Source organism: Nocardia sp. NPDC049737 (assembly GCF_040674755.1).
Classification (GTDB): domain Bacteria; phylum Actinomycetota; class Actinomycetes; order Mycobacteriales; family Mycobacteriaceae; genus Nocardia.
Window position 1 is genome coordinate 54,437 of sequence record NZ_JBFANH010000032.1, and the last position, 53,922, is coordinate 108,358.

A 53,922-nucleotide genomic window follows, 5' to 3' on the forward strand; every position below is an offset into this window, starting at 1 on the left:
CGGATCTCGGGCAGAGTCTCGTTAGCGTGGACATATGGATCACGCCGGTGCGCGTCCGCGCATCCACGCGCTCGACGCCGTGCGCGGTTTTGCGCTGTGCGGGATTCTGGTGGTCGATATCTGGCAGATCACCGATATGCGGGCGATGACCGGGCCTGGCATCGTGGATCCGATATGGCACGTGCTGTCCGTGCTGTTCGAGGGACGGTTCTTTCCGATCTTCTCGTTTCTGTTCGGGCTCAGCTTTTCGCTGTTCCTGGATCGTGCCGCCGAGCGCAGTGACCGTCCGCGGCTGGTACTCGCGCGTCGGCTCGTCGCGCTCGGTGTGCTCGGCTTGATCCACCATGTGTTCGAGCCGGGTGAGGCGTTGCTGCCGTACGCGATGGTCGGGTTGGTGGTTCTGTTGCCTGCGGCTGGTCTGGCGCGCTGGGTGATATTGCTCGCCGGGCTGGTCGCCACGATCGGGGTTCCGGTCACGATCGGCGGTGGGCTCGGGTTGGTGCCGGGTCTGTTCCTGCTCGGCATGGCGGCCGACCGTTTCGGTCTCGCGGAGAGCCTGCCCGATGGCGGCTGGCGGATCGCGATGGTATTCGCGCTGGCCGTGCCTGCGGCGGTGGCGGCGGGGGTATGGGAGTACCGCACGCCATATACCAACCTATGGACCGGGAGTGTGGCTCCGGTGGCCGGACTACTCGGCGCGCTCGCATATCTCACCGGATTTCTGCTGTTCCTGCGCACCGAGACCGGTGAGGTTTTCGCGGAGGTGCTCGAGCCGATGGGGCGCATGGCGCTGACCAATTACGTTTCGGCAACCGGACTTATCCTGGCCGCCGACCCATGGCTGGGCATATCCGATTCCAATCGCTACGGCGCACTACTCGGCCTGGCCGTCGGGATCATCGCGGTGCAGGCAGTGTGGAGTTACTACTGGTTGCGCTGGTTTCGCTATGGCCCGCTGGAATGGGTGTGGCGGTGTGTGACCTGGTGGCGACTGGTACCGAACCGCCTGACGCGACAGGAACGCCGGAAACTCACAGTGCCGTATGGGCGCGGTCGCTAGGGAAATCTCAGCAAATCACCGCAGACTGGGGCGTCATGGACCAGTTGGTGGGTGATGTTCGTCTTGCTTTTCGCCACGATCCTGGCCGAACCGCTCGCTCGGCGGCTCGGTATCGCGTCAGCGGTTCTGATGACGGTTTTCGGTTGCGTGCTCGCGTCGATACCTCGACGTGACCGGCGTTGCACCGGTCGGGTGGACCCGACACCTCGACCTGGGCGGCGCGCCGCTAGACCGATCGGGCGGACCAGACGCGTTCGACGTACTCGGCGAAATCGGTGGCCGGTCGGTCGAGTACCGCGAGCACGCCGTCCGTCGGTTCGGCGATGCGCCCAGTCCGCATCAGCTCGAACATCGCGTTCAGCGCCGTCGCGACTTCCTCGGGAAGGCCCTGGGCGAGCAGTTCGGTTCGGTAGGCGTCGGGCGTCAATGTCTCGTATTCGATCGGACGCCCTGCCGCCGTTGCGATCTGCGAGACGGCTTGCGCGAATGTCAGCGCGCGCGGCCCCGACAACTCGTAGATCCTGCCCCCCGTGGCCATCGCGAGTGAGTACCGCAAGCGAGCGATGACGTGGTCGGTCCCGTATTGCGGGTGATGCACGAAACACCGGGCGCGCCATGGACTCTCACCACTTCGGCCGCCGTCGCCGGCGTCTCGCGCACCACACTCGCCAAGCGGTTCGCCGAACCGCCATTGGCATATCTGACGGATTGGCGGATGACGATCGCCGCGGACCTGTTGGCCGAACCCGGCGCCACCGTGAGTGCGGTTGCCCGCCGGGTCGGCTACGCGGACGCCTTCGGATTCAGCACGGCATTCAAACGCGTGCGCGGGGTCAGTCCGAGCGAATACGCCAGGTCCGCCTACTTCGCACCGACGCCCGCGGAGCGGATCGCGTCGAGTACTTCACCGTAGGAAAGGGTGGAATTTACGGTGATGGTTTCCGAAGTGCGGTCGACGTCGACCGATTGCACGCCACCGAGGTTGTAGAGCGCGCGTTCGGCGACGACGGCGCGTTCATCCGAGTAATCGGTCATATCGAAGGTGTAGGTCATCACGACCTCCTGGTAGGGGCTGTCTTCGGTTCGGCGGATAACCCGATCGGCAGGTTTCAAACGCCGCGCCGGCGTGGTGTTTGATTTCGGAATCACCGGGCATAGCCAGAAAGTAATATCAACCAGCGCAACGGGATTGTCATGATCATTATCATCGGGCTCGTCGTTCTCATCGGCGCGGTAATTATCGGCGTTGCCGGAGTGGCGGCCAATACGGGCGAAGTTCGTACGTCACCGGGCGATTTCGGGGTATTCGACTATCACTTCAGCGTCTCCGCGGGGGAACTTTTCCTCTACGGGATCGCAATCGGGGCGATCGGGATGCTCGGCCTCAGCCTGCTGCTGGCAGGCCTCTGGCGTAGTTCCCGTCGCAGCAGCGCCGCACGGCGCGATCTGCGGCAGTCGCGCCGGGAGTTGGCTGCCCAGGAAAAGGCCCAAGAAAAGGCCCAGGCAAAGGCGGCCGAGCCGCGTCGAAGCACGCCACCGGCGGCGGCACCACCGCCCGCCGCGACACCACCCGCGACCCAACCCGCCACGCAGGACACCCCGCCGCAGGGCGGTAAGCCGGCGTGGAGCTGGAATCGGTTCATGCGCCAGTCCGGCGGGTCGGCACCGGTCGAAACATCCGGCCGCACAACGGTCAAGACGACCAAGTAAAGGAAAGAACGATGATCATCCTCGGCTTGATACTCCTCATTGTCGGATGGCTACTCGGCATCGGTCTGCTCACCACAGCCGGAATCATATTGCTGATCATCGGTGCGGTACTCGCCCTCGTCGGGTCGGTGGGGCGGCACCCGGTCGGCGGTCGACGGCACTATTACTGACGTCGACATGCTGAGCAGTGAGCGGGCCGAGGGTTTCCCTCGGCCCGTTTCACGATCCGGAAATACCCGCCAATTGACCGATGCCGTAGGTGACCGCCATCCCCAGCGCACCACCGATCACCACCCGCGACACCGCGCGCCCGCGATTACTGCCGCCGAGCCGCGCGCTGACCGACCCCGTAATCGCCAGCGCGATCAGCACTGCCGCGAATGTCACCGGAATACGCGCCGTGGTCGGCGGCAGGATGATCGCCAACAGCGGCAGCAGCGCACCCAGGGTGAATGAGACCGCCGAGGAGACGGCAGCGGCCCATGGATTGGTCAACTCGTGCGGATCCAGACCGAGTTCGGCCTCGGCGTGGGCGAGGAATGCGTCGTGTGCGGTCAACTCCTCGGCCACCTTGCGCGCTGTCTCCGGCGTCAGCCCCTTCGACCGATAGATATCGGCCAGTTCGGTCAGCTCGTATTCCGGTTCTTCCTTGAGTTCCGTGCGTTCCTTGGCCAGTAGTGCACGCTCGGAATCCCGCTGTGCGCTCACCGACACGTACTCGCCGACGGCCATGGAGATCGCACCCGCGGTGAGTCCGGCGATGCCCGCGGTGAAAATGGCCGAGGCGCTGGTCGTCGCCGCCGCGACACCGACAACCAGACCCGCGGTCGACACGATGCCGTCGTTCGCTCCGAGTACGCCCGCGCGCAACCAGTTCAGCCGCGACGCCAGACCCTCACGATGTGGTTCGTGGGGGTGCGGCGAACCGAGCGTCTCGTCCATAAGCCGCAGACTATGCCAAAGTCCGGAAGGTATCAGTGTCTTCCTGCGGGTTCACGCGCCAGTCGAGGCGGGCGAGCGGCACACCCAGCCGATCGGTGTGGTCGGTCGGCGTGACGCGCCTGTCCGGATTCGGCAGGTCGTAGGCCGGGCACCGTCCGACGATGCCCAAATCCAGACGGATCCGACGTCGGCGCGGTTCACACTCGAAGCTCGTTGTGGCACAGGATGATCAGGACGGCGGAAAAGTGTACAGCTTTTCGGGCGTGATCCGCACGATCAGCCGCTCGGCCTCCGGTTCCGGCGGTGGGGTGGCCCCGTTCATATACCGGCCGTACATCTCGTACAGCAGCGTCTTCTCCGGATCCTCGGTGATATCCACTCGTCCGCGAATCTCCACGTAGCGACCGTTCGTCCGGCTCAGTACCAGCAGGCTGACTCGCGGATCGCGCAGCATATTGCGGGTCTTGAGCCGACCCTTGATGGTGCTGAACACCACGGTGTCGTCCTCGTACTTCACGAAGATCACCGACGATTGCGGCCGGCCGTCGGCATTCGGGGTCGAGAGGATAGCGGCGTGCGGTTCGTCGATCAGCGTGCGGACATTGTTATCGAGTTTCATCGCGGTCTCCTTTGCGGGTGGTCGGATAGGTAGACCCAGGTGATGGCCCGAAGGAATCGGGTGCGGCGATTCTTTTTCGGCGCTCGGTCGGTCTATCTCTACGAGGACCTCGAGACAGGAAGGAGGCGCCGATGACGCAGGCGAGCACCGCGCATGCCGAATTCGATCGCCGCACCCAGCCGTATCGGCGCGAATTGCTCGCGCACTGCTATCGGATGCTCGGCTCACCCGACGACGCCGAAGACCTGGTCCAGGAGACCTATCTGCGCGCCTGGCGGGCCTTCGACGGCTTCGAAGGCCGCTCGTCGGTGCGGACCTGGCTCTATCAAATCGCCACCAATGCCTGCCTGTCCGCGCTGCGACATCGCAGCCGTCGCGTCCTGCCGTCCGGACTCGGCGCGCCCGCCACCGACCCGTCCGGTACTTCGACCGTGGACCTCGAGGTGCAATGGCTCGGTCCGCTGCCGGACAAGCTGGTGACCGATGAATCCGACGATCCGGCCAGCATTGTCGCCGCCCGCGACAGCCTGCGGCTCGCGCTGATCGCCTGTCTGCAACAGTTGTCCGGCAAACAGCGTGCGGTTCTGCTGCTGCGCGACATCCTGGACTTTTCGGCTGCCGAGGTGGCCGAATTGCTCGGCACGACCACGGCCGCGGTCAAGAGTTCGCTGCAGCGTGCGCGGGCCCGGCTCGATGAACTCGGCGCGGTCGATGCGAATAGTCCGACCGAACCCGAGCAGCGGGCACTGCTCGACGCATATATGACCGCATTCCAGAATGCCGACGCCGCCGCCATCGAGCGCCTGTTGCACCGCGACGCTGTTCTCGAAATGCCTCCCGCCACAACATGGTTCGCAGGAAAACGTGCCTGTGTCGCCTACCTCGCCACACAGGTACTCGGCACGCCGGGCGATTGGCTCATGTTGCCGACCACAGCCAACCGACAACCTGCCGCCGTCGCCTACCTCCGCGAAACAGATGGCGGCTACCGGGCTTTCGGACTCGCGGTGCTCACCACCACACACGGGGCGATCACCCGAATCGCCGCCTTCGGTGACGCGAATTTGGTCACCGCATGCGGATTTCCGGCGACCATGTAGGCGTACGGCCCGCGTTCGTTGAGGGGCGCATGTCACGGACTCGTCAGATTGCGACTCGAGATTCTTTCAGATAGCGATGGACCGGGCGCACCGGCAACCGGTGCTGCCGGGGCGACCACGGCGTGCGCGGACTGCGTGGACCGGACCCGGCGGGCCCGCGGCCGCTGTCGATGCGACGCCCGCGAATCGCTCGAAACACCGCGGTTGGACATGTCGATACGCCTTGCGTACCCCTCGTACACAAGGCGGTATATAGCGCGCCCGCCCGGTGAAACCCACGACGGTGATCGCATCAACCCAGAGAATCCCAGGCAACCATCAGCGACCGATAAATGTTGGATAAACGCCGCCTAATCCGCGATATCGGCGGTCGGCGCGGCGCTGAACAGCCGGTCGATGGTGGGTGGTGCCAGCCCCGCGCGCCGGAAGATCTCGGCTGCCTCACCGAATTCCGCGGTGGCCGGGCCGGTGCGTCCCTGTGCGGCCAACGCGCTCGCGTGCAGCGCCAGCGCGCGCGCCCGATCGATCGGATCGGCCGCCTTGGTGAGCAACCGAACCGCTTCCGCGGCTTGGCTTTCCGCATCGACCACATTGCCCGCGCGCAGCTGGATCTGCGCCAATCTGGTTCGCGCCCAACCCTCCCAGAGGCGCACACCATTGCGTTGCGCGATCCGCACGGCATCGCGGCCGAGTTCGAGTGCCCGCTCGTGCTCGTCGCGCATCGAAAGCGTGGCCGCCAATTCGTGGGTGGCCCAACCGAGTGCGACCGTATTCGAGGACGCCTGCGCCAACGCGATGGCGCGGTCCGCGATATCGACCGCCTCGTCGTATCGGCCTGCCTCGCAATAGGTTCGGGTGACCAAGGCCAGACACCAGGCCTGCATCGACCGGTCGCCGAGTTCACGGGCAAAGCGCATCGCATTCTCGAAATGCCGACGCGAGGTTTCGACATCGCCGAGTCGTCGATCGGCAATGCCGAGCAGTACTTCCGAAAGCACCGCGATCCGGCGATCGGCATCGTCTGTGGGTGGCCCGGCCGCCGCGTCGAGATATTTCAGACTCGCCTCGACCTCACCGAGCCCGACCTGCAGCAGCGCACCGAGCGCGACCCGGATGCGGCGTTCGCTCGCGTGCGAGTCGCGAATTGCGGTGTCCAGCAGGGCTGTCAGTGCCTCGGATAATTCCCTGGCGCGGGTGCCCGCGTCCATCAGTTCGGCCATCACCCAGGCCAGATCCGCGGCCACCCGCAGTGCGCGGCCACCGACCCTGGCGGCCTGCCGGTGCAGCGCGATCACGACGGGTCGCTCGACGTCGTTCCACACCTGCCCCTCGGAACCGTTGGCGAACCGCCGACCTGGCACTGTGGTCGGGACCAGCAGGCGCGTGATGTTGCTGTAGTCGATGGCGCTCAACAGGTTCTTCGCACCCGCGAGGTAGTAGTCCAGCAGCCGGACCAGCACCGCCGACTCGTCCTCGTCGGCGACACTCTGGGCGAATAGCCGCAGCAGATCGTGGAATCGGTAGCGACGGGGCACCGTCGTCTCGAGCAGGCTCAGATCGACCAGCGATTCGCAGATCCGCTCGGCCTCGGACTCCGCGATGCCGAGCACCGCGGCCACGCCGTCGACCGGCAGATCCGGGAAGTCGACGAGCGCAAGCGTGCGAAAAGCCTTGGCCTGCTGTTCATTCAGCTGCCCATAGCCGAGCCTGAATGCGGCCTCGACGCCGAGTTCGCCGGTCTCGAGCACCGCGAGCCGACCCTGCTCATCGGCCAGACGTGCCACGAACGATCCAATCGTCCATTGCGGCCGAACTGCCAGTCGCGCACCGACAATGCGCACCGCCAACGGTAGGCAACCGCACAGTGCGACGACCTGCCGTGCCGCGCTCTCCTCAGCGGCGACGCGTTCCGGGCCGAGGATGCGGATCAGTAGCGCCATGGCCTCGTCATGCTCCAGCACGTCGAGGCGAGTGCGACGCACAGCGGGCATCTCGGTCAGCGCCGAACGACTGGTGATCAGCACCGCGGTGCCGGAAGTTCCGGCGAGCAGCGGCGTCAATTGCGCACTGCCACGGGCATTGTCGAGCACGATCAGCATGCGTTTACCCGACAGGCGGGTGCGTAGTTGGGCCGCACGATCGTCGACGGCGCCCGGAATCTCGCCCTCCGCGATGCCGAGCGCACGCAGGAATCCGCCGAGTGCGTCACCGGGTGAGGTCGGCACCGGATCGACGCCGCGCAGGTTCACATACAGCTGTCCGTCCGGGAAGCGATCGCGCACGTGATGGGCCACATGCAGGGCCAATGTTGTCTTGCCCACGCCGCCCATGCCGCCGACCGCGGAAATGGCGACTGCGCTGCCACCGCTGGTCAACTGGTCGGTAATGCGCTCGACCAGCTGCTCGCGGCCGGTGAAATCGGCGATATCCGGCGGCAGTTGCGCTGGCACCACCGGCTCCGGACCGTAGCCGTGCTGCCGCGGTGTCGGCATTTCGGCCCGCAGGATGCGTTCGTGCATCGCGGTCAACTCCGGGCCGGGTTCAACTCCGATTCCGTCGATCAGATCGCGGCGGGCTCGTGCGTACACTTCGAGCGCCTCGGCTTGGCGGCCGCAGTGGTACAGCGCGGCCATGAGCAGCGCCCGGAACCGTTCACGCAATGGATGCTCATCGATCAGCGGACCCAGTTCGGCGACCGCGCCGCCAGCACGGCCGACCTCGATATCGAGGGCGAGTCGGTCCTCGAGAATCGCCAAGCGCCACTGCTCGAGGCGGGTGCGGTGGCGTTCGGCGAAAGGTCCGGCCAATCCGCTCAGCGCGGGCCCACGCCAGCGGACGAGTGCGTCGATCAGTGCCTCGCGTGCCGCCTCCGGTGACGCGCCGCGCACCCGTTCGGCCGTTCCCACCAGGGCCTCGACCTCCTCGATATCGGTCGAGCCCGGCGGGATCCGCAATGCGTAACCGTCACCGACCGAGACCAGCACCGTCGACGGCGCGCGCGGAATCCGATCAGGTTCCAGCACCCGACGCAATTGCGCGACATGGGTGCGCAGTGCGGCAATGGCGCGCGGCACCGGATCCTCGCCCCAGATGCCGTCCACCAATTCCGCTGCGGTAACCGACTTTCCGGCACGCAGCAGTAGCGCGGCCAGTACCGCGCGACGTTGCGGAGGTCCCAATTCGAGCGGCGTCTCCCCACGCCACCCGCAGACCTCGCCCAATACGGAAAACTGCACTGACCCGACCTCCCGGACCAGGGAGCATACGCGCGCATCCGGCGAACGGCTCGTTCATTCCTTGACTATTCGACGTTCATCGATCCTTGCTAGCGCCGCGTCCAGGCCCATCACGACCCAAGCCGTTCGCCGCATTGCGCCCGGCGGGCACCTCGCCTGGTACGGAAATATCGGGGTGCAGCCGAATTGAACCTCGCCGACTTCTACGCCAAAGCTGGAACGCGCACTTCGTCGGCTTCATAAGCCCGGTCCCGGAGGAAACCATCGGCGAAGATCTCGGCACCTGGTGGACCTGGTCGCCGACGGTCGGGTCACGCCATTGATCGGCTTGACGCTCGACTGGGGGAGCAGACCGCCGATGCCTTCCAAGCGCCGCGGACCCTGCGCGGTAAGGCGGTGCTGCGGGTGACCTGATTTGCGGTGACTACGAGCCCACGGGTGGGGCCCCTGCGCTGCGGCGATATCGGTTTCGATATCGGATTTCGGCCACGTCGGTCTTGGACAGGCGGATCGGCGCTGTGCTGTCGTGTCGCCATGACAAAGATCGGTAGACGCGGGGCTCGCATGGGCCTGTTCCTGGTGACAACGGTGCTGCTCGGCGCATGTGGGACCGAATCGAAGGATCCGGACCCAGCGCCCACCCCGGTGGGCCAGCTGGCCGGTATCGAGCAGCAGCATCAGGCCAGGCTCGGGGTCTTCGCCGTCGATGCCGGTTCGGGAAAGACCGTCGGCTTCCGTCAGGACGAACGCTTCGCGATGATGTCGACATTCAAGACCTTCGCGTGCGCTGCGTTGTTGCGCGAACATCCGCTTGCCACAGGGTATTTCGATCAGACTGTGCACTTCACCGAGGCGGATGTGGCGGCTGCGGGCGGCTCGGCGGTCACCGGTACCCGGATCGATAGCGGTATGTCGGTTTCGGAACTGTGCGACGCGGCCATTACTCGCAGCGATAATGCCGCGGGTAATGAGCTGCTGAAACTGCTCGGCGGCCCGCAGGCGCTGACGCAGTTCCTGCGGTCCATCGGCGATCAGATCTCCCACCTGGACCGTACCGAGCCGACGCTCAATACCGCTATCCCCGGCGACGAGCGCGACACCACCACACCTGCGGCAATCGCGGCCGACTATCGGGCACTGACGATCGGCGACGCACTCGGCGCGCCTGAGCGTGCGCAGCTGACAGCCTGGCTGATCGCCACCACCACCGGCGGTACTCGCATTCGCGCTGGCCTGCCTAATAATTGGAAGACCGGCGACAAGACCGGGACCGGCGACTACGGCTCTGCCAACGATGTCGCGGTCACTTGGCCCGCAGGTAGCGCCGCGCCCATCGTTATCGCGGTACTGACCACCCATTCCAGCCCGGATGCCAAGGCGGACAACGCCTTGGTCGCGGAGGCCGCCAAAGAGGCAGTCGGTCTACTGCGGTAACCGGTGCTGCGCGCCTTCTCGGCGAACCGCGGTAGGCGTTGTGCCCCACCATCTTCGGCAGCAGCGGGTGAAGGTGGCCTGTTCGGACAGGCCGATCAGCGAGGCGACCTGACTCATCGGCATATCGGTGGTGGTCAGGTAGCGGCGGGCCTCGTCGCGGCGGACGGTATCCAGGATGGTGGCGAAGGAGGTGTCCTCAGCGGCGAGGCGACGTTGCAGAGTGCGCGGATGGATTGTCAAAAGCCTTGCCACGGTAGTAATTTCCGGCGCGGAAGTACCCAGCAGTTGTTGTAAGGCGGCGCCGACCTTAGGTGCCATGGTGGCATCCGCGCCGCCGGACTGTTCGGCCAGGAATGCCATCGCCAAACGATGCAGATTCTCGTCGCCGCCGCTCAGCGGCCGGGTCGCCAGGCTGATCGGCACTCGTAACACCGCCGCGGCACACTCGATCCGCACGGGGGCGCCGAAGAACTCCTCATAGATCCGGATCGGCGCGGCCGGTCGGTACGGCAGTTCGACCGAGCGCAGCCCGTAGCGCACATCCACCAGCCGTTGAAATGTGCGGTGCACGAAGGCGAGTCCGAGATCGGTGCCCTGGACCGGTGTCGGCCCGCCGGGCGCAATGCCATAGCGCAAGGCGGTAACGCTGCGATCGCCGTACGGGTCGGGTGCGAGCGTCAGGCTGAGTGAGCGCGCGTGCAGGAACAGATAGCGCGAACAGCATTCGAGGGCATCGGCGAGCGTCGGCGAATTCCGGATGGCCAGGGCCAGCGGGCCGAGCATATCCAGATCTTGTCGACGCGAAATGCGCAGACCGAGGTCGGGGCAGTCGAGCCGCTGCGCGGCCAGTTCCAGCGCCGCCGCGACCGCCTGATCCGGTACCAGCAGATCATCGGCGTCTAGAGCGGCGATCGGCAGCCCGACGGCGGTGGCGAATTCCTCGGCGTTCCCGCCCAGCTCGGCCACCGTCGCGCGAAATCCGCGCAACCCCGCGGACCGAATCACCGACATGTCGCTCAGAATCAAATACTTGTCGTGCAAAGTCAAGAATCCGGTCCATTGCCCTCGCAGACTGGAACGATGAGGTCAGCATCGCGCGGCGATTCGATAAGGGACGGTGGTCGGGTGACGGGTGGGCCCGAGACCGCTGTAGTTCCGGACCACCTCGATGTCGTAATCGTCGGCGCCGGGTTATCCGGCGTCGGCGCAGCGTATCGGCTGCAGACCGAATGCCCGGGCAAAACCTATGCCGTGCTGGAGGCGCGCGAATCGCTGGGTGGGACGTGGGATCTGTTCCGCTACCCCGGAATTCGCTCGGATTCGGATATGTTCACCCTCGGCTATCCCTTCAAGCCGTGGCGGGACGCGAAGTCGATCGCCGACGGTCCGTCCATCCTGCGCTACGTCGAGGAGACGGCCGCGGAATTCGGCATCGACCGGCACATCCGCTACGGCACCAAGGTGGTCGGGGCCGACTGGTCCACCGCATCAGCGCGCTGGACGCTCACCCTCGAGCAGCGCGACACTGCCGGTAGCACCACACAACGCATGCTGACCTGCAATTTCCTATATGTCTGCGCCGGGTACTACAACTACGACCAGGGCCACTCCCCGGATTTTCCGGGCATCGACTCCTTCGCCGGACAGGTCGTGCATCCACAGTTCTGGCCCGAGGATCTCGACTACGCGGGCAAACGTGTCGTGGTCATCGGCAGTGGTGCGACGGCGGTCACGCTGGTGCCCGCCATGGCCGACCAGGCCGAATCGGTGACGATGCTGCAGCGCTCGCCGACCTGGATCAGTGCCGTTCCCGGCCGGGACAAGCAGGCCGACAAGATCCGCGAGTTGCTGCCGCCGCAGCTGGCGCACCGCGTGATCCGCACCAAAAACATCCTGTTCAGCATTGGTTTCTATCAGTACTGCCGTCGACGTCCGGAGGCCGCGCGCAAACTGCTCACCGGTCTGACTGCGCGAATCCTGAAGGACCGGCAGGTCGTTGCCGAGCACTTCACACCCGAGTACGACCCGTGGGATCAGCGGCTGTGCGCCGTACCCGATGCCGATTTCTTCAAGGCGATGAAGAAGGGTAAGGCACAGGTCGTCACCGATCACATCGAAACCTTTGGGCCCGAGGGGATTCGGTTGAAGTCCGGTCGAATCCTGGAGGCGGACATCGTGGTTACCGCGACCGGACTGCAGTTGCTGGCCTTCGGCGGCATCGCGCCGCGGGTCGACGGCGAGACGGTGAACCTCTCGGAGCAATTCGTCTGGCAGGGTGCGATGCTCACCGGCGTACCGAATTTCGCGGTCTGCATCGGCTACACGAATGCCTCATGGACGTTGCGTGCCGACCTGACCTCACGGTTGGTCTGCAAGGTGATTAACCACCTGGACCGCAATGATTACGCGGCCGTGGTGCCGAAGCCGGAGGGCAAGCTCGATGAGCGCCCGCTGCTCGATCTGGCCTCCGGCTATATTCAGCGCTCGATCGGCGACTTCCCGCGGCAGGGGGATCGGCACCCGTGGAAGGTGCGGCAGAACTATCTGCTCGACTCGGCCACGACCATGCGCACCAGTTTGCACAAGACGCTGGCTGCGACCCGGCGCTCGGCCGTCCGTCACGCCGATCTCCCGGTTGCCCGCTGAACCGTCGCATTTTCAGTGGTGACCCGCACAACGTGCACCCTGGGTGGGGTCGTCACGCGGTGTGCGTCACTGAGGCTTGTGTCCAGTCGATCCGGTAGTCGTACATCCAATTCAGTGGGGCGACACCGGCTTTGGCGGCCTTGCGTAGGAAGTAGGGAGTGAGCAGGCGAACCAGCAGGCGTGCGAGTCCGTTCGATGCCTTGTCGCTGGTGGTTTCCGCGCCATAGGCGACCACCTTCTCGACGCGTTCCCGGCGGCGGTTCTCGAAGGCAGCCAAGGCCGCCGGGGTATCCGGTATATCGCGCAGGCAGATCGCCAGCGTCACGGCATCTTCCACCGCCATGGACACGCCCTGACCGGAGGAGGACGCCACGGCGTGCGCGGCATCGCCGACGATGACCATATTGTCGTTGTGCCACTTGTCGACCGTCGGCATGTCGTACTGGTTGAAGGCGGGGACGAATGTGTCATCCATTGTGGCGGCGACGATCCGGGCGGCCGGGCCGCGGTCCGCCGACAGCAATTCGACGAGTTGCGCACGCCAGTCCACCGAATCCGCCATTGAAAGCTCCTGTGTCCGAGGCATATTAGCGAACCACCAGATTTCGCCGTCCGGTGCGACGAAATAGCCGAAGAACGCCTTCTTGCCGAAGATCATGCTGTACACACCGGGCCGCAACCCGAGCTCGCTGTGCAGCGCCCGGTCGGTCACGAATCCGCCGAGCCCGTAGATGCCGAGGAAGTGCGCCTTCGGTGCGGACGGGTCGATGATTTCTCTTGTGCGGGAACGGATTCCATCGGCACCGATCAGTACATCGGCATCCATGGTGGTGCCGTCGGCGAAGGTCGCACGGACGCCCTCTTCCGTCGATGTCGCGTCCACCAGTAGCTTGTTGTACTCGAACCGCACTCCGCGCCGCGTCGCCTCGGCATTCAGCGCTCGATACATATCGCGCCGCTTGATGCTGTGCGTGACGGTGCCGTCGGGCAATGTGCCGCCGATCGGCATATCGGTGATGTGCTTGCCCCCGCTGGTCGCGAACGACAACGTGGCGGTCGGGTGCCCGATCTCGGTCACCACGTGATGTGCGTCCAGCAATGCCAGCGCCGACAATCCGTTGACCGCCACCGTCAGATACGCGCCGATCTGCTCGGCTGCCGCCTCCCCGTATGCCTCGCACACAATCGGCTCCAGCCCCGCCTGCCGCAATGCCATCGCGGTGACCGGTCCGGCGATCCCGCCGCCGATGATCAGCGCCCTCTTCATGATGTCTCCTGACTTGGCTCTGCTGTATCTTGATTATCAAGACATCATTAGTTTGACAATCGAGAGGCTTGAATGTCAAGAGAAAAGTCGGAGCTGGCAGAATTGCGTGCCGAGGTCGGCCGCGAAGCGCAGGCGCTACAGGCCGCGGTCGATGACGTGGACCAGGCCGCCGCGACCAATCTCGGCGTCAACCGCACCGATCTGCGCTGTCTGGAAATCCTGTGGCACGGCGAATCCACCCCCGGCGCTCTCGCCGCCGAACTGGGGTTGACCAGCGGCAGCGTGACCACCATGCTGGACCGCCTTGCCAAACTCGACTACGTCGTCCGGCATCCCGAACCGGGAGACCGTCGCAAGGTCGTCATCCGCATTACCGATACGGCGATGGCCAAGGTCATGCGGATCTATGGGCCGATCGCCGAGGAGGGGGCCGGCGAGGTATCGCGCTACAGCGCAGCGGAATTGCGCCTCGTTCTCGACTATCTGCGTCGCTCGCGCGAGCTGCAGCAGCGCCACCGCAGCCGGATAACGGAGCTCTGAAATACCTTCCGAAAGTCGGTGCTCGTGGCGACAGCTGACATGATCACCCCATGATCGAATTGCGTAACGCACGGTGGGCAGTGGCAATGGCGGCGGGCGCGGTGCTCGTGGCTGGCTGTAGCAGCAGCAAGGACGACTCGGCGGATCACTGGAATTCCGCGGCGCCCAGCACACCTCGCGAACAGTTGGTGCTTACCCAGGAGGAATTCCCCGCGGGCACCAAGAAACTCGACCTGCCGCCGGAGCAGCTGCAGTCGACGGTCGGCGACCTCACCGCGACCCAGCAGAATGCCACCTTCACACCGGCGGAATGCGGTTCCACGCAGCAGGATCTCGGCGCGGCGACCAAGGAACTGCTCGCGCAGTCATCCATCTCCGCGGCGACCGGTAAGTCGGGTCAAATCTTTGTCGAATTCGTCTCCGGGCGCACCGGCGATCTGCAGCGGATCGCCGACGGCAATAAGCGCTGCGGTTCGGTCGAGGTGGTCGCCAACTACGACGGCCATCAGGTCAGCGCGACCGAGCGTGTCACGGATCAGCCTGTGCCCCAGGAACTGAAGGGCGCGAACGCAATCGCCTACCACGCGACCAGCACCGCGAAGACGGATGCCAGCGACCAGCCGTTGACCCAGAACGCATACCTGGGTTACGCCGAAGTTCGGGGCATTACGGTCGCGGTTCGCGTTGCCGCGCTGGATGATTCGCTCGACCAGGCGGCATTCGACCAGTTCTTCGTCGCCGCGGTGCAGAAGGTGGTGAAGGCGGCCTAGCCTACTTGCGGACAACCAGTTCCAACGCGATATTGTCCGGATCCCGGAACTCGAGGATATAGCTGACCCCGATGTCCTTGATATCTTCACGCGCGACCCCGCAGGCATCGAGATGTGCTGCGGCAGCTTTCAATTCGGCCAGTGAGTTCAGCGGAAACGCGAGATGATCGAGCCCGACCCGGTCTTCGTCGAACCTGTCGGTGCCGACCGGCCGCAACCCGATCATCCCGTGCTCCATCCGATAGATCACTCCACCGAAGAGGAACCCGAGCCGCTCCCGCGTCGCCTCGTCTGCATCGGCGGGTACCTCCAGCGCAACGGGCCATCCGAACACCTTCTCGTAGAACGCTCGCGACCGATCGATATCGCAAACGGTCAGTCGTACATGGGCAATGGCGCTAGTGGCAATCGGCATATGCCCATGCTCGCACCCGCTTCCGATTACCCGCCGGTTAACCCCTCCCACCTGCCGTTTAGGTAAGCGTCGCCGCATGCTGTAGCGTTATCCCTACCGACGCGGGGTGGAGCAGCTCGGTAGCTCGCTGGGCTCATAACCCAGAGGTCGCAGGTTCAAATCCTGTCCCCGCTACAAAGGGAAATGGCCCGGAACACTTTGTTCCGGGCCATTTTCCGTTTCCGCCTCCGAGTAAGGGTTCGCGTGGACATCGCCCAGTAGATAATCCACGCCGCTGACCAGTGTGGCGTGGTCCATCCAGGGTGGCGCATGTCCACTTGGGCGGGTGCCGGCAAATCCTGGGTTTGTTCAACCTTGGATTTGTTTTTCGATTCAGCAGACAGCATCTTCGGCATAGGTCTCGGCCGTGGCAAACGATAAGCACGCGGAGTGGTCTGGCTTCCCATGTTTGGAAAATTCTCTCGGCCGAGGTCTGCTATTTCTGGTGTAGCGACGCCATGAGGAGACCAATGCTTTACACCGCACAATCCCACCGGGGCCGACTGGTGATCACCGCCTCGATCGAGCCGGTGGCTCGTCCTCGGTCGCGGTAACCATTGGGAAGCTACTGGCCGGTTGACAAGGTCAAGAGCGCCAAATTACTGTTCAGTACGATGAATCGTGTTCTACTGGTCGAAAATCTCAGGGATCATTGCGCTGATCCACATCGCTGTCGCGTAGGTGCCATGCGTGCACCTAGCGGCGGATATTTCGGGCACCACGCGTTCTTATGTGCGCCTAGGCCCTCTGGTGTGCTCACGTAGCGCTCCAGTCCCCAGCATTATTTGCTGATAATTTGCTCTACTGTGTCCGGCGGCACACCATGTCCAGCCTGGCCTAGCCTGCGCCATCTCCTCGCCGGCCCCAAGTCGCTTGCGGAAGACGCTCCGCATCTCCTGGGCTCTTCGCTGAGCCTCGACCGCGTCGAAACCGTTATGTCCGGAGCAGGAATCGTCTGATTCCTTTGCTGCGGACAACAAACACACTCGCCAAGGTTTTAGGGCGGGTCCCAGCTGCCTTGGGAAGGATGTTCAGAGGTGACCGGATCGGCGTTCGAGGTCGCTATCGTCGGCATGTCCTGCAGACTGCCGGGGGCGGCCGATCTCGACAGTTACTGGCAGTTGCTCAGCGAGGGGCGCGCCGCGATCGGCGCAGCTCCCCGGGGTCGGGAGAGCATCACCGAGCGCGCCGGATTCGTCGATACCGTAGGGGAGTTCGACGCGGACTTCTTCGGAGTCTCGCCCAACGAGGCGCGGGCAACCGACCCGCGGCAGCTGCTGGCACTGGAGTTGAGCTGGGAGGCGCTCGAGGACGCTGGCCTGGCCGCCACGGCACGCGATGCCCGGCGGTGCGGTGTGTTCCTCGGCTGCACCGGAACCGATATCGCCGAAATCGCGAACCCCGTCTCGAACTACTTCGGGTTCAGCGGCCCGAGCATCCTGGTCGACAGCGCCCAGGCGTCCGCGCTGGTCGCTGTTCATCTGGCATGTGAGAGCCTGCGCAGCGGCGAGAGCGACATGGCCCTGGCCGGTGGACTGAACCTGGCGCTGGCCGACGGATTCGTGCGCGGCGAGGGCGGCGGCATTGTGGCGCTGAAACCCTTGGCGCAGGCGGTCGCCGACGGCGACCGGGTTCATGCCGTGATCTGCGGAAGTTCGGTCGACACGGGCAACGAACGCCGCGAGCTGAGCGCACCGAGTCGCGATGCGCGGGCGGCGGCGATTCGCGCCGCTCTGACCGCGGCAGGTTTCGAGGCGCCGTCGGTGCAGTACGCCGAATTGCACGGCATCGGAACACCCGCAGGTGATCCGATGGAAGCCGCCGCGCTCGGCGAGACCTATGGTGTGCGCCGGGTGCAGGAAGCGCCGCTGGCCATCGGATCGGTCGACGGGCATCTGGAAGGTGCTTCCGGTATCGCGGGCCTCATCAAGACCGTGCTCTGTCTGAGCCGCCGGGAACTGGTGGCCAGCCTGGACTTCGAGCCGCCGAATCCGCGGATTCGGCTCGCGGACTTGGGCTTACGGGTGGTGACGGGCACCGAGGACTGGCCCATGGCCGACGTACGCAGGGCAGCTGTGTTGTCGTTCGGTATGGGGGGATCCAACGCCCACGTGATCGTGGAGCAGGCGCCCGCCGTCGGGGCCGCCGCGTCCACGGTGGACAGCAAGGCCGCTGCGGTGCCGTGGGTGGTGTCGGCGCGCAGCGAGGACGGGGTACGTGCACAGGCCGCCCGGCTGCGGGAGTGGCTACTACGCCATCCGGAGCTGGATGTGGTCGATGTGGCGCATTCACTGCTGGCCATGCGAGCCCAAATGCAGTGGCGCGGAAGCGTTGTCGGGCGGGATCGGGCGGAGCTGCTGGACGGTTTGAAGGCCATGGCCGACCCGACCGCGCCCGCTATGGCGACCGAGCCGACAACCGGGCGGGCCGAGCAGCGGCGGGTCGCGTTCGTCTTCCCGGGGAATGGCAGCCAGTGGGAGGGGATGGCTCTCGGACTGCTGGATTCGGGTGGGGTTTTCGCGGAGTCGATCGCGGAATGTGGAGCGGCGCTTGCGCCCTACGTGGACTGGTCGCTGACGGCGGTGCTGCGTCGCGAGGTCGATGCCCCCTCGCTGGATCGCGTGGATGTGGTGCAGCCGGTGCTGTTCGCGGTGATGGTGTCACTGGCCCGGATGTGGCGGGCAGCCGGTGTGCAGCCGGACGTGGTGATCGGCCATTCCCACGGTGAGGTCGCCGCCGCGCACGTTGCCGGTGGACTGTCGCTGTCCGATGCGGCGCGTGTGGTGGCTCTCCGGTCCCGGGCGCTGGCCGATGAGCTGGCCGGGCAGGGTGGTATGGCCTCGATCGGACTCGGCTCGGATGCCGTCCGAGAACGTCTTTCGGCGTATGGCGACCGGCTGTCGTTGGGGGCGGTGAACGGACCGGCGCAAAGTGTGATCTCCGGTGACGTTTCGGCGGTGCAGGAATTCCTCGCCGACTGCGCCCGCGACGCTGTATGGGCCCGCCGGGTTCCGATCGATTACGCCTCGCATTCGAAGGCGATCGAGCGGATTCGCGATCGGCTGCTCGCGGAACTGGAACCGATCCGCCCGCAATCCGGGTCGGTGCCGTTCTTCTCCACGGTATCGGCCGACCGGTTGGATACGGCGGACCTGGACGCCGAATACTGGTATCGGTCGGAGCGGGAACCGATTCGATTCGCCGATGCCGTTACGGCGCTGATCGGGGACGGTATCACCGGCTTCATCGAGGTCGGCCCGCATCCGGTGCTCACGATGGGTATCGCCATGACCGCCGAGGCGGCAGGTGCGGCCGAGGACGTATCCGTTGTCGGCTCGTTGCGGCGCGGTGCGGACGGTCCGGAACAGTTCATCGTGTCGCTGGCACAGGCCTACTGCGCCGGTATGCCGGTGGATCCGCGCGCGCTGGTCTCCGGTGGGGCGCGGGTCGATCTGCCGCCATACGCGTTCCAGCGCCGTAACCTCTGGTCGGGTGCGCTGGTCACTTCCGGTGGCTTCCACGAAATTTCCGAGGGCCGAATTCCCGAAGACAGGGCGCGGACCGATGCGTGGGACGACAGCCCGCTGGCCCGCAAACTGCTGGCCGCCCCCGAATATCAGCGTGCCACAGTAGTTCTCGATATCGTTCGTGAGCATGCCGCCGCCGTACTAGGCCACGATTCGGCCCGATCAATTGACCCCGACCTGCCGTTCACCGAGTTCGGCATTGATTCGGTCAGCGGGGTGCGGCTGCGGGACCGGCTGATGCGGGCCACCGGTGTGCCGCTGCCCTCATCGCTCATCTTCGACCATCCGACCGCGAGTGCGGTCGCGACACTGTTGCGAGCCCGGGTCACCGGAAACGACCGGGGCAAGCACCGGGTATCACGGCGCGCGAGTACGGACGAACCGATCGCGATCGTCGGCATGGGCGCCCGATTCCCCGGTGGTGTGCGGTCCGCCGAGGACCTGTGGGACCTGCTGACCGCGGGCCGGGACGTGATCGGCGAATTCCCCACCGACCGGGGTTGGGACCTGGACGGGCTGTTCGACCCGGACCCCGACAAACCGGGCACGGTCTACACCCGCCACGGTGGATTCCTCAGCAGCGCAGGCGATTTCGACCCAGGCTTTTTCGGCATCAGCCCACGCGAAGCGTCGGCGATGGATCCGCAGCAGCGGTTGCTGCTGGAGACATCGTGGGAAGCCCTGGAAGACGCGGGTATCGACCCGACCTCGTTGCGGGGCAGCGATACCGGCGTATTCGCCGGTGCCTGCTCATCGGGTTACTCGCGGCGGGTGACCGGCGACCTGGAGGGCTTCCGGCTGACCGGCACTTCGCACAGCGTCATCTCGGGCCGTGTCGCGTACGTGTTCGGCCTGGAAGGTCCGGCGGTGACGGTGGATACCGCGTGCTCGTCGTCGCTGGTGGCATTGCACCTGGCGTGCCAGGCGCTGCGCCAGGGCGACAGCTCGCTGGCGCTCGCCGGTGGCGTGACGGTCGCGGCCAGCCCATATCTGTTCGTGGACTTCGCCCGCCAGCGCGGCCTGTCGCCGGACGGCCGCTGCAAGGCGTTCTCGGCTGCCGCCGACGGTGTGTCGTGGTCGGAGGGTTCGGGCATCCTTGTGCTGGAGCGGCTTTCGGATGCGCAGCGGCTCGGACACAACATCCTGGCCGTTATTCGCGGTAGTGCGGTGAACCAGGACGGCGCGAGCAACGGTCTGACCGCGCCGAACGGTCCGTCGCAGCAGCGGTTGATCGCGCATGCCCTCGCGAATGCGGGGATCTCGGCGGCCGATGTGGATGCCGTGGAGGCGCACGGGACCGGCACGCCCCTGGGTGACCCGATTGAAGCACAGGCCTTGATCGCGGCCTACGGGCAGACCCGTGGCGACCGGGAACCATTGCGGATCGGTTCCTTGAAATCGAATATCGGCCATACCGTGGCCGCCGCAGGTGTGGCCGGTGTGATCAAGATGGTGCAGGCCATGCGGCACGAGCGGCTGCCGCAGACACTGCACGCCGAAACACCGTCGCCGCATGTGGATTGGACCGCGGGCGCGGTGCGTCTGCTGACCGAAGCCGAACCGTGGATCGCCGGAGCTCGGACGCGCCGGGCGGGTGTGTCGTCGTTCGGGATCAGCGGCACCAACGCGCATGTGATCCTCGAAGAAGCGCCTGCCGCACCGGTAGCGGCCGCCGAGGAGGACACCGAAATCATCGTGCCGGTCACCCCGTTGCTGGTGTCGGGTAAGGGCGAGGCGGGTTTGCGTGCCCAGGCCGCCCGGTTGCGGGCGTGGTTGTCCGAGCGGCCGGAGATCGACATCGCGGATGCGGCCTATGCGCTGGCGACGTCGCGGGCACAGCTGGATTCGCGCAGTGTGGTCCTCGGTCGCGACCGGGGCGAGTTGCTCGTACGGTTGGCGGAGCTCGCCGAATCGGGTACCGGTACCGGTGTGATCCGCGGCGTCGTCGGTTCGGGGCAGACGGCATTCTTGTTCACCGGTCAGGGTGCACAGCGGATCGGTATGGGTGCGGGCTTGTACGAGGCGTTCCCGGTATTCGCGGACGCGTTGGATTCGGTGTGCGCCCAGTTCGATCCGGTATTGGAGTGCTCGCTCAAAGCGGTCATGTTCACCGGCGTCGCTGGTGGCGATACCGGTGTCGCGGTGCTGGATCGGACGGAGTTCACCCAGCCCGCGCTGTTCGCCTTCGAGGTGGCGCTGTATCGCTTGCTGGAGTCGTTCGGCGTCACCCCGAATGTGTTGATCGGCCATTCGATCGGAGAAGTCGCTGCCGCGTACCTCGCGGGCCTGTGGTCGCTCGAGGACGCGTGCCGGTTGGTGGCGGCGCGCGGACGTCTCATGGGTGGGTTGCCCGAGGGCGGAGCGATGCTGGCCATCGCGGCGTCCGAACCCGAAGTCAACGATGTTGTCGCCCGATACCCCGACCGAGTGTCGGTCGCCGCGGTGAACGCGCCGGCGGCTCTGGTGATCTCGGGTGACGAGGACGCAGTCGGCGAAATCGAGGCACGATTCGCCGAGCGTGGCGTGAAGACGTCACGGCTGCGGGTCAGCCATGCCTTCCACTCGCATCGGATGGAGCCGATGCTGGTCGAATTCGAGTCTGTCGTCAAGGATTTGACGTACCACCGGCTTCGCTTGCCGTTGGTTTCGAATGTGTCGGGTCGGCTTGCTGGTGACGAAGTGACCGAACCCGCCTACTGGGTTCGGCAGGTGCGGGCCGCGGTGCGATTCGCGCCGGGCATCGAGACGTTGATCGCCTCGGGTGTGCGTCGATTCCTGGAAGTGGGGCCCGACGCGGTGCTGGCGGCGATGACCCGGCAGACGCTTGCGGAGGACGCGGAGTCGACCTCGGTTGTGGCCGCGGCCGCGCGCCGGGATCACGATGAGCCCCAACAGTTCGCGATGATGCTGGCACACGCGCACACATCCGGGCTGCCGGTGGATTGGACGCCACTGCTGCGTCGCGGGGCGATACGACGAGTTCCCCTGCCCACGTACGCTTTCCAACACCAGCGCTTCTGGTTGCCGCCGCGCCCCGAAGTCACCGGCGACGCCCTTGCCCACCCGTTGCTCACCGGTGTGGTGCAGGTAGCCGGCACGGACGAGTTCGTTTTCACCGGCCGGTTCTCGCTGGCGACCCACCCGTGGGTCGCCGACCATATGACCTACGGCACCGTGGTGCTGCCGAGCGCGGCCCTCGTCGAGTTCCTGCTCGTCGCGGGCAGCAGCATAGATTGCGGCGTCGTGGAGGAGCTGACCCTGGAGGCTCCGATACCGCCGACGGAAGACGATGAGGTCGAACTCCAGGTGTCGGTGCGGGAGCCGGACCAGGCCGGGCGACGGCAGTTCAGCTTCTACTTCCGTCAGGGTGGTCGCCGAGCGGGCGAATGGGTGCGTAACGCCAGCGGTGTACTGGCGCCCTCGCCAGACGGCGATGACGCGCTGCTGGACCAGTTGCGGGACGAAACCTGGCCGCCGATCGACGCCGAAACTCTCGACCCGGCATGGATTCCCGAGCGGATCGCCACAGTATCCGGACTCGAGTACGGCCCGGCGTTGCTCGGTGTCGGCGCCGCATGGCAGCGGGGTGCGACCGTCTTCTCCGAGGTCACCCTGGATACGGCGGCCGCGCCCGAACCGGAGCGATTCGATCTGCATCCGGCGCTGCTCGACCTGGTGATGCACGCCGGGCTCGCTGGGCTCCTGTGGCGCGATCAGGACGGAGATCCGGACACCGGCCGGTTGCTGTTCCGCTGGGGCGGAGCGCGGCTGCACCGGCCGCTGGCCGAAGCGACGACGCTGCGGGTCATCGCCACGACGCGCGGACCGGAGACGATTTCCCTTGCGGCCACTGATGATTCGGGACGGCCCGTGGTGTCCGTCGACGCGGTCGTCATGCGGCCCTATGACGTGAAACAGCTGCGCGGCACCCTGGCCGGGGATGTCGCCGACCTCTACGAGGTCCAGTGGACGCCCGCGTCGGCAGCGACACCGGGTGTGTCCGCGGACCGGATGGCCGTACTCGGTTCGGAACCGGTTGCCGGAATCGGCACCTGCTATCCAAGCCCCTCGGAACTCGCTGCGGCACAAGAGATTCCAGATGTCGTAATCTGGCATCCGCAGGACAGCGCCGCGGCCGACGATCCGGCGATCGTTCGCGAGTACCTGGAAATGGTGTTGGCGACGGTGCAGTCCTGGCTGGCAGCGGATCGTCTGGCCGACACGCGGCTGCTCGTGGTTACCGCGAACGGTGCCGCGCTGCCGGGCGAGGCACCAGGTCTCGCCGCGGCGGCCGTCTGGGGCCTGATTCGCAGCGCCCAATCCGAATATCCGGGCCGGTTCATTCTCCTCGACTCCGACCCGTCGGCAGTTGCGCCCATGGATGACTCGACACTCGTCGGTGCGGTGCTCGTGGCGGGCGAACCACAGGCCGCGGTGCGCGCCGGAGCATTGCTCGTGCCCAGACTGGTGCGAGCGCGAGCGGAGCACGATGCCGACCCGTCGCCCGACCAGCACCCCTCATCGACTCGCTCCGCGACGCCGTCGTTCGGCGCGGGCACCGTCCTGATCACCGGTGGCACCGGTGGCCTCGGCGCACTGGTGGCTCGACATCTGGTCACCGCGCACGGGGTCCGCCACCTGCTGCTGGTGTCCAGGCGTGGTGAAACTGCCAGCGGCGCAAAAGAACTGGTTACCGAGCTGTCGGCATCCGGCGCCGCTGTCGCGGTGGCGGCCTGCGATGTGGGCGATCGAGAAGCCCTCCGTTCCCTGCTCGATTCGATAGCGGTCGAGAATCCGCTGACCGGCGTGGTCCATGCGGCCGGTGTCCTCGACGATGGCACCCTCGCGGGCCTGACCACCGCGCAACTGCGGCGGGTGTTCAGCTCGAAGGCCGCGGCGGCATGGCACCTGCACGAACTCACTCGCGACCGCGCCCTGTCGGCCTTCGTGCTGTTCTCGTCTATCGCGGCAACGATCGGATCGGCGGGACAGGGCAACTACGCGGCAGCCAATGCCTTCCTCGACGCGCTGGCGCACCGTCGCCGTGCCGACGGGTTGCCCGCGATCTCATTGGGCTGGGGGCCTTGGAACTCCGCTGGCGGCATGACCGGTGGCTTGGACCGCAGCGCCGTCGCCCGCTGGGAAAGGCTCGGTCTCCACGCACTCGGGAACGACGAAGGTCTGCGGCTGTTCGATGCGGCCACCGGTCGCGCCGCCGCGCACTTGGCGGCGATTCGGTTCGACCCGGCCGAGCTGCGGCGCGAAGCGGGCACCGGTGCGGTGCCCACGGTGCTGCGCGGTTTCCTGCCCCGCACCACGAACCGGACCGCCGCCGCGTCGAGTTCACTGGCCACACGACTGAGCCGGGTACCGCGGGCCCAACGCGCCGAGGTGGTGCTCGACCTGGTTCGGGAGCACGCGGCGGCCGTGCTCGGACACGGTTCCGCCGAAGACATCGGCCCCGACGAGCGATTCGACGCACTGGGATTCGACTCGCTCGGCGGCGTCGAATTCCGCAACCGGCTGGCGCAGGCCAGCGGTGTCCAGTTGCCGTCCACCCTGGTCTTCGACCACCCCACCGCCGCGGCTGTCGCCACCCTGCTGCACTCCACGATCGAGGGAACGGATTCCGGTTCCAGGACGGCACCGGTTTCGCGCCGCGTGCGCGTGGACGAACCCATCGCGATCGTGGGCATGGCCTGCCGGTTCCCCGGCGGCGTCGAATCGCCGGATGCGCTGTGGGACCTGGTTGTTTCCGGCCGGGATGCGACCGGGGAGTTCCCGGCGGATCGTGGCTGGGATCTGGAGCGGCTGTTCGATCCGGATCCGGACAAGCCGGGGACGGTCTATACCCGTCGCGGTGGATTCCTTTATGACGCAGGTGATTTCGATCCGGGCTTCTTCGGGATCGGCCCGCGCGAGGCGACGGCGATGGATCCGCAGCAGCGGTTGCTGCTCGAGGTGTCCTGGGAAGCGCTCGAGCACGCGGGAATCGACCCGACGTCGTTGCGCGGCAGCGACACCGGTGTCTACACGGGCGTGATGTACCAGGACTACGAGGCCGTGACGGGTAAGGCCGGGCCCGAGGTCGAAGGGTATGTCCTGACCGGCGGCCTGGGGAGCGTGGCTTCCGGGCGGGTGGCCTATGCGCTGGGTCTGGAGGGCCCGGCGATGACGGTGGATACCGCCTGCTCGTCGTCGCTGGTGGCGCTGCATCTGGCCTGCCAGGCGCTGCGTCAGGGGGAGAGTTCGCTGGCCTTGGTCGGTGGCGCGACGGTAATGGCGACACCGATGGTGTTCCAGGAGTTTTCGCGGCAGCGTGGTTTGGCCACAGACGGCCGGTGCAAGTCGTTCTCGGCCGCGGCCGATGGTGTCGCGTGGTCCGAGGGTGCGGCGGTGCTGATCGTGGAGCGCCTGTCGGATGCACGTCGGCTGGGCCACGACGTATTAGCCGTAGTGCGTGGCAGTGCGATTAATCAGGACGGCGCGAGCAATGGCTTGACGGCGCCGAATGGCCCGTCGCAGCAGCGGGTGATCGCGGCGGCGCTGGCGAATGCCGGGTTGAATCCGCGCGACGTGGATGTGGTGGAGGCGCACGGTACTGGAACGGCGCTGGGCGACCCGATCGAGGCGCAGGCGCTGATCGCCACCTACGGGCAGGACCGTGCGGGAGAACCGCTGCGTCTTGGTTCGCTCAAGTCGAATATCGGTCACGCGCAGGCGGCGGCGGGTGTGGGCGGTGTGATCAAGATGGTGCAGGCGTTGCGGCACCGAACTCTGCCGACGACATTGCACGCGCGGGAGCCGAGCCCGCACGTGGACTGGTCTGCGGGCGATGTCCAGCTGTTGACCGAGGCGCAGGCGTGGCCGGTCGGCGACAGGGTGCGCCGGGCCGGGGTGTCGTCGTTCGGGATCAGTGGCACCAATGCGCACGTGATTATCGAAGAAGCACCGGCCCAGGCGGTTTCGACGCCTGAGCGTGGTGCGGCCGGGCCGGACATCGATGTCGCCGTGGTGCCGTGGACGGTGTCGGGCAAGTCGCAGGAGGGTCTGCGGACGCAGGCCGAGCGGTTGCGGGCGTGGTTGGCCGATCGCCCGGAGCTCGACATCTGGTCGGCGGCACGGTCATTGGTGGACTCGCGAGCATTGCTGGACCGACGGGCGGTCGTCGTCGGCCGGGATCGGGACGAGCTGCTGGTGGGTCTGGCGGATGTGGCGGCGGGTTCGCCGGGCACGATCGCGGGGACGGCGGGTTCGGGGAAGACGGCCTTCCTGTTCACCGGGCAGGGTGCGCAGCAGGCTGGGATGGGCGCGGGCCTGTACAAGTCGTTCCCGGTGTTCGCGGCGGCCTTGGACGAGGTTTGCGCGCAGGTCGATCCGCTGCTGGGCCGATCGCTGAAAGCTCTCATGTTCGCCGGTACCGAGAGCGTGTTGGATCGGACCGAGTTCACCCAGCCAGCGTTGTTCGCGTTCGAGGTGGCGTTGTTCCGTCTGATCGAATCATTCGGTGTCACACCGGATCTGCTGATCGGGCATTCGATCGGGGAGTTGACCGCGGCGTACGTGGCGGGGGTGTGGTCGCTCGAGGATGCGTGTGCGCTCGTTGTGGCGCGCGGTCGCTTGATGGGGGCCTTGCCGGAGGGCGGTGCCATGCTCGCGGTCGCGGTCCCGGAGGACGACGCGGTGCAGGTGCTCGCCGGGTATGACGGGCGGGTGTCGTTGGCGGCGGTGAACGGTCCGTCGTCGGTGGTGCTGTCCGGGGATGCGTCCGCGATCGACGAACTCGCTGATCGGTTCGCCAGGCAGGAGGTGAAAACCTCCCGGCTGCGAGTGAGTCACGCGTTCCACTCGGTATTGATGGAGCCGATGCTCGACGAGTTCCGTTCGGTCGCCGCGGGATTGACGTATCGGGAGCCGTTGTTGCCGATCGTGTCGAACGTTTCGGCGGTCGTGGTCGCTGCTGAGCTGACCGATCCCGAGTACTGGGTCGAGCAGCTGCGGGGATGCGTCCGGTTCGCGCCGGGCATCGACACCCTGGTCGAGGCGGGTGCGCGGCGATTCGTGGAGATCGGACCGGATGCTGTGCTGGCCTTCATGACTCAGCAATGCCTGGTCGAAACCCCCGCTGTCGAAGCCAAATCGACAGTGGTCGCGGCCGCCCGACGCTCGGTGGACGAGCCGACGCAGTTCGTGACCGCGCTGGCACAGGCCGCCGTCGTCGGCGTAGGGGTGGACTGGACGCCGCTGTATGCGGGCCGCTCCACGCATCGGATGACGTTGCCTACCTATGCGTTCCAGCATCGACGCTACTGGGCGCGGCCGGTCGACGCGCCGGACCTATGGCAATCGGGCCTGGACGATGCGGGGCATCCGCTGTTGGGCGCGATGCTGCGGTTGCCGGACTCCGAGGATGTGGTGTTCACCGGGAGGCTGTCGCGAGCCGGTCATCCTTGGCTGGCCGATCATGCTGTCACCGGGGTGGTGTTGCTGCCCGGTGCCGCGCTCGTGGAGCTGGCCCTGCACGTGGGAGCAGTGGTGGACTGCCCGCGACTGGCGGAGTTGGTGATCGAGGCGCCCCTGCCGATACCGCCCACCGGGGTTGTCGACTTGCGGGTCGTAGCGGGCGGACCGGATGACACCGGCGCACGGACGGTGTCGATGTACTCGCGGTCGAACGGCGACGCTTCAGGCTCGCCGAACGATGCTGCGGGACAATGGATTCGCCACGCTGTCGCAACGGTCACAGTCGGATCGGACACGCCCCCGGTGGAATCGGGTCCGGTGAGCTGGCCGCCGGCAGAGGCGACGGCGATAGCGATCGATCACGCCTACGCGGATCTGGCCGGGCGGGGCTATGAGTACGGACCGGCGTTCCGCGGACTGACCGCCCTGTGGGCGCACGACGGTGAGGTGTTCGCCGAGGTCGTACTGCCGGAGTCCGCACGATCGGACGGCTCGGCCTTCGGTGTGCATCCGGCATTGTTGGATGCCGCGCTGCACGCGGTCCTGCTCGGTGGGCTGGTTCCCGACACCCGGGCCGGTGCGATCGCGGTCCCGTTCTCGTGGGAGAACATCGCCTTGTATGCGACCGGCGCGACCACGGTGCGGGTCCGTGCTGCCGCGACCGGGTCCGGGACTGGGGGTGAGCGGATCACCGTAACCCTGGCCGACCCGGCGGGCATGGCCGTGGCCGACATCGGTGCACTGACGCTGCGGACATTGTCCACCGATGCGCTCGGTTCGGCGCACCGTCGCACCGACGGCGTCGGCTACGAGCTGAACTGGGTCGCGCTACCCGAGCCTGCGGGTGCGCTCACCGCCGCCGCCTGGAGTCCCGCCGATGACGGTGAGACCGCGACGATCGCGGGCCGGGACGCGACGGTGTTGCGACTCGACGATCGGCGATGGAATGAGCTGTCGCGCACCGGCTCTCCGGCCGTCGACGGCAAGCTTCCGGTGGCAGTGCGGGATTTGGTCACCGACCTCGCGGCGCAGGTGCGGCGGCTGCTGACGCAGGACCGGCTCATCGTCGTGGTGACCCGGCAGGCGGTCGCGGTACATCCCCACGAGCCAGTGGACCTGTCGACGGCAGCCGTGTGGGGTCTGCTGCGGACCGCACAGAGTGAGAACCCCGACCGGATCATCCTCGTCGATGTCGAAGACTGGCCGGACTATCGGCCCGCTGTGGCCATGGCCTCGGCTGCGGGCGAGGAACCCCAGCTGGCCCTGCGGCACGGAAAGGCATACGTGCCGCGCCTGAACCGCGGTGATCCGAACGCTCTCGACCTCGCGTCGCGAAATACCAAGGCATGGGCGCTGACTCTGCGCGACAAGGGCACATTGACCGCGGACAACTTCACCTTCAGCGACCATCCGACCGCATTGGAACCACTTGCGGCAGGACAGGTCCGGGTGAGTATGCGGTCGGTCGGCCTCAACTTCCGGGATGTACTGATGGCGCTCGGCACCTACCCCGACAAGGCTGGCCGGCCCGGCGGCGAGGGAGCCGGTGTCGTGTTGGAGGTCGCACCGGATGTGACCGAATTCGCACCTGGCGACCGGGTTTTCGGGTTGATCCCGGGTGTCGGATCGGTGGCGATGGTCGATCGCCGACTTCTCGCGCCGATGCCGCGTGGTTGGTCGTTCACTCAGGCCGCGGCGATTCCGATCGTCTACGCGACCGCCTACTACGGCCTGGTCGACCTGGCCGATGCGCAACCTGGCGAGACGCTGCTGCTGCATGCGGCGACCGGTGGTGTCGGGCTGGCGGCCGTGCAACTCGCGCGGCACCTGGGCCTGCGGTTATTGGTCACCGCCAGTGAGCCCAAGTGGAATGTGTTGCGCGATTCGGGGTTCGACGACGCTGAAATCGGCAACTCGCGCACCTTGGATTTCGAGCAGAAGTTCCTCGACGCCACCGACGGTCGCGGTGTCGACATCGTATTGGATTCGCTGGCAGGCGAATTCGTGGACGCGTCATTGCGACTGCTGCCGCGCGGTGGCCGGTTCGTCGAGATGGGCATGCTGGACCGGCGTGATCCGGTCGAGGTGGCCGCCGCGCATCCGGGGGTCGACTACCACAGCTTCATGCTGATGGAGGTGGGTCCCGATCGGCTGCACGAGATTCTGACCACGCTGGTCGAGCTTTTCGAGGCCGGCACTCTGGCGCCGTATCCGACTGTCGCGTGGGATATGCGGCAAGCGCCGCAGGCCTACCGGTACCTGAGTCAGGCCCGGCATATCGGCAAGAATGTGCTCACCGTGCCGGTGCCATTGCGGCCCGAGGGCACTGTTCTCATCACCGGCGGCACCGGAGGATTGGGCGCGGTGGCCGCACGACACCTGATCACCGTCCATGGTGTGCGCAGGCTGGTGTTGGCGGGTAGGCGCGGTCCCCAAGCCCCCGGCGCGGCCGAACTCGCCGCCGAGCTGACCGCGCTCGGTGCGCATGTGGACGTGGTCGCGTGCGACGCGGCCGATCGAGCCGCACTGGACGCGGTGTTGGCGGCCATACCGTCGCAGCATCCGTTGACCGCTGTCGTGCATGCGGCGGGTGTGCTTGCCGACGGTCTGCTCGCCACCATGACGCCGGAGCAGATCGCGAAAGTGTTGCGGCCCAAGGTGAATGCGGCCTGGAATCTGCACGAGGCGACCAAGGACCTGGATCTGTCGGCGTTCGTGCTTTACTCCTCGATCGCGGGCTTGATCGGCAATCCGGGCCAGGCGAATTATGCGGCCGCCAATGTCTTCCTCGATGCGCTCGCGCAACACCGGCAGGTGACCGGTCTGCCCGCGACGTCGGTGGTATGGGGGCCATGGGAGCAGAGCGGCGGTATGACCAGCACGCTCGGCGCGGCCGACGTCGCCCGTTTGCGGCGCGAAGGTCTCCTTCCGCTGGGCGACGAGGACGGCATGGAATTGTTCGACGCCGCACTGGCGGGCGGGCAGTCGGCGTTCGTGGCGGTCCGGATCGACCGGACCGCCCTCGGCGAGGCACATCCCGGTGATGTGCGCGCGGTCATGCGTGGCTTGTCGCGGCCAGCGCGCCGCCGGGTGGTCGATACGACGAGCGCACCGTCGGCGGCATCGAGTGGCTCCGTGTCTTGGTCGACGCAACTGCTCGGCCGCTCGACCGCCGAACAGGAACGCGTCATCCTCGACGTGATCCGGGCCCAGGCCGCGGCCGTGCTGGGACACACCAGTGCGGACTCGACCCCGCCGGACAAGCCGTTCAGCGATATCGGGTTCGACTCGCTCGGCGTGATGGAATTCCGCAACCGGCTGAAGTCGGCTGTCGGCGTGCAGTTGTCCGCGACCGCGATGTTCGACTATCCCACCCCGGAGGCGCTGGCCGGTTTCCTCCGGCAGGAGATCGTTTCGGTCGACGACCCCGCGGAACGTATCGCGGCCGAGATCGAGTCGCTGGCGCGCAGTTGCGCCACGGCCGAGCTGTCGGCTGTGGACCGGTCGGATATCGCGAGCAGATTGACCGCACTGTTGCGTGAGCTCGAAGGCAAGGACACCGACGGATTCGACCTGGATGGCGGCGCCGACAGTCTCGAATCCGCGGACGACCGCGAGCTGTTCGAATTCATCGACCAAATCAGTTGAAGCAAGTTCCGCGACCACCTCAGCTGAGCAAATACGATCTGGAGTTCCACCGATGGCCGACAACGACGAGCTACGCCAGTATCTGAAGAAGACCGCGAAGGAGCTCTACCAGACCAAACAGCAACTGCGCGCGCTCACCGACCGGTCGCGGGAACCGATCGCGATCGTCGGTATGGCTTGCCGGTATCCCGGTGGCGTGCGCTCCGCTGAAGACCTGTGGCGGATGACGGCGGACGGTGTGGACGCCATCGGGGACTACCCGGCCGATCGAGGCTGGGACCTGGAACGGCTGTTCAACCCGGATCCCGATGTGCCGAACGGCATTTACACCCGTGACGGTGGGTTCCTCGACGCAATCGGCGAGTTCGACGCGGCCTTCTTCGGGATCGGCCCGCGTGAGGCCGCGGCGATGGATCCGCAGCAGCGCCTGATGTTGGAGGTGTCCTGGGAAGCGTTGGAGGATGCGGGAATCGATCCGGTGTCGTTGCGCGGCAGCGACACCGGCGTCTTCGCCGGAGTCATCCATCAGAACTACGGTCCCCGCATCGGCTCGCCGAATATCACCGCTGAGACCGAAGGCCATGCCTACCTGGGTGTTTCGAACGCTGTGCTGTCCGGGCGGATCGCGTATACGTTCGGGCTCAAAGGTCCGGCGATATCGGTCGACACCGCCTGCTCGTCGTCGCTGGTGGCATTGCATCTGGCGTGCCAGGCCCTGCGGCAGGGCGATACGTCGCTGGCGTTGGCGGGTGGGGTGACCGTCATGTCGGATCCAGCCTTGCTGATCGCATTCGCGCGTCAGCGTGCGTTGTCGCCCGATGCGCGCTGTAAGGCCTTCGCGGCGGCTGCTGATGGAACCGGATTCTCAGAGGGGCTCGGAGTACTTGTGCTGGAGCGTCTTTCGGACGCCCAGCGGCTCGGTCACACCGTGCTTGCGGTGGTGCGTGGGAGTGCTGTCAATCAGGATGGTGCGAGCAACGGCCTGACCGCGCCGAACGGTCCGTCGCAGGAACAAGTGATCGCGTCCGCCTTGGCGAATTCCGGCCTGACCCCGTCGGATATCGACGCGGTAGAGGCGCACGGCACCGGCACGATGCTCGGGGATCCGATCGAGGCGCGGGCACTGATCAGCGCGTATGGCACGCGGCGCGAGAGCGCGCCGTTGCGTTTGGGGTCGTTGAAGTCGAATATCGGTCACACCTCGGCTGCCGCGGGGGTGGGCGGCGTGATCAAAATGGTTCACGCCATGCGGCACGGCGTGCTGCCGAAGACGTTGCACGTGGATGCGCCGACACCGCATGTGGATTGGTCCGCGGGCACGGTGCGGCTGCTGCGGGACAATGAGCCGTGGCCGGTGGGGGATCGGATCCGGCGAGCCGGGGTCTCGTCGTTCGGAGCCAGCGGCACCAATGCCCACCTCATCCTCGAGGAAGCGCCCGCGCCTTCGGTTACCGTGGCGTCGGCGGCCGAATCCGAGCCCGAACCGGCCACGAAATCCGTTGTGGCCGAGGTCGTTCCGCTGTTGATATCAGCCAAGTCCGACGAAGCCCTCCGTGCCCAGGCGGATCGACTGCGGCAGCGGTTGATCGACGATCCCGACGTCGATATGCGGGATATGGCGTATTCCCTGGCGACCTCGCGGGCACAGCTGGACCGTCGCGGTGCGGTCGTGGGACGTGACCGGGACGAACTGCTCGCCGGTCTGGCCGATCTGGCCGCGGGTGCGCACGGCACGATCGAAGGGGATGCCGGTTCCGATAGGACGGCGTTCCTGTTCACGGGGCAGGGTGCGCAGCGGGTTGGTATGGGCGCGGGCCTGTATCAGGCGTTCCCGGTGTTCGCGGAGGCGTTGGACGACGTCTGTGCGCAGTTCGATCCGCTGTTGGGTCGTTCGCTGAAAGAGCTGATGTTCGCCGACGCCGAGGGGGTGTTGGATCGGACCGAATGCACCCAACCAGCGTTGTTCGCGTTCGAGGTGGCGTTGTTCCGGCTGATCGAATCATTCGGTGTCACACCGGATGCGCTGATCGGGCATTCGATCGGTGAGTTGGCGGCGGCGTATGTGGCAGGGGTGTGGTCGATTTCGGACGCCTGCACGCTGGTGGCGGCGCGCGGCCGGTTGATGGGTGCCCTGCCGGTGGGCGGCGCGATGCTCGCGGTGGCGATCGGCGAGGGACGAGCTGTCGATATCGTCGCCGATTTCGCCGACCGGGTGTCGATCGCGGCGGTCAACGGTCCGTCGTCGACGGTGTTGTCCGGGGACGTCGATGCCATCGGTGAGATCGAGCGGCTGCTGTCCGCCGAGGGTGTGAAGACGAATCGGTTGCGGGTGAGTCATGCGTTCCACTCGGCGCGGATGGAACCGATGTTGGCCGAGTTCCGTTCGGTCGCCGCAGGATTGACGTATCGCGAGCCGTCGCTGCCGATCGTTTCGAATGTTTCGGCGGTCGTGGTCGCTGCGGAGCTGACCGATCCTGAGTACTGGGTCGAGCAGGTGCGGGGGTGTGTCCGGTTCGCGCCGGGGATCGATGTCCTGGTCGAGGCCGGTGTGCGGCGGTTCGTGGAGATCGGACCGGATGCGGTGCTGGCGGCAATGACGCGTGGCTGTCTGGCCGAGCACCCGGAGGTCGAGTCGGTGTCGTCGGTGGCGGCGGCTGCTCGGCGGTCGGTCGATGAGGTTGAGCAGTTCGTCACTGCCATGGCGCAGGTTCATGTCGCGGGTGCGCGAGTGGACTGGCGTGCGTTGTTCGCCGGGCGTGTGGCGCATCGGATTCCGTTGCCCACCTATGCCTTCCAGCGTCGCCGTTTCTGGTTGTCGGGCGCCCTCGACGCATCGCCGTCGTCGACGGATCATCCGATCCTGACCGGTGTGGTCGGGTTGGCCGGTACCGACGAATGGTTGTTGACCGGCCGGTTCTCGCTGCGTACTCACCCGTGGATCGCCGATCACATGACCTACGGCGTGGTGGTCGTGCCGAGCGCGACGTTCATCGAGTTCCTCCTCGTCGCGGGTCGCCGGATCGGTTGCGGGGTGGTCGAGGAGCTCACCTTGCAGGCGCCGATTCTGCCGACGGCGGGTGACGAGGTCGAGTTGCAGGTGCTGGTGCAGGCGGCGGACGACTCCGGGCGGCGTCCGTTCGAGTTCTATTTCCGCAAGTCTTCCGATGCCGAATGGATCCACAACGCCACCGGTGTGCTCGGTGCTCGGTGGGATGGTGATTCGGCGCTGGTGTCGCGGCTACGGGAGGAGCAGTGGCCGCCGGTCGACGCCGAGGCTGTGGACAGTGCGGGGCTGCCGGAGCGGATCGCGAAGCTCGCCGGGCTCGAGTACGGTCCGGCGTTCGTCGGCGTGCGCGCCGCGTGGCGACGCGACGACACGGTCTTCTCCGAGATCGTGCTGGACACCGATGCGGCGCCGGAGCCGGGACGGCACGACCTGCATCCCGCCCTGCTGGATATGGTCATGCACGCGGGGTTCGCCGGGTTGCTGTGGCGCGATGGGGATTCCGATCCCGATACCGGCAGGCTGCTTTTCCGGTGGGGCGGTGCACGTTTCCACGAGTCGACAACGGATGAGGTGACCTCGCTTCGGGTCATCGCGGTCGCGACCGGACCCGAGACCGTGTCGGTCGCGGCGGTCGATCCGGACGGTACTGCGATCGTGTCGGTCGACGCGGTGGTGATGCGTCCCTATGACGTGCAGGAATTCCGGAGCAGTCTCGTCGGTGACGAGGCGGGCCTGTACCAGGTGCGCTGGGAGCCCACCGCGGAATCGGTCGCGGCAGTCGACCGATCCGCACCGGCCATGGCGGTGCTCGGGGACACGACGGTGGCGGGGATAGGCCCGAAATACGTGTCGGTCGCCGATGTCGTTGCGGCCGAGGATATTCCCGGTGTTGTGGTGTGGCGGGCGAGCGCGCCTTTCAGGGAAGGTCCGGGATCGGTGCGGGCAAGCGTGCACGGCGCGTTGGCGACGGTGCGGTCCTTGCTCGCCGAGGAACGTCTGTCCGATGTCCGGCTGGTCGTGGTGACGACAGGTGCCGTCGGGTTGCCCGAGGAGGCTCCGGATCCGGGCGCGGCGGCGGTCTGGGGATTGGTGCGCAGTGCGCAGTCCGAGCATCCCGGACGGTTCGTCCTCGTCGACGAGGATCCGGCGCGGCCGCTCGATGCGGACCGCATCGGCGCGGTATTGCGGTCGGGCGAGCCGCAGACCGCGGTCCGAGGTGAAGAGATTCTGGTTCCTCGGATGGTGCGCGCGTCCGCTTCCGTGGACCCGGGGGCGCGGTCGTCGTTCGGGGATGGGACGGTGCTGATCACCGGCGGTACGGGTGGACTCGGTGCGTTGTTCGCCCGTCATCTCGTTGCTGAGCACGGTGTGCGCGGTCTGGTATTGACGTCACGTCGAGGATCCGACGCGCCCGGTGCCGCCGAGCTGGCCGCCGAATTGACGCGGGCCGGCGCCGAGGTTCGGGTCGTCGCGTGCGATGTCGCCGATCGCGACGCGGTGCGGAACCTGCTGGATTCGATCGCCGGACTGACCGCTGTCGTGCACACCGCGGGAATTCTGGACGACGGCACCGTCGAGTCGCTGACCGCTGATCAGGTGGACCGGGTGCTGGCACCGAAGGTCGACGGCGCATGGCATCTGGACGAGCTGACTCGTGGTTTGAATCTGTCCGCGTTCGTGGTGTTCTCGTCGATCGCGACGGTGCTCGGGTCATCGGGGCAGGGCAACTACGCCGCGGCGAACGGTTTCCTGGACGCGCTGGCGCAGCGGCGGCGGGCTGCGGGGTTGGCCGCTACGTCGCTGGCGTGGGGGCCGTGGAACCAGGGCAGCGGTATGACCGGTGGCTTGGACCGCGCCGCCCTGGCGCGGTGGGATCGCCTGGGACTGAGCCCGCTCGAAAGTGCGGAAGGGACGCGCCTTTTCGGCGAAGCGCTCGCTCACTCGGATGCGCGTCCGGCTCCGATCCGCTTCGACGCGAGTGTCTTGCGTCGCGAGTCCGATGTCGACGCGGTTCCGGCGGTGCTGCGTGGATTCGTGCGGCGTTCGACGCGCCTGACGCAACAGGCGGCGGTCGCCGCGGCGGCAGGCTCGCTGGCCGCCCGGTTGGCGGGTGTGCCACAAGCGCGGCGTGGCGAGGTGGTGTTGGAGGTCGTGCTCACAGCGGCGGCGGCAGTGCTTGGGCATGATTCGGCCGCCGACATCCGACCCGACCAGCGCTTCGACGAGATCGGTTTCGATTCGCTGGGTGGCGTGGAATTCCGGAACCGGCTCGGCAAGGCCACCGGCCTGCAGTTGCCGTCGACGCTGGTGTTCGATTATCCGACGCCGGCGGCGGTGGCGAAGCTGGTGCAGTCCCGCGTCGAGCCGACAGTGGGCGAACCCGTCAAGAATGTTGTCCGCCGGGTCCGGGCGGACGAGCCGATCGCGATCGTCGGCATGGCCTGCCAGTTCCCCGGCGGCGTCGAATCACCGAAGCAGCTATGGGATCTCGTTGCCTCCGGGACCGACGCGACCGGCGATTTCCCGTCGGATCGGGGCTGGGATCTGGAGCGGCTGTTCGATTCGAATCCGGACAAGCCCGGTACTGTTTACACCCGGCGCGGCGGATTCCTTTACAGCGCAGGCGATTTCGACGCAGGATTCTTTGGGATCGGTCCCAAGGAAGCCTCCGCGATGGACCCGCAGCAACGTCTGCTGCTGGAGGTGTCCTGGGAAGCTCTGGAAGACGCGGGCATCGATCCGGTGTCGTTGCGGGGCAGCGACACCGGCGTGTATGTCGGCGCGGGCTACTCGGGCTACGTCGATCGGGTGGCCGGTGACCTGGAGGGCTACCGGCTCACCGGCACCACGAGCAGCGTGATGTCCGGACGGGTGGCCTACGTCCTCGGTCTCGAAGGCCCGGCGGTCACCGTGGACACCGCATGCTCGTCGTCGCTGGTATCGCTGCATCTGGCCTGCCAAGCGCTGCGTCAAGGGGAGAGCTCGCTGGCGCTGGCGAGCGGTGTGACGGTCGCGGCCAGTCCTTACCTCTACGTCGATTTCGCTCGGCAGCGCGGTCTCTCGCCCGATGGCCGTTGCAAGGCCTTCTCGGCCGCTGCCGACGGCGTCGCCTTCTCCGAGGGAGTCGGTGTGCTGGTGCTGGAGCGGCTCTCCGATGCAAAGCGCCTGGGGCACAACGTCCTCGCCCTCGTGCGCGGAACGGCGGTGAACCAGGACGGCGCGAGCAATGGTTTGACCGCGCCAAATGGTCCGTCACAGGAGCGGGTGATCGCGGCGGCGCTGGCGAATGCCGGGCTCGAGCCAGCGGACATCGACGCGGTGGAGGCGCACGGCACCGGCACGACGTTGGGTGATCCGATCGAAGCCCAGGCGCTGATCGCTGCGTATGGGCAGGACCGTGCGGGACAACCGCTGCGGATCGGATCGATCAAGTCGAATATCGGCCATACCGTCGCCGCGGCAGGTGTCGGTGGCGTGATCAAGATGGTGCAGGCGCTGCGACACGAAACCCTGCCGAAGACACTGCATGCGGACGAGCCGAGCCCACACGTGGACTGGTCCGCGGGCGATGTCCAGCTGTTGACCGAGGCCCAGCCGTGGCCTGCCGGTGGACGAGTCCGGCGAGCGGGCGTGTCGTCGTTCGGTGTCAGCGGCACCAACGCGCACGCGATCCTCGAGGAAGCGCCGGTCCCACAGTCGGTCGGCTCGCCACCGGCCGCCGACCGTCCACGCACGATGGTGCCGTGGCTGGTGTCGGCCAAGAATGAGACCGCGCTGCGAGGACAGGCGGCGAAACTCCGACAGTGGCTCATCGATAACCCGGACGCCGATCCGGCGGATGTGGCGTATTCGCTCGTGACGACACGGGCGCAGCACGAGTCGCGGGCGGCGGTCCTGGGCGGTGATCGCGACGAACTGCTGGCGCGGCTGGCGCGTCTGATCGCCGGAACCTCCTCGGCCGGAGTGGTGTCCGGCACGGTGGGCTCCGGGAAGACCGCCTTCCTGTTCACCGGTCAGGGCGCGCAGCGGATCGGTATGGGCGCGGGTCTCGCCGAGGCCTTCCCGGTATTCGCCGCGGCACTGGACGAGGTGTGCGCCCAGTTCGATCCGCGACTCGGATGTTCCCTGAAGCAGGCGATGTTCACCGGTCACCTGATCGACGATCATGGGGTCGCCGCGGAAACCGGGATGCTGGATCGCACACGATTGACCCAGCCCGCACTGTTCGCGTTCGAGGTGGCGCTGTATCGGCTGTTGGAGTCGTTCGGAGTTGTTCCGGATGTGGTGATCGGGCACTCGATCGGTGAACTGGCCGCGGCGTATGTGGCCGGTGTGTGGTCACTGGAGGACGCATGCGCGCTGGTCGCGGCGCGAGGGCGGCTGATGGATGCGCTGCCGGCAGGCGGCGCGATGCTCGCGGTCGCCGCGTCCGAGGCAGACGTTCGCGCGGCGATCGCCGGATTCGGTGATCGGGTGTCGGTGGCGGCGGTGAATGCGCCTGCGGCCGTGGTGATCTCGGGTGACGATGACGCCGTCGACCAGATCGATCGGCAGTTCGCCGAACGGGGTCGCAAGACGAGCCGGTTGCGGGTGTCGCATGCGTTCCATTCCCATCGGATGGAGCCGATGCTGGCCGAGTTCGAGACCCTCGTTGCGGCAGTGACCTGCAACGCCCCCCGGATTCCATTGGTGTCCAACATTTCTGGCCGGATCGCCGACGACGAGATCCTGGATCCGAAGTACTGGGCGGCGCAGGTGCGCGCCGCGGTGCGTTTCGCGCCCGGCGTCGAGACGCTGGTGGCCTCGGGCGTGCGCCGTTTCCTCGAAGTCGGACCCGACGCGGTGCTCGCGGCGATGACGCGGCAGACGCTTGCCGAGGACGTCGAGGCTCGATCTGTGGTGGCCGCGGCGACCCGCCGGGATCACGACGAGGTAGAGCAGTTCCTCACGATGCTCGGCCAGGCGCATACCGCAGGGGTTGCCGTCGACTGGGACGGGTTGTTCAGCACCCTCCAGGTATCCCGAATCGCCTTGCCCACCTATGCCTTCGAACATCGGCGGTACTGGCTCGAACCCGGCCGCGGGGAGGCCAGGAATGTGTCGGAGCATTCGCTGCTCACCGATGTGGTTCGGGTGGCCGACCGTGACGAGTGGCTGTTTTCGGGACGGCTCTCGCTGCGCACCCATCCATGGATCGCCGACCACACCACCTACGGTGTGGTGCTCGTCCCGAGCGCCGCGCTCATGGAGATGCTGTTGGTCGCGGGCAGGCGAATCGGTTGCGACGCCGTCGAAGAGCTCACCCTCGAGTCGCCGATCCTCCCGCCGCCAGACGGCGATGTCGAACTCCAGGTACTGGTGCGGGAACCGGATCCCACGGGACGTCGATCGTTCACATTCCACTACCGCCTGACCGACACCGCCGACGGTGAGTGGACGCGCAATGCCAGCGGCGTGATGAGCGGTCAACAGCTGCTCGACATCGGACTCGTGGACATGCTGCGCAACGGGCCGTGGCCGCCGATCGATGCCGAACCGGTGGACGCCGACTGGATTCCGGCCCAGGTGGCGCGTGTCGCCGGACTGGAATACGGTGCCTCGTTCATCGGCATCGACGCCGCATGGCGCAGTGGCGACACGATGTTCTCCCAGGTCACGCTGAATGAGGAAGTCTCGGCCGAACGGTTCCAGCTGCATCCGGCGCTGTTCGATATGGCACTACATGCCGGACTCGTCGGTTTGATCTGGTCTGACGACAAGGGCAATCCCGCCGAGGGCAAACTCTTGTTCCGCTGGGGCGCGACGCAATTCCACACCACGTCCAAGGTCACGACATTGCGGGTGATGGCTATCCAGCGCAGCGGTGAGGCGATCACCGTCGTGGCGGTCGACCAGGACGGAAACCCGGTGGTTTCCGTCGATGAAGTGGTCATGCGCTCCTACGACGTCCAGCAGTTCCGGGCCACGCTGTCGGGTGGACGTGCGGCCCGGTATGCGTTGCGCTGGGCAGCGGTCGAGACGCCTGACGGAATCATCCGGCGCGGCAGCACAGCCGTGCTCGGAACCACGCAGGTGCCCGGCATCGCTGAGCGGTACCTGGATCTGGCGGCGCTCGCTGCGGCTCCGACCGTCCCGGATGTCGTTGTCTGGTCCGAATTCACTGCACCGCACGGTGATTCGCGCTCGTCCGTGAGTGATCGAGTGAAGGTTGCCCTGCGCATGGTGAACGGCTGGCTGGCCGACGAGCGATTCGCACGGTCGCAGCTGGTTGTGGTGACCGGACGGGCGGCGGCGTTGCCCGATGAGGCGCCCGATACCGCATCGGCTGCGGTATCGGGGCTGATACGTAGCGCGCAAACCGAATATCCGGAGCGGATCGTACTGCTCGACGCGGACGAATCCGTTGGTGCGCGGCATATTTCGACCGACTTCATTCGAGCCGCGATCACGACCGGAGAACCGCAGCTGGCCCTGCGGGGCGACCTGGTCCTGGCACCACGGCTGGAGGCGGTGACATCCGCTGCGGCCGAGCCGGTTTCGTTCGGGACCGGGACCGTGCTGATCACCGGTGGAACCGGAGGATTGGGTGCGCTGCTGTCCAGGCACCTGGTCACCGCGCACGGCGTGCGACGGCTACTGCTGGTATCTCGCCGTGGCGAGCGTGCCGACGGCGCAACGGAACTCGCGGCGGAGCTGTCCGGACTCGGTGCCCAGGTGCGGATCGCCGCCTGCGATGTCACCGACCGCGACGCGCTTCGAGATCTGCTGTCGGGCCTGCCCGCGCAATTCCCGCTCACCGGTGTCGTACACACCGCGGGCGTGCTCGACGACGCCACGTTCCACACCCTCTCCGATGATCAGGTCGATCGGGTGTTCGCTCCCAAGGCCGATGCGGCGTGGCATCTGCACGAGCTCACCCGGGACATGAATCTGTCGGCGTTCGTGATGTTCTCCTCGATCGCCGGAATGATCGGTTCGGCCGGTCAAGCGAATTACGCTGCCGCGAACAGCTTCCTGGACGCCCTCGCGGTGCGACGCCGCGCCGAAGGACTACCGGCCCTCGCGCTCGCCTGGGGTCCGTGGCAGCAGGACATCGGCATGACCGGCGCTCTGGATCACACCGCCATGGGCCGATTGGAGCGATTCGGGCTTGCCCCGCTGAACCGCACCGACGGCCTGCGGTTGTTCGACGAATCGCTGACCACGGCGGAACCGGTGTCGGCGCTGATGCACCTGGATACCGACAAACTGCGCTTGGAAGCGCATACCGGTGCGGTCCCGGCGGCGCTGCGCGGGTTCGTTCGCGCACGCGGCCGGGCGGCCACGACATCGAGTGATGGACCGTCGCTCGGGGAGCGTCTGCACGGTGTGGCGGAGGCGAAGCGACGTGGGGTCGTCCTGGACCTGGTGCGCGAACACGTGGCGACGGTGCTGGGTTACGGGTCGGTCGACGACATCGGACCCGATCGCGGCTTCGACGAACTCGGCTTCGATTCCCTCGGCGGGGTCGAGTTCCGCAACCGGCTTTCCAAGGCTACGGGGCTCTCGCTGCCCTCGACCCTGGTGTTCGACTACCCCACCGCGGGAGATATCGCCGACTACTTGCTGGCGCAGACCGTGGTGACGGCACCCGCGCAACCGACATCGACGGTGCCCGACGACATCGCGCGGCTCGAGGCGATGCTCGAGCGGATTATCGCGGGCGGCAGCGACGACGAGACCGTCGCCGGATTGCGGGGCGTCAACGAGCGCCTGCGCGACTATCTGACCGGCAAGTCGCCGGAAGGCGACTACGACGACCTCGAATTGCATTCCGATAGTGAGCTTTTCGACCTGATCGACGAGGAGTTTGGTCCAGCATGAGCAACCCCGGCACCAGCAACGAGGAACGTCTCAGCCGGTATCTGCGCAAGCTCACCGGAGACCTCCGAACCGCCAAGAAGCACATCCAGCACCTGGAAGACCGTGCCAGCGAACCGATCGCGATCGTGGGCATGAGCTGTCGGTACCCGGGCGGCGTCGAAACTCCGGCGCAGCTGTGGGAGTTGGTGGCCTCCAGCACCGACGCCATCGGTCCTTTTCCGGCCGACCGCGGCTGGGACCTCGAGCGTCTGTTCGACACCGATCCCGATCGGCCGGGGACCATCTACACCCGGGAAGGCGGATTCCTGGACTCGGCAGGCGATTTCGATCCGGGATTCTTCGGAATAGCTCCGCGCGAGGCCGCGGCGATGGATCCGCAGCAGCGCCTTTTTCTGGAAGCGGCATGGGAGGCATTGGAGGATGCCGGTATCGATCCGACGTCGCTGCGCGGAGGTGACACCGGTGTGTTCGCGGGCGTGATCCACCAGGACTACGGCCCGCGCGTGGGTTCGCCGGGTCTGACAGCCGAGGCGGAAGGCCATGCCTACGCGGGTGTTTCGGCCAGCGTCCTATCCGGGCGCGTCGCCTTCACCTTCGGTTTCAAAGGTCCGACGCTCTCGGTGGACACCGCGTGCTCCTCGTCGTTGGTCGCACTGCACCTCGCCTGTCAGGCACTGCGTCAGGGGGAGACCTCGCTCGCCCTGGTCGGTGGCGTCACGGTGATGTCCGACGCCAGTCTGCTGATCGCTTTCGGTCGGCAGCGTGCGCTGTCCCCGGACGCACGGTGTAAAGCCTTCGCGGCGGCGGCGAACGGGACCGGATTCTCCGAGGGCCTCGGCATGATCGCGGTCGAGCGGTTGTCGGACGCGCGCAGTAAGGGCCATCAGGTCCTCGCGGTCATCCGCGGCAGCGCGGTCAACCAGGACGGGGCCAGCAACCGGCTGACCGCACCGAACGGTCCTTCGCAGGAAAAGGTGATCGCGCAGGCCCTCGCCGCTGCCGGTCTGACGCCCGCCGACATCGACGCGGTCGAAGCGCACGGCACCGGCACCAGCCTCGGTGACCCGATCGAGGCGCAGGCGCTGATCGCCGCCTATGGTCGCGATCGCGCTGGAGATCCGTTGCGGATCGGCTCGCTGAAGTCGAATATCGGGCACACCTCCGCCGCCGCCGGCATCGGCGGTGTGATCAAGATGGTGCAGGCGCTGCGACACGAAACGTTGCCCGCGACGCTGCATGTCGATGCCCCGACCCCGCACGTCGACTGGTCGGCGGGAGCGGTGCGGCTGCTCACCGAGGCAGAACCGTGGCCCGCGGGCGAGCGGGTGCGTCGCGCCGGTGTGTCCTCCTTCGGAGCCAGCGGTACCAACGCCCACGTGATTCTGGAAGAGGCCCCCGCGCCGGAGCAGGTCCCGGTCGAACCGGCGGACGATGCCACCGATCGTGGTGCGAAGACAGTGGCTTCCGGTGTCTGCCCATGGTTCGTATCGGCGAAAACCGAAGAGGGCCTGCGTGCGCAGGCAGCCAAACTGCTGGACTGGGCGACCGAACACCCTGACCTGACGGTCGACGACATCGGCTATTCACTGTTGACGACCCGTGCCCGGTTGGAATGGCGCGGCTCGGTAGCGGGCGGCGAACGGGACACGATGCTCGCCGGACTGGCAGCGCTCGCGGAACACGGATCGGCGTGCACCGCCAGCGGCGTCACCACCGGGAGGGCGGTGACACGCAAGACAGCCTTCTTGTGCACCGGGCAGGGCGCACAGCGGGTCGGGATGGGACGTGAACTGTACGAGGCGTTCCCGGTGTTCGCTGCCGCGTTGGACGAGGTGTGCGAGCAGTTCGATCCACTGCTCGGCGGGTCGTTGAAGCTGTTGATGTTCACCGGTCGGCCCGCCGGTGGCAGCCCCGACAGTGCTGATGCCGGTGTGCTGGATCGGACGGAGTTCACCCAGCCCGCGCTTTTCGCGTACGAAGTCGCGCTGTACCGACTCCTGGACTCGTTCGGTGTGACACCCGATGTCCTGGTCGGACATTCGATCGGTGAGCTGGCCGCCGCGTACATCGCCGGGGTGTGGTCGCTAGCGGATGCGTGCCGTTTGGTCGCGGCGCGTGGTCGCCTCATGGGGCAGCTGCCCGAAGGTGGCGCGATGCTGGCTGTCGCGGCGAGCGAGCACGAGGTATCCGAGGTGCTGGTCGACGATCGAGTATCCATTGCCGCGGTGAATTCGCCGGTAGCCGTGGTGGTTTCCGGTGACGAGGACGCGGTCGATGCGCTCGATCAGCGGTTCGCCGACCGCGGGCGCAGGACCTCGCGGCTGCGGGTGTCGCATGCGTTCCATTCCCATCGGATGGAGCCGATGCTGGCCGAATTCGAGTCTGTCGCAAGGAATGTGACCTACCACCGCTCGCAGATTCCCCTGGTCTCGAACCTGTCCGGCCGGATCACCGGAGATGAAGTGCTCGAACCCTCCTACTGGGTCCAGCAGGTGCGGGAGGCGGTTCAATTCGCCAGGGGCATAGACACTCTGGTGGCCTCGGGCGTGCGCCGCTTCCTGGAAGTCGGTCCGGACGCGGCGCTGACCGCAATGACCCGCCAGTGCCTGCCGGAAGAAATCGAATCGCAGGTTTCCGTAATCGCGTCCGCACGCCGCGGCCGCGCGGAGATCGAGCAGTTCGTGAACTGCCTGACGCACGCGCACACGGTCGGGGTCGACGTCGACTGGAGCGCGTTCTTCACCGCCCGCCCGGTCTCGCGAGTGTCCTTGCCCACCTATGCTTTCCAGCGCCGTCGCTACTGGCTCCAGCCCTCGCATGGCACCGCCGGAATCGAATCCGCGGGATTGGCTGTGGTGGAACACCCCCTGCTGGATGCGGTCGTGCCGATGGTCGATGGTGGCGTCGTCCTGACCGGGCACCTGTCACCGCTGTCGCAGCCGTGGTTGGCCGACCACGTCATCGGCGGGGTCATATTGCTGCCGGGGACGGGGTTCGTGGAGTTGGCGCTGCGTGCCGGGGCCGAAGCCGGGTGCCCGGCGATCGAGGAATTGACACTGCGAGCGCCGCTGGTGCTGCCCGCGTCCGGCGGCGTGCGGATCCAGGTCGTCGTCGGCGCACCCGACGTCGAGTCGCCGCGGCGGCCGATATCGGTGTACTCCCGTGGCGAGCACGACCCTGACGGGCCGTGGGAACTGCACGCGCACGGCGTGCTGACCACCGGAATCGACACCATCGCACCCGAACCCGTGGCGTGGCCGCCCGCCGCAGCCACCGGTGTCGATGTCGCGTACTCGAAGTTCTTGACGCGGGATTACGGACTGGGACCTGCCTTTCAGGGTGTGCGGGGATTGTGGCGGCGTGGCGACGAGGTTTTCGCCGAGATCGCCGTCGATGCCGACACCGGGGTGCGGGCCGAGGGATTCGGCATCCATCCGGCACTGCTGGACGCGACGCTCCAGGCGGGACTGCTGGCCGATGTGCTCGAGATCGGCGCGGGGCAGGTGATGTTGCCGTTCTCATGGGAGTCGGTGTCGCTGTACGCGACCGAGGCATCGGTATTGCGCGCGCATGTGACGGCGGCCGGTTCGTCGGTATCGGTAAGGGTGACCGACGAAGTGGGCCTGCCGGTGTTGTCCGGGTCGGTCACGATGCGGCCGATGCCACTGGAACAGCTCGCCGCCGCGGGTGCGAGCCGCGGGGCCGATCCGGTGCTCGAGGTGGTGTGGTCGCCGACCGCACCGGAGTCGGATCCGGAATCACCGGCACTGCCCGTGGTGGTGGTCGAGGCGGGGGCCGGGTGGAACGGCACGACGGGCACTGATGTGGTGGCCGGTACGGATACCGAGGTCGTACGGATTCTCGAGCTGGTGCAGGAGTGGCTGGCGCGGGATCGGTTCGCGACGAACACATTGCTGATCGCCACGCGCGGCGCGGTGGCGCTGCCCGGTGAACACCTCACTGATCTCGCCGGTGCCGCGGTATGGGGTCTGGTGCGTGCCGCGCAGGCGGAGGGTTCGGGTCGGATCATCCTGGTGGACGCGGACATTCGCGTCGACGAGCGACTCGCGGCCGCCATCGCGGCGGTGGGCGAACCTCAGGTGGTCGTGCGCGCCAGTGTCTTCCACACCGCTCGACTCACCCGGCCCGCGACCGCGTCCCCGGAGCGCGGTGCTGCAGCCGCGTTCGGTACCGGGACGGTGCTCATCACCGGCGCCACAGGCGGTTTGGGCGCGGTGGTGGCTCGGCATGTGGTGGTCGAGCACGGGGTGCGGTCGTTGTTGCTGGTGAGTCGCAGCGGCCCGCGCGCCGAAGGTGTGGCGGCGCTGAGCGCCGAACTCGAGCAACTCGGCGCGCAGGTGCGGGTAGTGGCCTGCGATGTCACCGATGCCGACGCGGTGGCCGGATTGCTGGACGAGGTGCCCGCGCAGTGGCCGTTGACGGCGGTGATCCATGCGGCGGGTGTGCTCGACGATGGCGTTATCGCGTCGCTGACCGCGCAGCGGGTGGCGGCGGTGCTCGCGCCGAAGGTCGCCGCCGCCTGGTATCTGCACGAAGCGACGGCGGATCTGGATTTGGCCGCGTTCGTGTTGTTTTCGTCGGTGTCGGGCACGGTCGGTGGTCCGGGTCAGGGCAACTACGCGGCCGCGAATACGTTTCTCGACGGACTGGTCGCGTACCGGCGGGCGCGAGGGCTGACAGGTCAGTCGCTGGCGTGGGGGCCGTGGGCCCGGTCGAGCGGTATGGCCGGGCATCTGGGTGCGGCCGATATGGCGCGGATGAATCGTGGCGGGTTCCAGGCGATCTCGGATGAATCGGCATTGTCGGCCTGGGACGCGGTGCTCGCACGGGACGCCGCGCACGCGGTGATCGCCGCGGTGGATACCGCCGCGATCCGCGCGCGAGCCCATGCCGGACTGCTGCCACCGCTGCTACGGGAGCTGGCGCCGGCGACGACTCGCCGCCCTGCGGTCCCGGCGGCGATGTCTGGTCTGCGGCAACAGCTCGCGGTTCTGGACGCCGATCGGCGGCCTCAGGTGGTGCTCGATTCGGTGCGCACCCACGTCGCGTCCGTGCTCGGCCACGACGCGGCGTCCGCGATCGGCCCCGATCGCGCCTTCCAAGAGCTGGGGTTCGATTCGCTCAGCGCGGTGGAGCTGCGCAATCGGCTCGAGGCCGCCACCGGCCTTTCCTTATCGGCCGCGGTGGTTTTCGACTACCCGACCCCGGCCGCACTCGCCGACCATCTCCTCGAACAACTCACCGAAGAGCGAGTGGAAACCAAGACCCGCTCGATCGACGCGGTATTCGAGGAATTGGAATCCGCTCTCGCCGGCGGAAATTGGGGCGAATCGGAAAAGGCTCGAATCGTGTCCCATTTGCAGTCCATCACGACGAGCTGGACCGCTCGACTGGACACCGACGGCGCTTTCCGCGAAGACGATATCGAAGACGCTTCCGAAATGGAGCTCTACGCGATTCTGGACAGAGAACTGGATGCCTGAGCAGATGGCCGACGATAAAAAGCACCTGGATTACCTGAAGCGTCTCACCGTTGATCTGCGCCAGGCTCGCAAGCGCCTGCGGGAAGTCGAAGATCAGAGGTTCGAGCCGATCGCGGTCGTGGGTATGGGGTGCCGGTTCCCGGGTGGCGTGGCGTCCCCGGAGGGCTTGTGGCACTTGGTTTCGGAAGGCATCGATGCCATTGGTGAGTTCCCGGCCGACCGCGGCTGGGACGACGGCATCTACGACCCGGACCCGGAAGCCAAGGGCAAGTCGTACACGCGATCGGGCGGATTCCTCTACGACGCGGCCGAATTCGACGCGGGCTTCTTCGGGATAGGCCCGCGTGAGGCGCTGGCGATGGACCCGCAGCAGCGGCTCCTGCTGGAGACATCCTGGGAGGCGCTCGAACGAGCCGGTATCGACCCGTCGACGTTGCGGGGCTCCGACACCGGTGTGTTCGCCGGCGCGTCGCATGGCGAGTACACCGATCTGCTGCGCGAGGGTCCGGTGGATCTGCGCGGCTACCTGCTGACCGGCACGACGGGCAGCGTGCTCTCGGGGCGCGTCGCCTACACGCTGGGTCTGGAAGGCCCGGCGGTATCGGTCGACACGGCGTGTTCGTCGTCGCTGGTCGCGGTCCACCTGGCGGTGCAGTCGTTGCGCTCGGGGGAGTGCGCGATGGCGTTGGCCGGTGGCGTGACGGTCATGGGCTCGCCCGGTATGTTCGTGGAGTTTTCGCGCCAGCGGGGCCTGGCGGTCGACGGACGGTGCAAGTCCTTCGCGGCGTCGGCGGACGGTACGAGCTGGTCCGAAGGCGTGGGAATGCTGGTGCTGGAGCGGCTTTCGGACGCACGGCGACTCGGGCATCGGGTGTCGGCGGTAATCCGGGGATCGGCGATCAACCAGGACGGCGCGTCCAATGGGTTGACCGTGCCGAACGGTCCCGCGCAGCAGCGGGTGATCCGCACGGCGCTGGCCAATGCGCGGCTGACGACCGGTGACGTGGATGTGGTGGAGGCCCACGGCACCGGCACGGTGCTGGGTGATCCGATCGAGGCGCAGGCGCTGTTGTCCACCTACGGACAGGACCGGGATCCGGGCCGTCCGCTGTGGCTGGGCTCGCTGAAGTCCAATATCGGCCATTCGGTGGCCGCGGCCGGCGTGGGCGGCATGATCAAGATGATCATGGCCATGCGGCACGGGGTAATGCCCCCGACCCTGCATGTCGACGAGCCCACCCCACGGGTGGACTGGTCGGCCGGAGCGGTCGAACTGCTGACCCGGCAACGGGATTGGCCGCAGGACCCGGAGCGGCCACGCCGTGCTGCGGTGTCCTCCTTCGGTATCGGCGGCACCAACGCGCACGTCATCCTCGAAGACGTATCCGCCGTCGAGCCGGTCGAATTCGAGGATGGCGCGACCTCCGACAGTGCCGGACGCGCTGCCCCGGTGGTGGTGCCGTGGGTGGTGTCGGCGAAGTCGGAGGCCGCGTTGCGGGCGCAGGCCGCGCGATTGCACGAGTTCGTGGCCGCGGATCCCGCCCTGTCGCCGTCCGAGGTGGCGTATTCGCTGGTATCGACTCGCGCGGTATTCGACCACCGGGCCGTGGTCGTGGGCGACGACCGTGCCGACCTGCTGGGCCGACTGAGCACGGTGGCGGCTGGAGCGCCCGGCCCCGGTGTCGTGTCCGGCGATGGGTCGACCGCGCGGGTGGGTGTGATGTTCGCCGGGCAGGGATCGCAGCGGGCGGGCATGGGCCAGCAGCTGTACCGGCGGTTCCCGGTGTACGCCGAGGCGTTCGACCGGATATGCGCGCAGCTGGACCCGCTGCTCGGACTTTCGCTGCGGGAGGCGATCAGCGACGGAACGGAGCTGGAACAGACCCGGCTGACCCAACCTGCGCTGTTCGCCATCGAGGTGGCGTTGTATCGCCTGCTCGAATCATGCGGTGTCACACCGGAAGTCGTCTTCGGGCATTCGATCGGTGAGATCGCCGCCGCGCATGTCGCCGGCGTGCTGAACCTGGCGGATGCCTGCACGCTGGTCGCGGCGCGCGGTCGGTTGATGCAGGAATTGCCCACCGGCGCAGCGATGCTCGCGGTGCAGGCCAGCGAGGAGGAGATCACCGCACTGCTGGACGGGCTCGACGGGGTGGATGTGGCCGCGGTCAACGGCCCGGCGGCCGTGGTGGTCTCCGGTCGCGAGGACGCGGTGGACGACCTCGCCGAGCGGCTGCGAGCGGACGGGCGGCGCGTCAAGCGGCTACGGGTCAGCCATGCGTTCCATTCCTCGTTGATGGAACCGATGTTGGCGCGGTTCACCGAAGTGGTCGAGCGGCTGCGGTTCGATCCGCCTCGGATTCCGGTGATCTCGACGGTGACCGGTGCGGTGGCGGATCCCCAGCTGTGGTGCTCGGCGCAGTACTGGGTCGATCAGGTGCGCCGCCCGGTGCGGTTCGCCGACGCCGCGGCGGCGGCTTGGGCGCGGGGCGTGAACACCTTCGTGGAGGTGGGCCCCGACGGGGTGCTGTCGGCCATGGCGGCCGAATGCCTGCCGGAGGACGCGACCACCGTCGCGGTCTTGCACCCCGAGCGCGGCGAACCCGCCGAGATACTCACCGCGTTGGCGCGGTTGTTCGTGCGGGCGGTGCCGGTGCGCTGGAACGCCGCGGTGTTCGCGGGAGCCGAGGCGGCGGTGGTGGAACTGCCGACGTATGCCTTCGACCGCCAACACTATTGGCTCGAACCTTCGCGCCGAGCCGGTGTCGACAGCGCGAACCGCGACGCGGACTCGGTGTCGGAGTCATTGTTCGGTGTGGAGTGGGTCGCTGGTCCGCATTCGTCGGCGGTGGTCGACCCGAACCGGGTGGCAGTGTCGGGCGATCTCGCGGTACTGATTGCCGACTTGGATGCGGCCGAGGATGCGGTTGTTCCCGAGGTCGTGTTGTTCGAGTGCCCCGAGTTCGATGGTGCGCCGCCGGAGGTGGCGCGACAGGTCGTGACCGGTGTCCTCGACGCGGTCCAAGTGTGGTTGAGCGATGTGCGTTTCGCGGACTCTCGCCTCGTTGTGGTGACGAGAAATGCTGTTTCCGTGGATGTTTCCGAGCCCGTGAACTTGGGGCAGGCCCCGGTGTGGGGTTTGGTGCGTGCCGCGCAGGCCGAGCACCCGGACCGGTTCCAGCTCCTCGACCTGGATCACCACGTCTTGGACCGGGATCTGGTCTCGGTTGCGGCGCTGGCGACGGAACCGGAGGTTGCGCTACGCGGCACGACCCGGCTGGTACCACGGCTCAGTCACCATGCGGTTGGCGAGGCTGTCAGGCTGGAAGAGCCCGGCACCGTGTTGATTACCGGTGGGACCGGTGGTCTCGGTGCGTTGATCGCCCGGCATCTTGTTGTGAATCACGGTGTGGGCCAGCTCGTTTTGACCTCGCGTAGGGGTTTGGACGCTCCGGGGGCGGCGGGGTTGCGCGATGAGCTGTCAGAGATCGGTGCGCAGGTACGCATCGTTGCTTGCGATGTGTCCGATCGCAATGCGTTGGCGGCGTTGATCGACAGCATTTCGGACGAGCATCCGTTGATCGGTGTCGTGCATGCGGCGGGCACCGCCGACAACGGCCTGATCGAGTCGATGACCGCGGAGCGGGTCGATTATGTCTTCGCTCCGAAGGCCGATGCGGCATGGCATCTGCACACGCTCACCCGTGATCACTCATTGTCGCTGTTCGTCCTGCTGTCCTCGGCCGGTGGTCTGGTGCTAGCGGCCGGTCAGGCGAATTACGCCGCGGCGAACGTCTTCCTGGATGCCTTGGCCGCGTACCGCCGCGGTGCGGGATTGCCCGCGACCGCTGTGGATTTCGGATTGTGGGCGGCCACCAGCGGCCTCGGAGCCATGCTCTCCGAGGTCGATATCGAGCGGATTCGTCGACAGGGTTTCCCGCCGCTGACCGAGGCCGAGGGTCTGGCGCTGTTCGACGCGGCGATCGCCACCGAATCCGCTCAGGTGGTGGCATTGCGGGTCGATCCGGTCGTACTTCGAACCGGGGGCGAGCAGGTTCCGGCACTGGTCCGTGCGATCGCGCCGAGCCCGGCGCGCGATGACGCCGGAACCCCGGCAGTGGGTCGGGCTCTGCTCGATGAGCAGGCAGTGCTCGACCTCGTTCGATCGGTGGCTGCCGAGGTTCTCGGACACGCCGCCGCGGATGCTGTTGAGCCACAACGGACTTTCCAGGAGCTGGGGTTCGACTCCCTCGGCGCGGTCGAGTTCCGCAAGAAGCTCAATGCCGCGACCGGCCTGAAGCTTCCGGCCACGCTCATTTTCGACTACCCGAACCCGCGGGTTGTCGCCGAGTTCATCGGTTCGCAGCTCGCGGGCACGGCGGCTGTCGACGAGGTCGTGGCCAGCCGGGTTCGCGCTGATGATGATCCGATCGCGATCGTCGCGATGAGTTGCCGGTATCCGGGTGGTGTTTCCGCGCCGGAAGACCTGTGGCAGTTGGTCGCGGACGGCATCGACACGAATGGCGAGCTGCCGGTCGACCGTGGCTGGGATATCGAGGGTCTCTACGACCCGGAACCGGGTGCGGCGGGTAAGACCTACGCGCGCACTGGTGGATTCCTTTATTCGGCAGCCGATTTCGATGCCGACTTCTTCGGTATCAGTCCCAATGAGGCCACCATGATGGATCCGCAGCAGCGGTTGCTGCTGGAGACCTCCTGGGAGGCGCTGGAGCGGTCCGGCGTCGATATGGGTTCGCTGCGCGGCAGTTCGACCGGCGTTTTCACCGGCATGTCCTTTCACGACTATCCGGCCAATGCGAATACCGGATCCATTGCGTCCGGACGAGTTTCGTACGTTTTCGGTTTCGAGGGTCCGGCGGTCACGGTCGATACGGCGTGTTCGTCGTCGTTGGTGGCGATGCATTTGGCTGCGCAGTCGCTGCGGTCGGGTGAGTGTGATCTGGCGTTGGCCGGTGGTGTGACGGTGATGGCCACACCGGAGACCTTCGTGGAATTCAGTCGGCAGCGAGGGTTGGCACCCGATGGGCGGTGCAAGTCCTTCGCCGATGCCGCCGATGGCGTTGGCTGGGCCGAGGGTGTCGGCGTGCTGGTGCTGGAACGGCTTTCCGATGCTCGACGGCATGGACACGAGGTACTGGCGGTCGTCGCCGGTTCCGCCGTGAATCAGGATGGTGCGTCGAATGGTTTGACCGCGCCGAATGGTCCCTCGCAGCGGCGGGTGATCCGCCAAGCCCTCGCCAATGCCGGATTGTCGCCTGCCGAGGTTGACGCGGTGGAGGCCCATGGCACCGGAACGACGTTGGGTGATCCCATTGAAGCCCAGGCGCTGCTTGCTACTTACGGCCAGGATCGGGATGCGGATCGTCCGTTGTGGTTGGGTTCGTTGAAGTCCAATATCGGTCATGCCCAGGCTGCGGCGGGTGTGGGTGGTGTGATCAAGATGGTGATGGCGATGCGCCACGGTGTGCTGCCACGAACGCTGCACGTGGACCAGCCGAGCACCAAAGTCGATTGGACTCGAGGCAATATCGAGTTGTTGACCGAGCCGCAGTCGTGGCCGGAGACGGATCGGCCGCGTCGTGCTGGTGTGTCCTCGTTCGGGATCAGCGGCACCAACGCTCACGTAATCCTGGAGCAGGCTCCGGTGACCGGGGTGCCGGTGGCGCAGGAGGCTCGGGTGGCCAACTCGGCGCCGGTAGTCGAGACGGCTCCGCTGAGTGGGGTCTTGCCCTGGGTGGTTTCGGCGCGTAGTGGTGAGGCTCTTGCTGAGCAGGCCAGGCGTTTGGCATCGCATGTCGGCGACCATGACCTGGATCTGATTGATGTCGGTTTCTCGCTCGTGACTTCGAGAGTGTTGTTTGATCATCGGGCCGTGGTGTTGTCGGCTGAGGGTGATGGTCTGCGGGCTGGTACGCAGGCGTTGGGTCGTGGCGAAACGGTTTCGGGTGTGGTGTCTGGTCGTGTGGTGTCGGGTTCGACGGGGTTGGTGTTTTCGGGTCAGGGTGCGCAGTGGGCGGGTATGGCTGTGGAGTTGCGTGCGTCGTATCCGGTGTTCGCGGAGTGTTTCGATGTGATTGTTGCTGAGTTGGATCCGTTGCTGGGGCAGTCGGT

General features: G+C 66.8%; 21 protein-coding genes and 1 tRNA gene. 14 read left to right on the forward strand and 8 right to left on the reverse strand.

The features are described 5' to 3' along the window. The first annotated feature begins 34 nt into the window (after positions 1-34). Positions 35-1,060: a DUF418 domain-containing protein gene (locus AB0J47_RS34140; RefSeq protein ID WP_364355788.1), complete on the forward strand. Its 1,026-nt coding sequence runs from the start codon at positions 35-37 to the stop codon at positions 1,058-1,060. A gap of 226 nt (positions 1,061-1,286) precedes the next feature. On the opposite strand, the gene AB0J47_RS34145 is transcribed toward AB0J47_RS34140, so the two are convergent. Continuing rightward, positions 1,287-1,598, reverse strand: a complete 312-nt coding sequence (locus tag AB0J47_RS34145) for a hypothetical protein (protein WP_364355791.1) — start codon at positions 1,596-1,598, stop codon at positions 1,287-1,289. Between the two features lie 54 nt (positions 1,599-1,652). Here AB0J47_RS34145 and AB0J47_RS34150 point away from each other — a divergent pair, with 54 nt between their 5' ends. Beyond that, positions 1,653-1,973, forward strand: a complete 321-nt coding sequence (locus tag AB0J47_RS34150; RefSeq protein WP_364355794.1) for a helix-turn-helix transcriptional regulator — start codon at positions 1,653-1,655, stop codon at positions 1,971-1,973. Here AB0J47_RS34150 and AB0J47_RS34155 read toward each other — a convergent pair. Then, positions 1,922-2,113 (reverse strand): heavy metal-associated domain-containing protein, encoded by a 192-nt coding sequence (locus AB0J47_RS34155; protein ID WP_062990687.1) that lies wholly within the window; start codon positions 2,111-2,113, stop codon positions 1,922-1,924. The genes AB0J47_RS34150 and AB0J47_RS34155 overlap by 52 nt on opposite strands. 141 nt (positions 2,114-2,254) lie before the next feature. On the opposite strand from AB0J47_RS34155, the gene AB0J47_RS34160 reads away from it, so the two are divergent. Together AB0J47_RS34160 and AB0J47_RS34165 are read left to right on the forward strand one after the other, a co-directional pair. Continuing rightward, complete coding sequence (locus AB0J47_RS34160; protein ID WP_364355797.1) at positions 2,255-2,770, forward strand: hypothetical protein; 516 nt, start codon at positions 2,255-2,257, stop codon at positions 2,768-2,770. Between the two features lie 11 nt (positions 2,771-2,781). Then, a complete protein-coding gene (locus AB0J47_RS34165) occupies positions 2,782-2,940 on the forward strand; it encodes a hypothetical protein (RefSeq protein ID WP_364355800.1) in 159 nt (52 codons plus the stop codon). 49 nt (positions 2,941-2,989) lie between these two features. On the opposite strand, the gene AB0J47_RS34170 is transcribed toward AB0J47_RS34165, so the two are convergent. Together AB0J47_RS34170 and AB0J47_RS34175 are read right to left on the reverse strand one after the other, a co-directional pair. Beyond that, a complete protein-coding gene (locus tag AB0J47_RS34170) occupies positions 2,990-3,712 on the reverse strand; it encodes a VIT family protein (RefSeq protein ID WP_364355803.1) in 723 nt (240 codons plus the stop codon). A gap of 229 nt (positions 3,713-3,941) precedes the next feature. Then, positions 3,942-4,331 (reverse strand): PPOX class F420-dependent oxidoreductase, encoded by a 390-nt coding sequence (locus AB0J47_RS34175; protein ID WP_364355806.1) that lies wholly within the window; start codon positions 4,329-4,331, stop codon positions 3,942-3,944. A 131-nt stretch (positions 4,332-4,462) separates the two neighbouring features. On the opposite strand from AB0J47_RS34175, the gene AB0J47_RS34180 reads away from it, so the two are divergent. Next, positions 4,463-5,431 (forward strand): sigma-70 family RNA polymerase sigma factor, encoded by a 969-nt coding sequence (locus tag AB0J47_RS34180; RefSeq protein WP_364355809.1) that lies wholly within the window; start codon positions 4,463-4,465, stop codon positions 5,429-5,431. A gap of 350 nt (positions 5,432-5,781) precedes the next feature. Here the strand turns inward: AB0J47_RS34180 and AB0J47_RS34185 are convergent, their stop codons facing one another. Next, positions 5,782-8,667 carry a BTAD domain-containing putative transcriptional regulator gene (locus AB0J47_RS34185; RefSeq protein WP_364355812.1) on the reverse strand — a complete coding sequence of 962 codons (2,886 nt, stop codon included), beginning with the start codon at positions 8,665-8,667 and terminating at the stop codon, positions 5,782-5,784. 534 nt (positions 8,668-9,201) lie between these two features. Here AB0J47_RS34185 and bla point away from each other — a divergent pair. Then, positions 9,202-10,101 carry a class A beta-lactamase gene (gene bla / locus AB0J47_RS34190; protein ID WP_364355815.1) on the forward strand — a complete coding sequence of 300 codons (900 nt, stop codon included), beginning with the start codon at positions 9,202-9,204 and terminating at the stop codon, positions 10,099-10,101. Here the strand turns inward: bla and AB0J47_RS34195 are convergent. Beyond that, positions 10,090-11,112: an AraC family transcriptional regulator gene (locus AB0J47_RS34195; protein WP_364355818.1), complete on the reverse strand. Its 1,023-nt coding sequence runs from the start codon at positions 11,110-11,112 to the stop codon at positions 10,090-10,092. The genes bla and AB0J47_RS34195 overlap by 12 nt on opposite strands. A gap of 69 nt (positions 11,113-11,181) precedes the next feature. On the opposite strand from AB0J47_RS34195, the gene AB0J47_RS34200 reads away from it, so the two are divergent. After that, positions 11,182-12,747: an NAD(P)/FAD-dependent oxidoreductase gene (locus tag AB0J47_RS34200; RefSeq protein WP_364355821.1), complete on the forward strand. Its 1,566-nt coding sequence runs from the start codon at positions 11,182-11,184 to the stop codon at positions 12,745-12,747. Between the two features lie 52 nt (positions 12,748-12,799). On the opposite strand, the gene AB0J47_RS34205 is transcribed toward AB0J47_RS34200, so the two are convergent. After that, positions 12,800-14,014 (reverse strand): FAD-dependent monooxygenase, encoded by a 1,215-nt coding sequence (locus AB0J47_RS34205; RefSeq protein WP_364355824.1) that lies wholly within the window; start codon positions 14,012-14,014, stop codon positions 12,800-12,802. 72 nt (positions 14,015-14,086) lie between these two features. On the opposite strand from AB0J47_RS34205, the gene AB0J47_RS34210 reads away from it, so the two are divergent. Both AB0J47_RS34210 and AB0J47_RS34215 read left to right on the forward strand, forming a co-directional pair. Then, positions 14,087-14,554: a MarR family transcriptional regulator gene (locus AB0J47_RS34210; RefSeq protein ID WP_364355827.1), complete on the forward strand. Its 468-nt coding sequence runs from the start codon at positions 14,087-14,089 to the stop codon at positions 14,552-14,554. 50 nt (positions 14,555-14,604) lie between these two features. Further along, positions 14,605-15,324: a hypothetical protein gene (locus tag AB0J47_RS34215; protein WP_364355830.1), complete on the forward strand. Its 720-nt coding sequence runs from the start codon at positions 14,605-14,607 to the stop codon at positions 15,322-15,324. A gap of 1 nt (position 15,325) precedes the next feature. On the opposite strand, the gene AB0J47_RS34220 is transcribed toward AB0J47_RS34215, so the two are convergent. After that, positions 15,326-15,739 (reverse strand): VOC family protein, encoded by a 414-nt coding sequence (locus tag AB0J47_RS34220; RefSeq protein ID WP_364355833.1) that lies wholly within the window; start codon positions 15,737-15,739, stop codon positions 15,326-15,328. A 100-nt stretch (positions 15,740-15,839) separates the two neighbouring features. Between AB0J47_RS34220 and AB0J47_RS34225 the strand changes: the two genes are divergently transcribed. From AB0J47_RS34225 to AB0J47_RS34245, 5 genes are all read left to right on the forward strand, one after another. Then, a tRNA-Met gene (locus AB0J47_RS34225) sits at positions 15,840-15,913 on the forward strand. 902 nt (positions 15,914-16,815) lie between these two features. Next, the gene (locus AB0J47_RS34230) at positions 16,816-31,416 is read left to right on the forward strand and encodes an SDR family NAD(P)-dependent oxidoreductase (protein ID WP_364355836.1); all 14,601 of its coding nucleotides are present in this window, start codon (positions 16,816-16,818) and stop codon (positions 31,414-31,416) included. 52 nt (positions 31,417-31,468) lie between these two features. Beyond that, on the forward strand, positions 31,469-42,286 hold the full coding sequence (locus AB0J47_RS34235) for a type I polyketide synthase (protein WP_364355839.1): 10,818 nt from the start codon (positions 31,469-31,471) through the stop codon (positions 42,284-42,286). Beyond that, a complete protein-coding gene (locus tag AB0J47_RS34240; RefSeq protein WP_364355842.1) occupies positions 42,283-47,790 on the forward strand; it encodes a type I polyketide synthase in 5,508 nt (1,835 codons plus the stop codon). The genes AB0J47_RS34235 and AB0J47_RS34240 overlap by 4 nt, the downstream gene beginning before the upstream one ends. Next, positions 47,783-53,922: type I polyketide synthase (locus AB0J47_RS34245; RefSeq protein ID WP_364355845.1), on the forward strand; the 6,140-nt coding region annotated here is incomplete at its 3' end. The genes AB0J47_RS34240 and AB0J47_RS34245, both read left to right, overlap by 8 nt.

Excerpts from the sequence above, each read along its gene's own strand:
- AB0J47_RS34140 (WP_364355788.1), top strand. The coding sequence starts at position 35 with ATGGATCACGCCGGTGCGCGTCCGCGCATCCACGCGCTCGACGCCGTG.
- AB0J47_RS34145 (WP_364355791.1), bottom strand. The coding sequence starts at position 1,598 with ATGGCCACGGGGGGCAGGATCTACGAGTTGTCGGGGCCGCGCGCGCTG.
- AB0J47_RS34150 (WP_364355794.1), top strand. The coding sequence starts at position 1,653 with ATGCACGAAACACCGGGCGCGCCATGGACTCTCACCACTTCGGCCGCC.
- AB0J47_RS34155 (WP_062990687.1), bottom strand. The coding sequence starts at position 2,113 with ATGACCTACACCTTCGATATGACCGATTACTCGGATGAACGCGCCGTC.
- AB0J47_RS34160 (WP_364355797.1), top strand. The coding sequence starts at position 2,255 with ATGATCATTATCATCGGGCTCGTCGTTCTCATCGGCGCGGTAATTATC.
- AB0J47_RS34165 (WP_364355800.1), top strand. The coding sequence starts at position 2,782 with ATGATCATCCTCGGCTTGATACTCCTCATTGTCGGATGGCTACTCGGC.
- AB0J47_RS34170 (WP_364355803.1), bottom strand. The coding sequence starts at position 3,712 with ATGGACGAGACGCTCGGTTCGCCGCACCCCCACGAACCACATCGTGAG.
- AB0J47_RS34175 (WP_364355806.1), bottom strand. The coding sequence starts at position 4,331 with ATGAAACTCGATAACAATGTCCGCACGCTGATCGACGAACCGCACGCC.
- AB0J47_RS34180 (WP_364355809.1), top strand. The coding sequence starts at position 4,463 with ATGACGCAGGCGAGCACCGCGCATGCCGAATTCGATCGCCGCACCCAG.
- bla (WP_364355815.1), top strand. The coding sequence starts at position 9,202 with ATGACAAAGATCGGTAGACGCGGGGCTCGCATGGGCCTGTTCCTGGTG.
- AB0J47_RS34195 (WP_364355818.1), bottom strand. The coding sequence starts at position 11,112 with ATGTCGGTGATTCGGTCCGCGGGGTTGCGCGGATTTCGCGCGACGGTG.
- AB0J47_RS34200 (WP_364355821.1), top strand. The coding sequence starts at position 11,182 with ATGAGGTCAGCATCGCGCGGCGATTCGATAAGGGACGGTGGTCGGGTG.
- AB0J47_RS34205 (WP_364355824.1), bottom strand. The coding sequence starts at position 14,014 with ATGAAGAGGGCGCTGATCATCGGCGGCGGGATCGCCGGACCGGTCACC.
- AB0J47_RS34210 (WP_364355827.1), top strand. The coding sequence starts at position 14,087 with ATGTCAAGAGAAAAGTCGGAGCTGGCAGAATTGCGTGCCGAGGTCGGC.
- AB0J47_RS34215 (WP_364355830.1), top strand. The coding sequence starts at position 14,605 with ATGATCGAATTGCGTAACGCACGGTGGGCAGTGGCAATGGCGGCGGGC.
- AB0J47_RS34220 (WP_364355833.1), bottom strand. The coding sequence starts at position 15,739 with ATGCCGATTGCCACTAGCGCCATTGCCCATGTACGACTGACCGTTTGC.
- AB0J47_RS34235 (WP_364355839.1), top strand. The coding sequence starts at position 31,469 with ATGGCCGACAACGACGAGCTACGCCAGTATCTGAAGAAGACCGCGAAG.
- AB0J47_RS34240 (WP_364355842.1), top strand. The coding sequence starts at position 42,283 with ATGAGCAACCCCGGCACCAGCAACGAGGAACGTCTCAGCCGGTATCTG.